General features: G+C 46.6%; 47 protein-coding genes and 1 CRISPR repeat array (2 of these 48 cut by a window edge). Of the genes, 34 read left to right on the top strand and 13 right to left on the bottom strand.

The annotated features are described in order from the left end of the window. The 11 genes from HPT30_RS09110 to HPT30_RS09060 all read left to right on the top strand — a co-directional run. Positions 1 to 513: the 3' portion of a GNAT family N-acetyltransferase gene (locus HPT30_RS09110; RefSeq protein WP_175371086.1), read on the top strand. 81 nt of this gene lie to the left of the window's left edge; the window shows 513 of its 594 coding nt (coding positions 82-594); its start codon lies beyond the left edge, outside the window; its stop codon occupies positions 511 to 513. A gap of 605 nt (positions 514 to 1,118) precedes the next feature. Further along, on the top strand, positions 1,119 to 1,691 hold the full coding sequence (locus HPT30_RS09105) for a flavin reductase family protein (RefSeq protein WP_175371085.1): 573 nt from the start codon (positions 1,119 to 1,121) through the stop codon (positions 1,689 to 1,691). A gap of 592 nt (positions 1,692 to 2,283) precedes the next feature. Continuing rightward, complete coding sequence (locus tag HPT30_RS09100; RefSeq protein ID WP_175371084.1) at positions 2,284 to 3,786, top strand: hypothetical protein; 1,503 nt, start codon at positions 2,284 to 2,286, stop codon at positions 3,784 to 3,786. 18 nt (positions 3,787 to 3,804) lie between these two features. Then, positions 3,805 to 4,563, top strand: a complete 759-nt coding sequence (locus HPT30_RS09095; protein WP_175371083.1) for a DUF6063 family protein — start codon at positions 3,805 to 3,807, stop codon at positions 4,561 to 4,563. Then, positions 4,550 to 9,046, top strand: a complete 4,497-nt coding sequence (locus HPT30_RS09090; RefSeq protein ID WP_175371082.1) for a hypothetical protein — start codon at positions 4,550 to 4,552, stop codon at positions 9,044 to 9,046. Before HPT30_RS09095 ends, HPT30_RS09090 begins: the two co-directional genes overlap by 14 nt. Positions 9,047 to 9,233: 187 nt before the next feature. Further along, positions 9,234 to 10,172, top strand: coding sequence for a cysteine synthase A (gene cysK / locus HPT30_RS09085; RefSeq protein WP_175371081.1), 939 nt, complete (start codon positions 9,234 to 9,236; stop codon positions 10,170 to 10,172). A 236-nt stretch (positions 10,173 to 10,408) separates the two neighbouring features. Continuing rightward, entirely contained in the window at positions 10,409 to 11,809 is a 1,401-nt protein-coding gene (locus tag HPT30_RS09080) for a TPM domain-containing protein (RefSeq protein ID WP_175371080.1), read from the top strand. 28 nt (positions 11,810 to 11,837) lie between these two features. Then, complete coding sequence (locus HPT30_RS09075; protein ID WP_175371109.1) at positions 11,838 to 12,452, top strand: DUF1349 domain-containing protein; 615 nt, start codon at positions 11,838 to 11,840, stop codon at positions 12,450 to 12,452. A gap of 144 nt (positions 12,453 to 12,596) precedes the next feature. Further along, a complete protein-coding gene (locus tag HPT30_RS09070; protein WP_376767008.1) occupies positions 12,597 to 13,715 on the top strand; it encodes a phosphodiester glycosidase family protein in 1,119 nt (372 codons plus the stop codon). Between the two features lie 294 nt (positions 13,716 to 14,009). Further along, positions 14,010 to 14,437: a CRISPR direct-repeat array (repeat unit 32 nt; unit sequence GTCGCTCCCTACGCGGGAGCGTGGATTGAAAT). A gap of 783 nt (positions 14,438 to 15,220) precedes the next feature. Beyond that, positions 15,221 to 15,886 (top strand): DUF2239 family protein, encoded by a 666-nt coding sequence (locus HPT30_RS09065; protein WP_175371079.1) that lies wholly within the window; start codon positions 15,221 to 15,223, stop codon positions 15,884 to 15,886. Beyond that, positions 15,867 to 16,775 carry an alpha/beta fold hydrolase gene (locus HPT30_RS09060; RefSeq protein WP_175371078.1) on the top strand — a complete coding sequence of 303 codons (909 nt, stop codon included), beginning with the start codon at positions 15,867 to 15,869 and terminating at the stop codon, positions 16,773 to 16,775. The genes HPT30_RS09065 and HPT30_RS09060 overlap by 20 nt, the downstream gene beginning before the upstream one ends. Positions 16,776 to 16,942: 167 nt before the next feature. Here the strand turns inward: HPT30_RS09060 and HPT30_RS09055 are convergent, their stop codons facing one another. Further along, complete coding sequence (locus tag HPT30_RS09055; RefSeq protein ID WP_175371077.1) at positions 16,943 to 17,707, bottom strand: spermidine synthase; 765 nt, start codon at positions 17,705 to 17,707, stop codon at positions 16,943 to 16,945. 593 nt (positions 17,708 to 18,300) lie between these two features. Here HPT30_RS09055 and HPT30_RS09050 point away from each other — a divergent pair. Then, entirely contained in the window at positions 18,301 to 19,707 is a 1,407-nt protein-coding gene (locus tag HPT30_RS09050; RefSeq protein WP_175371076.1) for a serine hydrolase domain-containing protein, read from the top strand. Positions 19,708 to 19,719: 12 nt separating this feature from the next. Here HPT30_RS09050 and HPT30_RS09045 read toward each other — a convergent pair whose 3' ends face one another. After that, positions 19,720 to 19,893 carry a hypothetical protein gene (locus tag HPT30_RS09045; RefSeq protein ID WP_175371075.1) on the bottom strand — a complete coding sequence of 58 codons (174 nt, stop codon included), beginning with the start codon at positions 19,891 to 19,893 and terminating at the stop codon, positions 19,720 to 19,722. Between the two features lie 134 nt (positions 19,894 to 20,027). On the opposite strand from HPT30_RS09045, the gene HPT30_RS09040 reads away from it, so the two are divergent. From HPT30_RS09040 to HPT30_RS08995, 10 genes are all read left to right on the top strand, one after another. Beyond that, positions 20,028 to 21,830, top strand: a complete 1,803-nt coding sequence (locus tag HPT30_RS09040; RefSeq protein ID WP_246317000.1) for an SgrR family transcriptional regulator — start codon at positions 20,028 to 20,030, stop codon at positions 21,828 to 21,830. Between the two features lie 120 nt (positions 21,831 to 21,950). After that, positions 21,951 to 23,468, top strand: coding sequence for a spore germination protein (locus tag HPT30_RS09035; RefSeq protein WP_175371073.1), 1,518 nt, complete (start codon positions 21,951 to 21,953; stop codon positions 23,466 to 23,468). Beyond that, positions 23,465 to 24,664, top strand: a complete 1,200-nt coding sequence (locus tag HPT30_RS09030) for a Ger(x)C family spore germination protein (RefSeq protein WP_175371072.1) — start codon at positions 23,465 to 23,467, stop codon at positions 24,662 to 24,664. The genes HPT30_RS09035 and HPT30_RS09030 overlap by 4 nt, the downstream gene beginning before the upstream one ends. Continuing rightward, entirely contained in the window at positions 24,651 to 25,757 is a 1,107-nt protein-coding gene (locus HPT30_RS09025) for a GerAB/ArcD/ProY family transporter (protein ID WP_175371071.1), read from the top strand. The genes HPT30_RS09030 and HPT30_RS09025 overlap by 14 nt, the downstream gene beginning before the upstream one ends. Next, a complete protein-coding gene (locus tag HPT30_RS09020) occupies positions 25,754 to 25,957 on the top strand; it encodes a hypothetical protein (RefSeq protein WP_175371070.1) in 204 nt (67 codons plus the stop codon). Before HPT30_RS09025 ends, HPT30_RS09020 begins: the two co-directional genes overlap by 4 nt. A 500-nt stretch (positions 25,958 to 26,457) precedes the next feature. Beyond that, a complete protein-coding gene (locus HPT30_RS09015; RefSeq protein WP_175371069.1) occupies positions 26,458 to 27,399 on the top strand; it encodes an alpha/beta hydrolase in 942 nt (313 codons plus the stop codon). 309 nt (positions 27,400 to 27,708) lie between these two features. Beyond that, a complete protein-coding gene (locus tag HPT30_RS09010; RefSeq protein ID WP_175371068.1) occupies positions 27,709 to 29,211 on the top strand; it encodes a glycoside hydrolase family 30 protein in 1,503 nt (500 codons plus the stop codon). Positions 29,212 to 29,395: 184 nt separating this feature from the next. Next, positions 29,396 to 29,722 carry an ArsR/SmtB family transcription factor gene (locus tag HPT30_RS09005; protein WP_175371067.1) on the top strand — a complete coding sequence of 109 codons (327 nt, stop codon included), beginning with the start codon at positions 29,396 to 29,398 and terminating at the stop codon, positions 29,720 to 29,722. Next, positions 29,719 to 30,135, top strand: coding sequence for an SRPBCC family protein (locus HPT30_RS09000; protein WP_175371066.1), 417 nt, complete (start codon positions 29,719 to 29,721; stop codon positions 30,133 to 30,135). The genes HPT30_RS09005 and HPT30_RS09000 overlap by 4 nt, the downstream gene beginning before the upstream one ends. Positions 30,136 to 30,465: 330 nt before the next feature. Then, positions 30,466 to 33,636, top strand: a complete 3,171-nt coding sequence (locus HPT30_RS08995) for an ATP-binding cassette domain-containing protein (RefSeq protein WP_175371065.1) — start codon at positions 30,466 to 30,468, stop codon at positions 33,634 to 33,636. Between the two features lie 54 nt (positions 33,637 to 33,690). On the opposite strand, the gene HPT30_RS08990 is transcribed toward HPT30_RS08995, so the two are convergent. The 3 genes from HPT30_RS08990 to HPT30_RS08980 are packed head-to-tail and all read right to left on the bottom strand — an operon-like array spanning position 33,691 to position 37,372. After that, complete coding sequence (locus tag HPT30_RS08990; RefSeq protein WP_175371064.1) at positions 33,691 to 34,833, bottom strand: Ger(x)C family spore germination protein; 1,143 nt, start codon at positions 34,831 to 34,833, stop codon at positions 33,691 to 33,693. Continuing rightward, positions 34,833 to 36,281 (bottom strand): spore germination protein, encoded by a 1,449-nt coding sequence (locus HPT30_RS08985; RefSeq protein WP_175371063.1) that lies wholly within the window; start codon positions 36,279 to 36,281, stop codon positions 34,833 to 34,835. Before HPT30_RS08985 ends, HPT30_RS08990 begins: the two co-directional genes overlap by 1 nt. Further along, positions 36,278 to 37,372 (bottom strand): GerAB/ArcD/ProY family transporter, encoded by a 1,095-nt coding sequence (locus tag HPT30_RS08980; RefSeq protein WP_175371062.1) that lies wholly within the window; start codon positions 37,370 to 37,372, stop codon positions 36,278 to 36,280. The genes HPT30_RS08985 and HPT30_RS08980 overlap by 4 nt, the downstream gene beginning before the upstream one ends. A gap of 236 nt (positions 37,373 to 37,608) precedes the next feature. Here HPT30_RS08980 and HPT30_RS08975 point away from each other — a divergent pair, with 236 nt between their 5' ends. Beyond that, positions 37,609 to 38,622 carry an aldo/keto reductase gene (locus HPT30_RS08975; protein ID WP_217622312.1) on the top strand — a complete coding sequence of 338 codons (1,014 nt, stop codon included), beginning with the start codon at positions 37,609 to 37,611 and terminating at the stop codon, positions 38,620 to 38,622. Positions 38,623 to 38,744: 122 nt separating this feature from the next. On the opposite strand, the gene HPT30_RS08970 is transcribed toward HPT30_RS08975, so the two are convergent. The 4 genes from HPT30_RS08970 to HPT30_RS08955 all read right to left on the bottom strand — a co-directional run bounded on the left by HPT30_RS08970 (position 38,745) and on the right by HPT30_RS08955 (position 43,137). Beyond that, positions 38,745 to 39,632 (bottom strand): DMT family transporter, encoded by an 888-nt coding sequence (locus HPT30_RS08970; RefSeq protein WP_175371061.1) that lies wholly within the window; start codon positions 39,630 to 39,632, stop codon positions 38,745 to 38,747. A 151-nt stretch (positions 39,633 to 39,783) separates the two neighbouring features. Then, positions 39,784 to 40,512 carry an AraC family transcriptional regulator gene (locus HPT30_RS08965; RefSeq protein WP_175371060.1) on the bottom strand — a complete coding sequence of 243 codons (729 nt, stop codon included), beginning with the start codon at positions 40,510 to 40,512 and terminating at the stop codon, positions 39,784 to 39,786. A 54-nt stretch (positions 40,513 to 40,566) separates the two neighbouring features. After that, on the bottom strand, positions 40,567 to 42,459 hold the full coding sequence (gene shc / locus HPT30_RS08960) for a squalene--hopene cyclase (RefSeq protein ID WP_175371059.1): 1,893 nt from the start codon (positions 42,457 to 42,459) through the stop codon (positions 40,567 to 40,569). A gap of 234 nt (positions 42,460 to 42,693) precedes the next feature. Next, complete coding sequence (locus HPT30_RS08955; protein ID WP_175371058.1) at positions 42,694 to 43,137, bottom strand: OsmC family protein; 444 nt, start codon at positions 43,135 to 43,137, stop codon at positions 42,694 to 42,696. A 273-nt stretch (positions 43,138 to 43,410) separates the two neighbouring features. Here HPT30_RS08955 and HPT30_RS08950 point away from each other — a divergent pair, with 273 nt between their 5' ends. The 6 genes from HPT30_RS08950 to HPT30_RS08925 all read left to right on the top strand — a co-directional run bounded on the left by HPT30_RS08950 (position 43,411) and on the right by HPT30_RS08925 (position 49,870). Next, positions 43,411 to 43,899, top strand: coding sequence for a YfbM family protein (locus HPT30_RS08950; protein ID WP_175371057.1), 489 nt, complete (start codon positions 43,411 to 43,413; stop codon positions 43,897 to 43,899). Between the two features lie 133 nt (positions 43,900 to 44,032). Further along, a complete protein-coding gene (locus HPT30_RS08945) occupies positions 44,033 to 45,154 on the top strand; it encodes an NAD(P)/FAD-dependent oxidoreductase (RefSeq protein ID WP_175371056.1) in 1,122 nt (373 codons plus the stop codon). Positions 45,155 to 45,319: 165 nt separating this feature from the next. After that, positions 45,320 to 46,525 carry a GerAB/ArcD/ProY family transporter gene (locus HPT30_RS08940; protein WP_175371055.1) on the top strand — a complete coding sequence of 402 codons (1,206 nt, stop codon included), beginning with the start codon at positions 45,320 to 45,322 and terminating at the stop codon, positions 46,523 to 46,525. A gap of 36 nt (positions 46,526 to 46,561) precedes the next feature. After that, positions 46,562 to 48,097, top strand: coding sequence for a spore germination protein (locus HPT30_RS08935; RefSeq protein ID WP_175371054.1), 1,536 nt, complete (start codon positions 46,562 to 46,564; stop codon positions 48,095 to 48,097). Beyond that, positions 48,094 to 49,263 (top strand): Ger(x)C family spore germination protein, encoded by a 1,170-nt coding sequence (locus HPT30_RS08930; protein WP_175371053.1) that lies wholly within the window; start codon positions 48,094 to 48,096, stop codon positions 49,261 to 49,263. Before HPT30_RS08935 ends, HPT30_RS08930 begins: the two co-directional genes overlap by 4 nt. An 88-nt stretch (positions 49,264 to 49,351) precedes the next feature. After that, positions 49,352 to 49,870, top strand: coding sequence for a GNAT family N-acetyltransferase (locus HPT30_RS08925; RefSeq protein WP_217622311.1), 519 nt, complete (start codon positions 49,352 to 49,354; stop codon positions 49,868 to 49,870). Positions 49,871 to 49,911: 41 nt separating this feature from the next. Here the strand turns inward: HPT30_RS08925 and HPT30_RS08920 are convergent, their stop codons facing one another. After that, positions 49,912 to 50,340 carry a MarR family winged helix-turn-helix transcriptional regulator gene (locus HPT30_RS08920; RefSeq protein WP_175371052.1) on the bottom strand — a complete coding sequence of 143 codons (429 nt, stop codon included), beginning with the start codon at positions 50,338 to 50,340 and terminating at the stop codon, positions 49,912 to 49,914. Positions 50,341 to 50,650: 310 nt separating this feature from the next. Here HPT30_RS08920 and HPT30_RS08915 point away from each other — a divergent pair, with 310 nt between their 5' ends. After that, the gene (locus HPT30_RS08915; protein ID WP_175371051.1) at positions 50,651 to 51,556 is read left to right on the top strand and encodes an NAD(P)/FAD-dependent oxidoreductase; all 906 of its coding nucleotides are present in this window, start codon (positions 50,651 to 50,653) and stop codon (positions 51,554 to 51,556) included. Positions 51,557 to 51,703: 147 nt separating this feature from the next. On the opposite strand, the gene HPT30_RS08910 is transcribed toward HPT30_RS08915, so the two are convergent. Further along, positions 51,704 to 52,735: an alpha/beta fold hydrolase gene (locus tag HPT30_RS08910; protein WP_175371106.1), complete on the bottom strand. Its 1,032-nt coding sequence runs from the start codon at positions 52,733 to 52,735 to the stop codon at positions 51,704 to 51,706. Between the two features lie 202 nt (positions 52,736 to 52,937). Here HPT30_RS08910 and HPT30_RS08905 point away from each other — a divergent pair, with 202 nt between their 5' ends. From HPT30_RS08905 to HPT30_RS08895, 3 genes are all read left to right on the top strand, one after another. Then, a complete protein-coding gene (locus HPT30_RS08905) occupies positions 52,938 to 53,924 on the top strand; it encodes a phosphotransferase enzyme family protein (protein WP_175371050.1) in 987 nt (328 codons plus the stop codon). Between the two features lie 129 nt (positions 53,925 to 54,053). Continuing rightward, positions 54,054 to 55,508 carry a benzaldehyde dehydrogenase gene (yfmT, locus tag HPT30_RS08900; RefSeq protein ID WP_175371049.1) on the top strand — a complete coding sequence of 485 codons (1,455 nt, stop codon included), beginning with the start codon at positions 54,054 to 54,056 and terminating at the stop codon, positions 55,506 to 55,508. Positions 55,509 to 55,526: 18 nt separating this feature from the next. Beyond that, on the top strand, positions 55,527 to 56,393 hold the full coding sequence (locus HPT30_RS08895; RefSeq protein WP_175371048.1) for a methyl-accepting chemotaxis protein: 867 nt from the start codon (positions 55,527 to 55,529) through the stop codon (positions 56,391 to 56,393). A gap of 259 nt (positions 56,394 to 56,652) precedes the next feature. Here the strand turns inward: HPT30_RS08895 and HPT30_RS08890 are convergent, their stop codons facing one another. Both HPT30_RS08890 and HPT30_RS08885 read right to left on the bottom strand, forming a co-directional pair. Beyond that, positions 56,653 to 57,015, bottom strand: a complete 363-nt coding sequence (locus HPT30_RS08890) for an alpha-helical endospore appendage domain-containing protein (protein ID WP_175371047.1) — start codon at positions 57,013 to 57,015, stop codon at positions 56,653 to 56,655. Positions 57,016 to 57,115: 100 nt separating this feature from the next. Next, positions 57,116 to 57,259 (bottom strand): hypothetical protein, encoded by a 144-nt coding sequence (locus tag HPT30_RS08885; RefSeq protein ID WP_175371046.1) that lies wholly within the window; start codon positions 57,257 to 57,259, stop codon positions 57,116 to 57,118. A 53-nt stretch (positions 57,260 to 57,312) separates the two neighbouring features. Between HPT30_RS08885 and HPT30_RS08880 the strand changes: the two genes are divergently transcribed. Further along, positions 57,313 to 57,671, top strand: partial view of an alpha-helical endospore appendage domain-containing protein gene (locus tag HPT30_RS08880; RefSeq protein WP_175371045.1) — the 5' portion only. It continues 43 nt past the right edge of the window; only the first 359 of its 402 coding nucleotides appear in the window; its start codon is at positions 57,313 to 57,315; its stop codon lies beyond the right edge, outside the window.

Raw genomic sequence — 57,671 nt, 5'->3', positions numbered from 1 at the left:
ACTGCAGTATTGGCAAGCCCTTCAATCTGGGAGTATACCTGGAGGCAAGTCACTACGCCTGAACAGCTTGACCAATTACTTTTAACCGCACTCGCGAACAAAGAAAATGGCACAGAGGCTCCTTATACCATCTTCGATAGGGCTACCGATCAAATCATCGGCACCACTCGTATTCATCATCTGGATGTGAATCACCGGAACGCGGAAATTGGCTGCACCTGGATCGCCCCGGAATACTGGCGAACGAGGGTCAACACCGAGTCCAAATCCTTGCTTCTACACCACTGCTTCGAAGAACTGGAACTCGTCCGCGTACAGTTCTCAGTGATCGGCAATAATCAAAGATCCCAGCGGGCTGTTGAACGAATCGGCGGGGTCAGGGAAGGCGTACTGCGTAACCACCGTCTGAGGTCCAACGGCACCGTGCTGGATAATGTCATCTATAGCATTCTCGATTCAGAATGGCCTACCGTCAAAGACAACCTGCATTACTTGTTGAATCATAAATACTAATTAGGGTACAGCCAACAAAATGCGAAAAACGTACGCTAACGAAAAATTAAAGTCGGCATCGCATGAAAATGCGTACGTTAAGACACATTGAAATAAATCAGCTCAATGATCCATCTAAAAAGAAGCAATCCCCCTGCTTTGTAAGGGCCGGGGGGATTGCTTCTTTTTTCGCTTTTTTTAGGATGAAACAGCCTTCTTGTTCCTGCACTTGAAATATGCTGCCGCCATAAAATTCCCCGTTAGGCCCTTTTCGAAGTATCCGCAGCGATTACACATTTGAGTTTGCGTAGAATTTTCCTAAATGACCTACTTTGGACCTGAAACAGATCCATGATTCATTTTAGAATCATTTCAATATAGTCTTCCACAAATCACATTCCAGATCATGATTTTCTAGACTGTTCGTTGACTCGAATGTAGTTATATAATATACTTTGCTTACATATATAAAGTTTATTACGGTATGTAATCTATCTTGCTATTAGTTAGTTAATAGTCCATTAATCAATTGATTACTCTGCAAATTCTTAAACCGTTCACTTAAGTTCGAGACAGGTTCGCGCCGCTTAAACATTTTACCTAGAAAAAAACAAGGAGTGGAAGCTATGTTACAACCAAAAGAGCAATTATCGATGTACTCATATCCGGGAATCGTCGCTTCGATTACTTCCCGTCATGATGGTAAACAAAATTTGATGGCAGCAGGATGGCACACATTGATCTCGTATCAACCGGCGATTTATGGGATTTCAATTCGTAAAGAAACGTATTCTTACAACTTAATCGTAGAAAGCGGATCTTTCGGAATCAATTTCCTTCCTGCAAGCCGTTCTAACTGGATTCAAGCCGCAGGTACGTTTTCTGGTAACCAGAAGAATAAATTTAAAGAGTTCGATATTTCATATCGTGATGGACATAAATTGGATATCCCTATTCTCACAGACGCGTACGGTGCATATGAATGCAAAATCCTAGATATTCACTCCTATGGTAGCCACGAATTTATTACAGGCGAAATTGTGCAGGCTCATCGCGACGACTCTCTTTTCCAAGAGGATGGAATTCCCGATTTTACCAAGTTGCAAATTCCGCTGTACTTGGGACGATCAACTTATTTAACGGTTGACGATACATTAAAATCCACAGATCATCTTTTTTATCTAGAGAAAAATGAATAACGAAGCTTAGAAGTCATTATGGACAGAAACGATTGAAAAGTGGTTGCTGCGGATTGTTCTGGCCATTTCAGGTGGCGTCACTTCGGTGAATGTTTGGACTTCCGGTCGCTGTTGTACCCAGATTTCTTCTTTATATGCCGCCTTTAGCGGTTGAAGTCTGGGTCCAGCTTAAGCTTCCGACATGAACTTTCCTGCAGAAAGCATTCAGATGAGCGTTTCGCTCCTAAAGTTCCAAGCCTTCCTCTTCGTTCTTCGGACTCCCCCTCATTAATCAGATCCCATTTAATCTAATCCTCGTTAATTCCACTTCGGGAATCCCTTGTTATAAACTCTCTTTTTTCTTGTCTTTGTTTGTTATTTTAATGCATTCTATATAGCGTACATTTTTCGCGTTTTGTTGACGCTACTCTAATTAGCAAAAATACTCAACTATGCTATAATAGAAACATATATTCCCGTATGTTAAGAGGTAATGCTGAAATCTCCAACCCATATGTATCCCCATCGAGGGGCGGATATGGGTTTATGTTATTTTTATGGAGGCTGATGGATTGAGAGTAGTAGTTTTAGACAATGAAGGGTTGGCTGAAAGATGAACTGGTCTGATTTTGGTGAGCGGAATAAACGGCTGAATCCCTTGTGGAATCTGGGCGCTGGTATGAACCTTGGGGAGATTCATCCTTATAAAGAGATGCTGGCGTTAAGTGTCCTGCTGCAAGTCTATTATCTGGAACTGGAATCCAATGAAAGACGCTCGAAAGAAGATATCATTGCGCTAGTCTGGACTGCGCTGGAGCGTTTTAATATAGCCCCGTTAGGCACAACCGAGTCGGTGGAGCGTTTGGTAGACGGCTTGCTGTGGAGCGGGAACGGCGGGGATTTTGAATCCTGGTATTATGATGATGCCACGGGACAGATGACGCTGCAGAAATATAAATATTTTACGGTGGATGAAGACGCAACGCGAAGTAGCTGGGAGGAGAACGGCAAGACGATCTACCGGCTCTCGGAGTATGCCATGGAGCTGATCTTCATGAGCCACGAGATTATCGAGGAATTCCAGATCAGCATCAAGCTGTTGGAAATTCAGATGCATATCAAGCATGGCCGGGTGACCCGGGCGCTGCAGGATGTCAATGAACTGATCTCCAGGGTGCGCAAAATGACGCAGCAGCAACAGGAATACCGGAACGCGCTGCGCCGCAATCCAAAGCATATTTTCAGCGAATACGGGGTGTCACGTCACCAGCGGTTGGAGGAGATCCATCAGCAGTTCGACGAGGAGCGCAGGCACTTTGACAATATTCATCGTTCGCTGGCCCGGCTCGCCAATGATGAGAAAGATGTTATCGACTTTAACGAGATTCGTCTGCTGTCAGAGCGGGTGGAGCTGTCCAGACGGGTGCATGATGAGCTGGCCGAGATGGTCCTCAATATTTTCGAAGTGGAGACGAATCTGCGGCTGAATTTCCCGGAACTGTTCTGGGGCGCGACGGGCTTCAACTTCCGTACACATGTATGGGAGGAATGGGTCAAGGAAGAGGGACTACCTTCTGGGGACAGTCTGGATCTGTTGATCGGTGGTCTGTTCGCACCGAATCAGGATTTTGTCTATCCGCTGCCTTGGGCTTGGGAAGAACAGGACGTTGGTTTTATGCCTGAGCTATTGCCGGAAGAATTGGAGGAAGATGAGCAGGACCTCTCTCCACCCTATGTTGCCAAAGGCATTCCGTGGGCAGAGGTGGCCCTACTGTGGATGCCGGTGTTTCATACTTTGGCAGAACAGGGGTCGTTTACATTCACAGCGCAGGCTTTTACAGCAGAAGAGCAGCTCAAATGGGCTGCCACTCCCCATGCGATCGATTTATGGATTCAGTTCTTCCAGACTGAAATTACAGTGCAGGAGCAGGAGGATGACAGCGGCAGTGGCAGCGACGAATGTCAGCAACTGATTGCGCACTTGTTAACGGGTAATCCGCAACTGGAGGTACTGCGTGGTAAAAAGCTGCGGACGTCTATCGCTGTGGAAGGACCGCAGCGTGTTTTCTGGCCAGGCCTTGATATCAGTCCATATACGATTACGATTGTAGAATAGAAAGGTGAGAAGCACATCATGAGTTATTCACTGGAACAAGTGCAGCAGGCATCTCGGCTGTTTTTTGAACTGCTCCGCAAAAAGGTGCTGCCCCTCGATGATCCCGCTGCCGCTGAATGCCTGCAAGATACCGCTTCATATGACGCACTTCAATATGTGGCGAGAGAAGCGGGCTGCCGGGTGATGAATTCCGGGCATCGGCTCCACCTGCTGGTGAATCCGCTAGGCTCGGTATTCGCTACGAACTTTACGCAGCTGAAGAATAAATACTCGCGCATCGAGCGCAAAACCCATTTACATACGATTAATATCATCATCCTCGTCTTCCTGGCAGAAATGGATCAGGACGAGACAAATTTCAAGCCGGGACAGGACAGTATGTCTTATATTCAGATTGCCGATCAGGTGTCTTCGCTTTTTTCAGCCTGGATTCAGATGGATGAGGACGGCCGGTTCAGCCGCCAGTGGCAGCTCGATATTCAGGCTATGCACAAGGTCTGGTCCAGTCTGTACATGCAGACCAAGAGCCAGGAGGAGAGCGATCTTTTGTCGAGAGGCGCCAATTCGCGGATCGGCCTGATTCATGAAGGGATGAAGCTGCTGGAAGAGGAGAAGCTGGTTTTCATCTCCGAGCAGGAGAAGCGGATTTTCCCGCGTGAAGAACTCTATGAGAGAATGCGCTACCTGTATCATGATGTCGACCGTTATCAGGAATTAAGAGGCTTGATTGGCCGGACTTTGGCGGAAAAGGAAGGTGAAGTCTATGCCGCGGATTGAACGAATTCGGATAACTGGACTCAAATACGAGAAAATGCTCAAGAAATATGACGATATGGTGTTGGACCTGTGCAATGAGGAAGGACCCGCCAATACGCTGATCACGCTGATGAACGGGGGCGGGAAAGGGGTATTGCTGCAATCCATTTTCCAACTCCTGATTCCGAAGACGCCATGGGGAAAAGATAGCGAGAACCAGGTCGAGGCTTTTTTCCATAATCATAAAAAACAGCTCAAGCCCTACACCTTTCACGTGGCGATAGAATGGCGGCTGGATAACAGCGAGCGTAACGAATATATCACAACTGGTATCGCCATGACGGCACATAACTCGCTGGATCAGCAGGATATCAAGGTGGATTATTTGTTATATGCGCTGCTGGAATACGGCGAGGGCGCAGAGATGAATCTCTCCACCCTTCCTCTCTATGATGAGACCACCCGCGAAGCGGCAGACTTTGACACTATTCAGCAATACGTTCGTGAACGTCGGAATGAGATCATGCCGTTTGGCAGCCACAGCTCGGACATGAAGAGATATTATGATTTCCTGGCAGTCAGGGATATACATATCGGAGAATGGCGCAATATGCGCAGAATCAACGGGGAAGAAGGCGGAATCAAGGGTTATTTTAAAAAGCATGATGCCTTCACGAACCACAACGTGTTCGAGAAGCTGATTATTCCTGAGATCGGTGCCAGCCTGAACGAAGGGTCGAAGGAGGATGATAACTCTCTGCAGCGGATGTTCATTGATGCGGCAACGATAGCTCAGCGCCTGCCTATGCTGGAGCAGCGGGAACAGGCGTATACTGAGTTTCTAGGCATGGCAGGTCCGCTATATGAATTGGTTGGTGAAGGATCTGCAGCAGAGGAAGCCGTGCAGGAGACGGAGCTGCTAGGCAGGCAGATGTTCACAGTGATCCACGAAGAACTGAACAGCACCGAAGCCGAGCGCCGCCGAATCGCAGACGAACTCGCAGGTCATCATCAGGAAGCAGATCAGCTTCGCTTCGAAGGAGATAACCTCAAGTATCTGCGCAGCAAGGAGGAGCTGGATACCAAGCAGACAGAATTTAATAGGTTGAGCGATCATCAGAGTCGTGCGCGTAGCCGGCTTGCTGACTCCAAAGAGATGGAGAAGAAACTGGAGATTGCTCACTCCCTTGCGAAACGCAAGCTTCAGATATCGCAAATAGAGCAGTGGCAGAAGGAAATTCAGGCCATTGAAGGCTCGATGGAAATGAAAGAACGCCAAGAGGTGATTCAGGAGACGAAGGAGAACCTGCGGAAGCAGTGGAATGTCGTTGCCCGATTGTGGCAACAGACGCTTATTGGCTTTGTAGCTTCTCTACATTCGCTTACCGTGGAAGAAGAAACACTGCGGAAGCAGCGGGATGAATCCCTGCGGGAATCGGCTACTCTTGATGTGATGATTAATGATCTGACGTCGGTCATCCGCAAGTATAGCGAGGACATGGGTACCTTTGCCGCCAAGCATGGATCGGAAGCTGCTCATACGCCTGGCCCTGCGCTTCAGCGGTCGCTTGCCACCGTACAGGAATTAGAAGAGACGTCGACATTGCTGAAGGAGAGAGTCAGAGCAACGGAAGAACAACGTTTGACGCTGCTCACATCGCATACGCGGCTTGCCGAGCAGTTCGCAGCCAATGAACGAGACACTAGTGAGCTGAGTGCCCTGCTGGATACGCAGAATCAGCGGGAATCACAGCTGTGGTCACAGCTTGTCGTGCTGCTGGAGTTATATGACGAGCATAGCCGGCTTGGAACCACTGCGCTATATGAAGTGAAGGAAGACATAACCGCGAGGTTCCTGCACCGAATCGAGGAGGCTGGGCAGCAGAGCAAGCGGCTGCGCCGGGATTATTATCATCAGCTACTGGATGTGGAGCTGCAGAATCAATCCTATTGGGTGCCCAATGGGGATATTCTGACTGTCAAGGACATGCTGGATAATCTGAAAATCCAGTCGGTAGCGGGCAGCTCTTACCTGAATGATCTCCCTTATCTAGCCCGGGAAGAGGAACTGGAGCAATATCCGCTCCTGCCTTATGCACTGATTCTCACCAAGCGGGAAGCAGAGAAGATCCAGCCGGATATGCTGAAAGAGGTGCTGTTGAAATCCCCTGTACCGCTATTTATCCGTGAGGATATGGCAGCTGCGGGTTCTCCAGCCTTAATGCTCCTTGCTAGCGAAGGGCCGCAAATGGTGCTGCAGCCGGAACGGTTTATGAACTGGAAGAATGGCATTACCGCCAAGCTCAAAGAGCAGGAGCAAGAGCTGCAGGACGGTGAAGCGTATTTGTCCAAGCTGAGATCCGCTCGTCAGGAGTATGATCGGCTGTTCCAACTGGACAATACAACGGTCCTGCGCGCTAAGTTGGATGCTTTGAGACTACTGGAACAAGATCTGCGCCAGAAGATGGGGCAGTTGAATGCGGAGCTACAGGACCATGAGGACCTTATAGTCCGGCTCAGCAGAGAGCTTGCAGAAGGCTCCGCTGCTATTCTCGAACAGCAGCAACGTCAGCTCGCTCTACAGAGCTGGATTGAGCGGACCCGGGCGCATGAAGAGGCGCGTCAGGAGAAGCAGAGAGCGGTAGAACGGAAAGGCCTGCTGGTCAGAGAGCTCGCCGTCAGAGATCAGCAGCTTCTCCAGCTTGCTGGACAAAGAGAAAACATGGCCGGCCAGCGTGAGAAATGGATGGGCGATACGCGGTATTCGCTTTTCCCGAGGCTTCAGCTCTGGTTCCCGGAGCTTGTGTTCCCGGCTGATCAACAAGCGCCTATAATGGAAGAGGAAGCTGCCGCAGCTTCTGAACTTGTAGACCCCGCGGAACAGAACACGCTGCTGCAACTGCTTAGCACTGTGGAGGCTCTCCAGCAATCGCTCTCTCGTAGCGAGCTGGAAATCCGAACTCGAGGGGCGCAGATTACTGCTGCCCGTGAGAATCTGAACGAGCTGGAAGCAACGCTCGGCGGGATCGATGCCGGGTGGCGTAGCGCGCCCGAGCCATCCGACTCTGCCGATTCCATCATGGCGGCCAGAATACGCCAGAAGGACGATACGGCGAGGCTGGAGGAGGACTATCAGCAGATCCATGATGACTATATCCGCTGCCAGACCGTAACGGACAATCTGCAGAAAGAGCTGAGCAAGGCCGAGAAAGCTATCAAGATGAAGCATGAGCGTCCGGTAGAAATCTGGACGGAGGGGCTCGATTACAAAGAGCAAGAGATTAACCAGCGCTTCCAGGACAACGAGCGCCTGCTTAGTCAATGCAAACGAAGTCTTGAACGTATAGACCGGCTGCTCCAGACCTTATCCAATCAGCGGCAAATTATGAACGCCCATATTGAAGAGCGTGTGAACCTCCGCGATATTCCGGAAGAGGTGAAGCAGCGCGTTCAGGAGAGCTGTGAGGCGTTCGTGTCACAATGGCTTCTCCAGATTAAGCAGCGCAGAGAGAAACGGGCGGAACTCTCTAAGAAAGTCAAAGAGGAGAAGAACACGCTGAGCAGCAGACTTTCCAAGAGCGGTTGGAATGCAGATCTGGAGACCAAAATTCAGGACCGGTTGAACACCGTTCACTGGGACGATTTTCACATTGCCCGCCAGGTGCTGGATTCCATGCTGCGTAGCTCCCGTGACCAGATCGAGAGCATCCAGAGCGACAAGGAAGGAATGGAACTGTCCCGCAAGCTGTGGGTCGGACGGGCTTCCAAACGTGTTATTCAGATTGTGGATATTATGAAGCGGATGGAGCGGCGGATGATCATTCATAATGAGAATCAGCATGCTTTTCCACTGGTTAAGTTAAGCTATAAAAATATCAATGTGCCACGTGCCACTGACGATGTGGAGCCGCTAGTCACGGACTATTTCAATCAATGTATTCAGGATTTGTTGAAGAAATATCCGAGAATGGAGCAGGTTCCGGCTCCCGCAATCAAAGAAATTATTAACGACGGCCGGATCGTCTATGCCGCCTTCCAGAACCGTTTCCCGGTACTCCAGGTGTACAAGCCTGTTACAGAGAACTACTTCCTGTATGCTGCTCCTGAGGAATATCATTATTCCGATTGGGAGGTCATTAATAAAGGGGCCTTGGATGAAGCCGTCGGTAGCGGTGGTCAGCGACAGTCCGTTCAGCTGTTGGTAGCGATGATGATTATGACCCACAAACGGGTGAACCGTGAGAATAAAGGCTGGACTGTCTTTTTATATGATAATCCATTTGGCGAGATGGTCTCGAACAACGTGCTGGACCCGGTGTTTGAAATCTCCAAGGCACTGCGGTTCCAGTGGCTGATTGTTACTCCGCCCGAGCTGGTTAAGAATGATGTTAGTATTCGGTTTGGCGTATACTGGCAGCTCTATTTTGGAGGAACCAAGGGAGACATGCTGGAATCCACACTGGTTAAGGGCGGCAGGAAGCTTCTGCCTTCGGCACTGTTCTGATCTTGTGTACCAGCTGAATCATTGAAATGAGGGTCCTTTCCCTTCGCTGAAGGGGGGACCTGTTTTAGATTAAGAATTAAGGTTGAGCGTATTGTAACCCGTGTGATCACGGTTGAAAAAAATAAAATATCTGCTACTATTAATACATAGTAAACAGATGGGAAAAATTGATAATAGGAGTGGGAATATGAGTAATATCTATCAAAGCTTAACCGAGCTTATCGGGAACACCCCGCTGCTTGAGATCTCCAGATACAGTGCCAGTCAGAATTTAGAGGCAAGAATCTTGGCCAAGCTTGAATACTTTAATCCTGCGGGCAGCGTGAAGGATCGAACCGGTTATGCCATGATCAAGGATGCCGAGGAAAAAGGCTACATTAACAAGGATTCCGTCATCATTGAGCCTACGAGCGGAAATACAGGGATCGGGCTGGCCTTTGCGGCCTCCAGTCTGGGGTACAGACTAATTATTGTGCTTCCCGAGACATTCAGTGTTGAACGCCGCAAGCTCATGCTGGCCCTTGGCGCCGAGATCGTGCTGACCTCAGGTGCGGAGGGTATGAGCGGTGCTGTCAGAAGAGCAGAGCAGTTAGCCGAAAGTACGCCTGGCGCGTTCATTCCGCAGCAGTTCAGTAATCCGGCAAACCGGCAGATTCACCGGACGACAACAGCTGAAGAAATTTGGCGGGACACCGATGGACAGGTGGATGTTTTTATTGCCGGTGTCGGTACCGGCGGAACGGTCTCTGGTGTAGGCCAGTTATTGAAGGAACGTAATCCAGACGTACATATCGTTGCTCTTGAGCCGTATGATTCTCCGGTTCTTTCCGGTGGCGCTCCAGGCGGTCATCGCATTCAAGGGATCGGTGCCAACTTCATCCCGGATAACTATCGTCCAGAGTTTGTAGATGAAATCCTTCAGGTGAAAAGCGATGATGCCTTTGCCACCGCAAGAGCGCTGGCCAGAACAGAAGGACTGCTCGTTGGCATCTCCTCTGGCGCGGCGGTGTACGCGGCGGCAGAGTTGTCCAAACGTCCGGAGTTTAAGGGGAAAACGATCGTAACGATTTTGCCGGATACCGGGGAACGTTATCTGTCTACACCACTGTTCAACTACGGAGAGTAATTCTTTTTCAGATATAATTCATTAATTATTAGGGAACGGCAGGCATCCTACGAGCAGGGTGCCTGCCGTTTCTTTGGTGATGCCACTATAGAGTAGGAAGTGAAGTGCATCCCCAATAAAGGATAGCTGGAAACCTTTGTAGAATTTCTAAATGTAAGCTTCGCTAATCAGGCGAAACTATTCCCGGAGCTCACCGTATCCGATAAAGAGAATAGAAACATACAGGGGGTGCACATATGAAACATAAATCACTAAAAATCGCTTGGATTGCCATTATACTTACGATGCTATTTCCCGTTCTGAGCTTCGCCAAGAGCACATTGCCAGAGCATACTGGAGCATTTTACGTGAATGATTTTGCCAACGTGTTGAATGACAAGACCGAGAATTATATGGTGAATTACGGAATTAAGCTACATAGGAAAAATGAAGCGCAGGTCGTGGTGGTGACCGTTGATTCTACCAACGGGATGCCGATCAAGGAGTATGCTACATCCCTGTTCAACAAATGGGGTATCGGCTCCAAGGAGAAGAACAATGGGGTGCTGCTGCTCCTTTCCATCAAGGATGATGATTACTGGGCGGTGCAGGGAAAAGGGATTGTGAATACGCTCCCGGATAGCAAGATTTCGGAGATCCTGTCCCGGCAGCTGGAGCCTGATTTTGCAGCCAAGAATTATAGCAACGGTGTCTATAAAACATACGGGTCTTTCATTCAAGCTCTGGGTGGTACTTGGACTGAAAATGTAGGCAACAAAACCTATGTTTCGGACAATGCCGGGGTGTTCAAGCAAGTCACGAAGGATTATCTCAATCAGTCCAGCAACAGGTATAAGGACACTACCGGGAACGGGATTTATGTCGTCACAGTCAAGAACACAGGCGGCAAGACCTTGCAGGATTACACGTATATGAAGTTCGCATCTGTAGGAGCGGGATCGAAGGATACGATGCTCGTACTGGACATTGGGGGAGATAACTACCACGTGCTGCAGGGTAAAGATGTGGATCAAGTGCTCACCAATGAAGTCATCAAAGGCATTTTGAATAGCGCACTGGAGCCTTCCTTTGCCAAAAAGGATTATGCGGGTGGAGCCACAGCAACAGCGAACGCTTTCTATAATTTCTTCCTGTCTAGAGCGGAGGCCGCGCCAAATACGGTAGTAGGTGATAAGGGAGCAACTCCGGCATCTGCTACCCAAGCTGACGGTACCAGTGAGAAATCCGGAAATTCTGGAGTGACTTCCGGCATGTTTAAGGTCTTTTTGGGAATCATAGGACTTTTCATCTTTTCTTCCTGGCGGCGAAGCCGGAATCTCTCGAAGTATGGTGTGCGATACAATCCCTACAGCCGTCGCAATAAACGTCGATATAGCCATTGGGATAGGGATGACTATCGTCATCATCGTTCCTCCTCTTCCAGCGGACGTCGTTCCTCCGGGGGCAGCAATTGGGGAGGTGGCGGTTCATCCAGTGGTGGTGGCGCTGGGCGTCATTCCTCAGGAGGTAGTTCTTCGGGAAATAGCGGCGGTGGGGGTTCCAGCAGTGGCGGCGGATCAGGTAGACAAAACAGCTCTGGAGGAGGTTCTTCCGGCGGTGGTGGTGCAAGTAGCGGTGGCGGCGTAGGGCGGCATTAGAGCAGATCCTTAGAGAGGTGGATGTATGATGAATGTACACAATATTCCATGGAGCAGCGGAACCTGGACGGTTCCACCAAAATCGGTAAACACAGAAGGGGACACTCTCAATGTTGAGGCTGTGGAAGGCAGTGATTATTGGGAGAAAACACTTTATGAATTCCAGCATGATAATGGCCATGCCCTTCTGGCTCCCTGGGAGGACGATCAGGGTGTCGAGGTGACCTTCCGGCTAGACAGCTTCACCGAGCTGTACGATCAGGCCGGCCTAATGCTCTGGCATAGTAAGACACAGTGGATTAAAGCAGGCATAGAGCTTAATGACGGGGTTCCGCACATCGGGGCTGTCGTTACCGACGACTACTCCGATTGGTCACTGTCTCCGGTAGCAGAATGGGCAGGGGAGACCGTCACCATTCGTGCTTCCCGGTCCAATGATGCGGTGATCATTCGCGCCCGGACGGAGCACCATCCGTGGCGAACGATCCGCGTCGCTCGCTTCCCGCATTTGACAGGCAAGCAGGCTGGACCCTTCCTGTGTGCACCTACGCGTGCAGGGTTCCAGGTCGTCTTTACAGCATGGCGGCATACTCAGCCTGATGAGGCACTTCACACCGATCCTCCAACATTTTCCGGCAAATAAAGTTTTATAGGTTGTTAGATGAAGTCGAACGGGCTCTAAAAATTGAAGAAATTGAAACCTTTACTCTCTCATTTTCGTCTATGATTAACAGATACGTTATGTATTCTTTTTATTCGTGGCAAGAATCAGGGAGGAAAGAAAAGAGTGAATTCATCATCATTACCAGAGCGCTCGACTATGCGCAAGAAGAAGCCGGTCAAGAAGCGCAAGAAAAAGAGCTTTTTTCGTAGACTGTCCAGGGTATTGCTGTTCTTGTTAATTCTGCTCCTTGCCGGAGGAGGCTGGCTGTATTTTGCACCGTCGGCCAAAAATCTACGCTATACGATCGCGGATACGCTGATCACCACCCAACATCGGCAGTGGGCCCAATATATTATTGGTGAGGAAGAGTTGAAGGCACGTGTAGCCGAGTACACCAAACGCTTCGATAATATGGGGGATGAGAAGGATACCCATACCATTCATACACCTCCACCGGAAGTAAAAGAGAAGCAGCTGGTGGAGATCGAGCCTGTCTCTGGTACCGGCTACTCCGGGTATGTCATGATCGTCAATGATCCGACAAAGATCCGGCTAGGTATTCCGAACAAAGTGGGCTCCGGGGAAAAGGTCACCAGTATGGTGAAACGACTCGGGGCGATCGCCGGGGTAAATGGGGGAGGATTCGCCGATCCTAACTGGAGCGGTAATGGCTTCAAGCCGATCGGCATCGTCATCTCCCAAGGAAAGCTCTATTACAACGGGCTTGGCGGGAAAAAATCAACGCAGATTGTGGGCCTCGATAAGCAAGGCAAGATGATCGCGGGGAATTACACGTTGGATGAACTCAGTAAAATGGGAGTTCAGGAGGCCGTATCGTTTCAGCCGCGTATCATCGTCAACGGCAAGGGACTGGTCAAGAACGCAGCCGATGGCTGGGGGATTGCACCACGCACAGCTATGGGTCAACGGGAGGACGGTGCTATCATCTTCGTGGTGATTGACGGCAGACAGCCAAGCTACAGCATTGGCGCGAACCTTTACGATGTACAGCAAATCATGCTCAAGCACGGTGCCGTAATCGCAGCGAATCTGGACGGCGGGTCTTCGACGGTTCTCGTCAAGGACAACGAGATTATCAACAAGCCTTCTTCGCAGTATGGCGAACGTTATCTGCCGACCGCATTTCTGGTCTTTGATCATCCGGATCAGGTAGATATCCCGAATATTTGGAAAGGCCTGGACCCTTCCAAAATCGACGCGGCTAAGAAGCGGACAAAATAATAGCGTTACAATAGTATTAGATTACGCTCCCGCATGGGGGGTGACAAGAGATCGGAGGGATGCCTCCGGTCTTTTTTAGTATTTTTATTAGAGTTCATTTAAAAGGGGGAAGACTCGATGATGCAGTGCGAACCCCAAGCTCACATGAAATCCCTGGGGGATTCGCACCGGAAATATTACATTTTATGTATAAAACATTCTCTTTCAACTAATTGACGTTATGAGTTTTGCGTATTAAAGTAATTTTAGAGATGTTTAAAAAGAGATTATGCTCCATTTAAGTGTTTATTCGCTGTCGCTCCCTACGCGGGAGCGTGGATTGAAATTTTGGGGGGCGGGTAAAATGGCAGTAGTGGAGCGTCGCTCCCTACGCGGGAGCGTGGATTGAAATCCTTGTAACGTTATCGTCCCGTCTTCTGCTATCGTGTCGCTCCCTACGCGGGAGCGTGGATTGAAATAGGTGACGTTTAACGTTCTTGATCCGGATCAGCGTCGCTCCCTACGCGGGAGCGTGGATTGAAATCCCAAATTACGCACCCCCTAAAAAGATAATAATTGTCGCTCCCTACGCGGGAGCGTGGATTGAAATTGGAGGGCAGCCTGCGGGCGGCTCAGGATAAAGTCAGTCGCTCCCTACGCGGGAGCGTGGATTGAAATTCATAACCAATGGCCTCAGCTGTCTTGACGCTAGTCGCTTCCTACGTAGGAGCGAGGATTGAAATGCGGTATCTGCGTATGACAAATCGGGCAATCAGGTCGCTCCGCATGTAGGAGCCTGGGTTGAAATCGTCAGGATTTGCGCATTTGCTGCGCCTGACTCCGTCGCTCCCTACGTGGAAGCAACGTTTGAAATAATTAAGCTGCATATGCATCTGCCACTCATTGTGTGGCTCTACCGGCGTTCAACTGCTTTCATACTTGCCCCATAAACAACTATACAGAACGCATTAAAAAACAAATATAGCCAAGAAAAAAGAGAACTTGTATAGAGATCGAAGTGTAATTAACAGCATTTTTGTACCTTAAATTCTCTGAAGCTAAGGGTTAGTGGAGATTAAGTGCAAAATTGTACCTTAAATCTTCCAGAATCCCCCTTCCAGCGCGCTTTTTAGAAAAATAGGATACAATATTGCCCTTAATTCCCTCATTTGCTTATATTAAAGAAATATAAGGTACAAAATTGCTCTTAGTTGGGGAGGTTGACCATTTCAGCTGTTAAGTTTACTGCTTTTAATCACATACAGCATCTTATTTCACATGTATCAGTGCAACAGCATTAAAAAGGTATAAAACTGGTAACGTCCCATTAGGCAAACGGGCAGTATTGTGACAAACAACGCATCTGCAACATAAAACAAACCATAGCCCTCAACAGCGCGGTCCTCTTAGGCCGCGTTTTTTGCATATATTACCTTCATAAGGAGCGACGAAATATGTTTTACCCGGGTAATATTGATTTTATATTTTTACCCGGGTATAATTAGGCAATCAGAGAGGAGGTCAGCATGAGTAATTCCATAACGCACTTTTACTGCACGGCATTTTTGGGTGTCGGAGTTGTTGCCAGTGGTTCGTTACAGCACGTTGTTTCTACAGTGAAGGATGCTCTGGATGACAAAGACCTCACAGAGCTGCTTATATTTGACGATTCCACGGGGAAGCCAATAGATGTTGATTTTCGTGGGAAAACAGATGAAGTGCTCAAACGATTGGGAGTACAGTTCGGTGACTTACCCAGTACGGAAGTGGATCAGCAGCCTACACGGCGGGTTGGTCGACCTAAGCTGGGGGTTGTATCCGGAGAGGTTACGTTATTGCCACGGCAATGGGAATGGCTCAAGAGTCAACCTGGAGGGGCGTCGGTAACCTTACGAAAACTCATTGATGAGGCTCGACGTGCTGGAGAAAAACAAAGTAATATCCGAGAGTCACAAGAAGCAACATATAACTTTATGACAGCTATGGCTGGAAACTTCCATCAATACGAAGAGGCTCTGCGGGCATTGTATGCTGGTGATTTGGATCGTTTTAACCACTTCATTGATGATTGGGCACCTGATATCAGAAACCATGTCAAAAAATTAGCTGCTAATGCATTCCCCGAAGGGAACAGTACTTCTAATACCAAATTAATTGAAGGAGAACATAATCATGAACATTATAAAAGTTAACGGTGTTGAGTTGGCCTATGATAGTTTCGGTAACGAAAATGACGAGGCTATTATTCTAATCGCCGGGCTTGGAACCCAGATGATCCGATGGACAATTCCGTTTTGTGAGATACTGGCAGCACGGGGCTTTCGCGTCATCAGCTTTGACAATCGCGACGTAGGCTGCTCAACACATTTTAGCCATTATAAGGCGCTGGATTTTGAAGCACTGGCGACTTCTCTTATGTCGGGAATGCGACCTGACATCCCATACACTCTGGATGACATGTCCAAAGACGTTATCGGACTGCTCGACGCGCTTTCAATTGACCGGGCACATATTGTGGGCAGATCGATGGGCGGAATGATCGCCCAGATAGTAGCTAGTGATTACCCTGAACGGGTGTTATCACTCACTTCTATTATGTCTAGTTCGGGTAATCCCGCTCTACCGCAAGCTTCCCAAGAAGTCATGGCATTGATGACTAAACCGGCACCAAATCCGTTTGAGGATGAAGCAGGATTTTTGGCGCACAGTCTCTCTTTTGCCAAGCGCATCGCCGGCACCGGCTATCCGTTTGAAGAGGATGCTTATCGGGCGCTTATTTTGGAGGAAGTCCGGCGAGCCTACGATCCAGGCAGTGTCGGACGACAAATTGCTGCGATTGCTGTCTCCGGTGACCGTCGTCCGCGGCTGGCAACTATAAAAGTACCGACACTTGTCATTCATGGAGTGGACGATCCTCTATTTGTCCCTGCGTGTGGCGAGGATACGGCTGCTGCCATCTCTGACGCCGAGCTAATGCTGATTGACGGCATGGGACACGATCTGCCTCATCAACTGTACAAAGTAACTGCTGATGGTATAGAGCGAACCGCTCGTCGCAATGGGCAGGCGCTTCCTGAATAGCAAGCAGCTCCATTTTATCAGTCAAAGGGGGTTCTAACAGTGCCTCCATTTGAATGTGTACATGGGATCAATAGAAAAGCGCCGGTTTCATGATAACATCGTGAGCCGGCGCTTTTTCTATGAGGTTTATTCTAAACAGACGATGGTTGGATTCTGAAGCGAATTATTCAAGTTACAGGCACACTATCCCATATAACATGCCCCGGCTCAGGGAAAATCTCTGTGAATCCTGCCATTTTGCGGGACACAAATCCAATCGAATTATGGCTGCCGATCATCACAATGTTTAGCACATCACTAGCATTATCAGAAGGAAGTGCAAAAGCTCTTGTATAAGCAAATGTACGGCCCAGTGTAGTATGAATAGCGTTAATCATTCGGTCCTGTTCGCCTCTGCCCATCAGATTGAGAATGACGGCGCCGCGTTCATCCAGTTTCTCAGCAGCCAGTGTGAAAAATTCCTCTGAGGTCAGGTGGAAGGGCGTACCTTTGTCTGTGAAGGCATCGACGATTATGTAATCATAAGCCTGCGACGATTCACTGTCGAGCACAGAACGTCCATCTCCCACGACGACATTGTCTCTGTCATACCCGAACCACCGTCTGCTGATCTCCAGCACCTGTTTATTATATTCGGCCACTTTCATTCTGCGATCTGCAAAATAACTGGGTATTGTCCCAATCCCATGACCGATTAGAAATGCAGCTTCAAACTCCGGAGTGTTATGCTCCATCAAGTGGATGATCGCTCTCGGATATTCAAAGAGCACCCGATCCGGACGGTTCAAATCCATCGCTCCCTGAATCGCCTCGTTTGAGAATTCCAGCACCCGAAAAGCACCTTTTTCTCCATAGAGTTCTGCTGTGTCGTAAACTAATATCTCGTAGTTACCGCCAGAACCTTCGTCTATTTCCTTGTGCAGCAAGTTCAAATGCCCAATCTCCTTTTCAGTATGTTACCCGGCCAGTTCCCAAGCCACCGTTATGTATTTTCTAAATATATCTTCAATTATGGATAGAGGCAATGCCAACGATTAAAACACCAGTATCCAAAGTAATAAGCCGGCATGGCGTCTCATAATCTGTAAAAGGGGAACGAAGCAATGTCTCTTTGGGAGAGGAGATGCACGTCCGAGGAGCCATCCTTTGTGAAGGAATGGAGGCGGACGCAGATGAGTATCGATCAGCTCATTGCATTGCTCGTTCTTGTCATCATGATCATACAGCTGGCAAACAACAACAAAGGCAAGTCTTAATTACGGCGCAGCCGGATTGGCTTCCGAAGCTCAAGAACATTTGAGTCTCGGAAGTTTTTTTCGGCCATCAATCGGTGGAACCTAGTAAAATTACCGTAGTCAACGAAACACCAAGGTTTGCTGCGGCTGGATTTTTATTATTTTCGTATGCGTGCTTGTTGCCACAGTAAGAAAATGGTAGCATAATTCACGTGTAACCGTTATCAAGGGGTATATACAATTTGTACTGAAAGGTCTTCAATCTTCCACGATAGAGAGGATGAAATATCATGTTGCAGGAGTGGGAGCGTAATACCATCGCGATGCTAAAAAAGAATGACATCCCCGGTCTGGCAGCCGGACTGTCAAGAGACGGACAGACTCTGATGTGTGGAGGCTACGGATGGAGGGATCTGGAACAACAACTTCCGGTGACTGCCCATACGACCTTTGGTCTGGCTTCCATCACGAAGACATTTACTGCGCTCGCCATAATGATGCTCCAGGAATCTGGTAAACTATCGATCGAAGACGAGGTTATGAAGTGGCTGCCTGAACTGCATCTGCCGCCGCAATACAGAAATCACATCAGAATTAGGCATTTGCTGAATCATACCGCCGGACTTCCAGATCTGACACTCTATTACCGCATGATGGTTCCGAGTCTTCGAGAAGATAAGCCTTATAGAAAATCGGAGCGGCTGCCGTTTCATCCTCACCGGGTGACGGAAGTAGCGACGATGGAGCAATTTATTGAGTTGTTCAATGCTACCACAAAGGAAGGGTTCGGCCCGCCCGGAATCAATTATTCGTATTCCAATGAGGGATACATGTTTCTGGACGAAATCGTTAGCCGGTCCAGTGGGCAGAGTTATATTGAATATGTGACTACAAGAATCATAGGTCCTCTTGGCATGGAGAATACTTTATTTGGCCAGTCCTCACGGCCAGTTGCGCCAGAACTTACCGCTATTTATCATTCTTATTCTGTACGGAATTGGAGCAGCCCTTGGCGTAAAAGCTTGCAGAGCCGCCCGGCTCAATCCTGGATTCACAGCGGGCCGGTTTACGGTCATGGGCACTTGTTATCCTCCGCTGCGGATATGCTCGTTTTTGCTGAATTATTTTACCAAGAGGGTGTGGCTAGGGGCACTCGTCTCGTCCGAAAAGAGTCTATCCAGAAGATGATCAGCGGAAGGCTTGGCCTCAGTGTACAGAATTGGAAGAACGGACAGACACTTGTCGGGCATGCTGGAGGCCAAAAAGGGATGTCCAGCGATCTCTATATTGCCGTTGAAGCCAAAGTCGCTGCCATTGCGCTGGCGAATACGACCCGAGCCCCCGTCTGGGATGTAACGCTAAGCGGAATCAATGCTACGATGAATCGGCCTTTATTTGACTTGCCACTTGCTGACGAAGGTGCATTTAATGCTGCGGTAATTGGGTCCAGGCTGGAAGGGGATTATACCTCTTCCCGCCTGGGGAAATTGCAGATCTGGAGCGACAACCAGCAATTATTCGGTAAATTAAAAGGGATAAAGGGACTTGTTATTCCTAAGCTGAGGATAAGCCTTCAGCAGCACGATAAGCTCATGCTTGGGAGGTTTCCGGCGAGAATTTTGTTAGATGAAGATGGCAGGGTTATAGGCATCTCTCTGGGGCCTGGATACTATTTTGCAAGATACGGCAATAACTAGCACTAACAACATTTACCGATCTTGAACTTCATAATCCCCGCCCGGCATACGCTTCACTTGTGTAAACGCTGCTTCACTATACAGTAATCTCCCAATGCACTCTTGAATCACCCCGATGAGCCCGACCTTGGATTTCCGCTCCTGATATCCTCTTAGTTTTTCTATGATATATGGATGTTCCAGCATGATGTTCTCCCCACTTTCTCTCTTTTGTTAAGGCTAATTATGTGCTTTTCAAAAGGGGACAAAAAGCGTATAATTGCCTCTAACGATTTCCCCTTTTAGGGAAAAGCATCGGAAGGAGGTCGCAAAAGGTGATCATGGCCGAACGATATTTAACACTTTACGAACGTTTCGGGGGTGATAGCAGTGGGGGAATGCCTGTTGAGGCCACCTTGGAAGGTCTCTCGGAGGCCTTATTCTGTACGACTCGTAATGCAAAGCTTATCCTGCGTAAGCTGGAGGAAGAAGAGCTAATTGACTGGCTACCGGGCCTTGGACGCGGTAATCGTTCACGGATCGCATTCAAGGCCGATAAGGAGAGGTTTCTGCTGCAACTGGCCCAAAGCCGGGCAGAGAAGGGGGACTACAAGCAAGCCTTCGAGTTGCTGCAATCGTTCGGGGAAGGCACTCAGGCCAAGCCAAAATTTCTCGAATGGCTGAACGGCCAGTTCGGCTATCATAAAGAGGAAGCCAGCGATGGTATTTCTACAAGTGACACGCTGAGATTTCCAGTATATCGTCCTGTTACGACATTGGATCCAGCCCAAGTGAACTATTCCATTGACGCACATCTAATGCGGCAATTGTTCAGCCGCCTGCTTCAGTTCGATGAGGGGATCAGTAAGATTGCTCCCAGCATCGCTCATTACTGGACATCCAATCCAGAAGCGACGGAATGGACGTTTTACTTGCGCAAAGGGGTGCGTTTTCATAACGGCCATGAATTAACGAGCAGAGATGTGGTCTTTTCGCTGGAGCGCTTACGCGGAGATACTCAGAACCGTTGGCTGCTGCGCGGCGTGCAGCAGATTGAAATGCTCGGACCACGGGTACTGCGTGTTCATCTTAAGCAACCTAACCGGATTTTCGACCGTTACATGTGTTCCAACGCCGCGTCAATTCTGCCTGCGAACCTTGGTGGGATGGAGGAGGAAGAATTCTGGCAGCTTCCGATCGGCACTGGGCCTTTTCGAATGGTCTCGCAATCGTCACACTGCATCGAATTGGCTGCTTACACTGCCTACCATGAAGGCAGGCCGTATCTGGATGGCGTGGATGTAGTTGTTATGCCAGAGGAGTGTCGGGATTCAGCGGTCGAAATGCCTGAGATGCTACATAAGGGCTATTCCGGGAACCCTCTTCTGGAGAAACACATGGAGAATTGGCAGCTTCTTAAGAAGCTCTGCAGAGGATGTACGCTGCTCACCTGGAATCTGCGGCGCCCTGGTATCCAACAGTCGGAGGCATTTCGCCGGGCGGTGCGCATGATTCTAAATACGAGTGACCTTGTCTTGGAACTGGGTGGGGATCGCGCCATGCCGGCCTTCGGCTTCCGACCGGAAGGGAGCCAGTCCCGCTCTGCAGATCCGCTTCTGCCGGAGCGGGTTAAGACTGCGCTGCGTGAATCTCATTATGATGGCTCGGTTATCCGTTTTACCGCCCATGAGAATTTCGAAGAGGATGCCCGCTGGATTGTAGAGCGGCTAGGGCAATGGGGCATTCATATCGACCTCAAGATTGTCTCCTGGGCAGAAGCGTCTGTCTGCTCTACACCACTCCATGACGAGGACTTAAAGATCCACAGTTTTATTTTGCCAGAAGATGAAGTGTGCGAGATTGAAGCCTATGAGCATGGAGACAGTGTCTTTAAGTCCTATCTTGATGATGAATTGCTTAACTGGATTAACGGCCGGATCGACGAGGCTTTAAGTGCCGATACCGAGGTCGTAAGACGTCAACACTTGAAAGTGATTGAGGAGCACTTGCGCGACGAGGCCTCCGTTGTTTTCCTCCATCACAGGGAACTGCGTACTTATCTTCACCCGACTATTAGAGGGGTCAGTCTGAATGCTCTCGGCTGGATCGATTTCAAAGATATTTGGCTGGAAAAACTGGACTGATACCGGCTGTCGTCTGACCTTTCGTCTAATGAACATGAGCCTTCTCTTCTACGTATATTCAACTCCTCGCCCGGAGATAATGGAACAATGATTCCAGTCTACAATTGAGGAGTTTTTGGTATGCCGATACAAGACTCGAACCCAGCGCAAGATTCATCTGCTGTGCACAATCCAGTATATAACCAACATGACCCTCTGTCTTTTGTGAATCAAATCAGGGATTATCTGCACAGCCCTCCTGACCTTATCATTCACTCACTAGTCATTTCGCCAGACGTTCCTTGTAGCTGTCTGTTTCTGGATACCTTAACCGACAAGGATAAGATTGAGCATGAATTGCTATCTTTTTTATCGGAAAAGGCATGCTTCGAGGATGTCACCCATGCAGATGAAATGATTAGTGTCCTCAAGGGACGGATTCCCTTCAGCTCTATTTCCTCTTCCGATGATTTCACGCTTTGTGTAAACAGTTTACTAAAGGGCGTTTGCCTGATTGTGGTTGCCGGTGCACCTGAAGTTTTGTGGATCAACGTTTCCCAGACTAGTAAACGCAGCGTAGCGGAGCCCATGACAGAGTCCACGGTACGGGGACCCCAGGTAGGATTTACGGAGGACATTACAGTTAATTTGTCACTGCTCCGCAAGCGAGTCCGCAACGTGCATTTAGTTATCGAGCAGATCACGGCCGGTACGGAAACTGAGACCAACATGGCCTTGATCTATCTGGATAATCTGGCCTCCGGTCCGGTCATCGAGGAATTCCGCAAACGTCTCGCCGCCATCCATACGGACAGTATTCTTGATAGTGCCTATGTGGAAGAATGGTTACGGGAGCGTACCTATTCACCATTCTCCACGATCCTCAGTACGGAGCGTCCAGATATCCTGACTTCGCATCTACTGGAGGGAGGGGTAGGGGTGATCGTAGATGGAAGTCCTATTGCGCTTGTCGGACCGATTACTTTTTTTCAATTTTTCATTGCCCCGGAAGACTATTACCAGAGTGCTGATATTGCAACGCTGCTGCGCTGGGTTCGCTTCCTGTCGTTTATGCTGTCTGTATTCGTACCGGCTCTGTATGTAGCCGTCGTGTCCTTTCAACAGGAGCTGCTTCCTCATTCCCTTCTGATTAGCATTGCAGGGCAGAGGGAGGGGGTTCCATTTCCCGCATTTGTTGAGGCTGCGCTGATGATGGTGACCTTTGAAGTGCTGCGCGAGGCGGGTCTGCGAATGCCACGGATCGCCGGACAAGCGATCTCGATCGTTGGCGCACTAGTACTGGGACAAGCGGCAGTTACCGCCGGTCTTGTCTCGACTGCAATGGTTATTGTAGTTGCGATCACAGCGATCTCCAATTTCGTATCCCCATCTTACAGCTTCGGCATTACACAGCGGTTATTACAGTTTTTCTATCTGATGCTCGCCGGAGCGATGGGATTATTTGGTCTGTTGTGCGGGGTGCTGATGACGGTCGTACACCTTGCTTCCCTAAAATCATTCAACGTTCCATATCTGTCGCCGGTGGCTCCTACCGTGTTGTCAGATTGGAAGGATATTCTTGTCCGTGTGCCCCGGCCATGGATGGATGCCTATCCTAGAATGAACGGAACAAGGAAAAAAAGCAGGAAGCGGCTATGAATGCTGTCTTTCAAAAGCTTGCAGTCTCCGGAATCATGCTGTGCTGCCTGACCGGCTGCTGGGATCGAATAGAGATCAATGAATTGGCAGTTGCCGGACTGGTGGGATCGGAGATCGATCCACAAACCCATGAGCAAATCGTATATTACCAAATTGTCAATCCCGGAGCATACTCTTCGGAATCAAACGGTCGCAGTAAGGCTCCTGTATACACGTACAAAGTGCAAGGGAAGAGCAAGGGCGAGCTGGCTCAGTTATCCAGTGACACGTTGCCGCGCAAGCTGTTTACCGATCATTATCAGTCTCACATCGTTACCGAGCAGTACGCCAGAGATGGCCTGCGCACCTTCTTAAACTATTATGAACGGCAGTTCAACAGGCGCTCGAGCCTCTATTTGTTCGTTACAGACTCTCCGCTCTCGGATGTGATGATGACCTTTACGCCGCTGGAACAGCTGCCCGGACGGCTTTTGCGGTCACTAGTTTCGAATACAAACAATGCCACAGGCCGAATCAGCCTGAAATCGCGGGTGAAGGACCTGGTAGAGAATATGGATTCAACCACACTTACGATGCTCCCCATCGTCAGTCTGAAAGGTGAGAAGCCGATTCTTTCCGCCAACCGCTTTGATGACATTAACGGCAACCAGAGTAATTTAGTGCTAACGGGAGCAGCCGTGTTCAAGCAGGATCAGATGATCGGGAAAGTCTCGCTTTGGGAGAATGGTTATTACAATTTATTGAAGGGCGAAGCAGGTAACTTCTTCGAGTCAATCCTACTGGATGATCGGGTAGTCGATCTATATGCCCATAAAATAAAAACGAAACAGCAGCTGACACTTAGGAATGGTGCACCTGTCTGGAATGTGGAGATCACAGCCCATCTGGCCCTGCGGAATGATGAGCAGACCGAGAAGCTGACTTGGGACAACTTATCCAAGATTACAGATCAATTTGATCTAAAGCTCATGAAGACTTCGGAGAAGCTCTATGCACAAGCGATAGAGAAGAAGTGGGATTTGTTCGGTCTGGAGGAAGAGATCAAGTACAAGCGGGGGAATGCCTGGAAGAAGCTGCAACAACAAGAGAATGCCTGGGCGCAAACCAAACTGCATGTAACGATCAAGAGCAAAATTGAAAATATCGGGGAAATTGTTGATCCGTATAAAGGAGGGGCAGGGAATGGAAAAGAGTAAGCTAACGGTCTGGCAGTTCTTTGTGCTGACCCTTTCCTTCCTGATTGGCACCTCCTTTTTCTTCACTCCCGGTGGCTTAATTGCTGCTGCCAAGCAGGATGCGTGGATCGTCCCGTTATGGGCGGGAACAGCAGGTATTCTTGCCGCACTGGTCTGGTTGCATCTATCCAAGCTGCATGCAGGATTGTCTATCGTACAAATTTGTATTAAGGTCGCCGGCAGACCAATAGGCGGTTTCTTTGCGCTTTTGTATATCTTCTATTTCATCCAGCTTGCGGCCTTTATCACCAGGAATCTGGGCGACTTTATGAAACAAGCGCTAATGCCGTTAACACCATTAACTGTATTTCATGTGATGTTCCTCTTCGTTACCGGTTACGCTGTGTTTAAAGGGATCGAGACTATCGCCAGGTCGTCAGAATTATTGTTCCTGATTATGGCGGCCACCTTTATTTTTGTGCTATGCCTGGCCTTACTTGAGTGGGATTGGGGACGATTTCAGGGAATATTCCGCATGGATGTCTGGAAGACAATGAAGGAGACTAGCTCTATCTTTGGATTTCCGTTTATGGAGGGGGTTATCTTTCTCATGTTGTTTCCATTTGTCCAGAGCAAAAAAGTGAAGAGTAGTTTTATCCTGGCGTATGCGGTCGCGACGATCCTGCTAAGTTTCTCAACCTTTATTACTATAGGGGTACTTGGCGTAACTCGCGCTTCCCATGATACATATCCATTCTTTGTTATTGTCCAGGAGATACATATCGGGACCTTTTTCGAGCATCTGGAATCTACAATGGCGTTGATTTTGCTGGTCGCGATTTTTATCAAGCTCTCTATTGCCTATTATTGCTCAGTTCTGGGAATATGCCAATTGTTCAAGATAAAGAACAGATTTTGGATAACTATCGCACTCATTCTTCTAATTTCCGGCCTCGCTATGGGCTATGATAACGTGGTCGAGAATATCGAATTCAGTAAAAAATATGATTTTGCATATACGATTTTGTACAGTATGGTTCTACCTTGTCTACTCCTGCTTGTCACCTGGATTCGCAGAATCCGAAATAAGCGAACGGAGGAGCCCGCGTCATGATCTGGTTTATTCTTTTTATGGCAGTAGCGATAGGGCTGTGTCTTAGGGTCATGATACGGGTGCGTACGCAAACCAAAGAAATTCTGGTGTTCCTGGCTTTTGTACTGCTCGGTTTGGCGGATTGGATTACTATTTTTACAGACCACAAATTTAAACCAACCCATCTGATTTCAATGCTGCTAGACTTTGTGGGGTTGTGACAGGGACTTCATCTAAGAGAGGATCAGTGCTGATCCGATATAGTTAATGCTGACTTTGAGCGGATACATAGGAATTTCGCGATTATTTTAATCCGCGTTCTATATAATTTGAACAAAAGAAAGAAACAAAAAGGGGAGAAGGAGTGGAGGGGAAGATTGGAACTGTAGGAGCGAAGCGCTCGTCTGAAAGCTTTCCGAAGGAAATCTAGCATCGAAAGCATAAACTGTTCCGGATTTCAACCGCTACAAGCGGTTAATTAGAAGAAATCTGGGGACAACAACGACCGAAAGTCTAAGCTTCACCGTAGCGACGCCGATCCTTATGTTAGTAACTAAGTTCAATATATATAGTTTAACAGAACATTAACTCCAGCCCGAACGCTGCCAAAGAGTTAAGGTTCCGTTTAACTTATGTTTTACAAGAGCTAATCCTGGCTTGTTAGAATAAGGGGGAGATAGGCGGGGGATCTAAAAAAAAGCACCCAGAGAGGAACTCATTTATGAAGAAAATACTGTCTTTTTTGCTTAAAACAATAGGTGTTCTAGTCTTGGCAATTGTACTGTTTATAGTCGGGGTGTTCGTCGTCAATAAGGTCAGTAACAAAACCGAGCTGGGGAAGATAGAACCTTATGGCCAGAAAGTGTCGGTGGATGGAAAGAACATGAATGTCTTGATCCAAGGTAAGGGAGACGAGACCGTCGTGCTACTTCCAGGCTTTGCAACAGCAGCCCCAGGCCTTGACTTTAAGCCACTGATAGATCAGTTAGCTCCCTTTTATAAAGTGGTAGTGGTAGAGCCATTCGGCTATGGACTAAGTGATGTTACGGACAAAGAACGCACTATTGATAATATCGTAGCTGAAACGCATGAAGCTCTGCAAAAATTAAATATTAACCGCTACACGCTGATGGGGCACTCCATTGCCGGTATCTACGGACTGGAATATGTGAATAAATACGGAAATGAAGTGAAGGCATTTGTAGGGATTGATAGCAGTTTTCCAACGCAAATGAACGGGGAAGATGAAGAGTTTCCAACAGGCGTGTATAAGTTCCTTCGGGATTCCGGGTTCAACAGATTGCTCATGAAATTAAGTCCAGACCAAGTGTTTGCACCGGACGGTGACGAGACAATCAAAGAACAAGTAAGAATGATTTCGCTCAAAAATGCGTTTAATGCCAATATGTTGAATGAAGGGGAGAACTTCACGCATAACTTTAAAGCTGCGGAGAGCTATAGCTTCCCTAAGAACCTTCCGGTACTCTTCTTCTTAGTCAAAGTTAATACAGATGTTGAAGGCTGGAAAAAAGGACATGAAGAGCAAATCAAAAACTCTGCATATGGAAAAATAATTGAACTTGAAGGGGAGCATTATCTGCACCATACCCACTCCAAAGAAATCGCCGAAGATTTCAGAAGCTTTATGGCAGAAGTTAAGTAAAATAGAAGAGCCGAATGAATCCATACTCCTATGGGGCATTCGGCTTTTCTATGACTTTGGTAACATTTTGAAATAAATATGGATTTACTTGTTGCAATTATTCCCAGTAGAGTGTATAACTATTTATGAATACGCTTTCATTAAGTTTTGAATAAACCTTAGATCACTAAATTTGTCTTGTTAAGAGGAGGTGTGAAGGAAGAGAGCTGAAGTAACTAGAAATGACGCTATTCTTTGCAACAAAATGAAATCGATTTCATTTTATGCTATTTTGCGTTATATTCTATAAATCTAAAAGGAGTTGAGTTCATGAAAGTATGGAAAAAGAGTGCTCTTGTATTGCTGTCCGGTCTTTTAATCTCTGCAGGTTCAACAGTACCTAATGCTGCCCACGCTGCTGGGGAACAGGTGGAGGTATGGATTTCGACCTCTGATCCCAATTCTGAACCGGCTGTTGGTCTGAGTCCGACTGCCCGGCTGACCCGGATCGCAGATAAGAATTTCAGTAGTAATTCTGGCAATGCGGACGTCACCATTACGGTGAACGAGAACCAAAGGTACCAACAGATGGATGGTTTTGGTGTCTCTCTGACGGATGCTTCCGCATGGCTCATGAACTACAAATTGGATAACAATAATCGTGCAGAAGTGATGGAGCGGTTGTTCGGATCTTCGGGAATTGGACTCAGCCTGCTGAGGCAGCCTATCGGGAGTTCGGATTTTGCCTGGGCAGCCTATACGTATGCCGATACACCAAACGATACGTCACTGAGTCAATTTTCGATCGACCGGGACAAGGCATATATTCTTCCGATGGTGAAAGCTGCGATTGCCAAGAATCCTAATATTAAAGTGATGGGCTCACCTTGGAGTGCACCTGCCTGGATGAAATATTCCAATACGCTGAATGGCGGCAAGCTGAGAGCAGAGCATTACGGGACGTATGCGAACTATTTCAAAAAATACATCGAAGCTTATCAGGCTGAAGGAGTACCGATCTATGCAGTAACCTTGCAAAATGAACCTATGTATGAACCATCCCACTATCCTTCCATGGGCATGAACGTACAGGATCAGACAGGCTTTATCGGTGACTATCTGGGTCCTACACTGCGTAATGCCGGGATGAATACCAAGATTATCGCGTTTGACCATAACTATCTGGACTGGAACTTCCCTAACCAGGTCATTACCAATCTCAAGAATGCGGGCAAAGGCAGTTATGTTTCTGGTAGCGCTTTCCACCACTACGACAGCGGGGACGGTTCGCAAATGACTTCGATCCACAACAATCATCCAGACAAGGAAGTCTGGTTCACCGAGGGCGGCTTCGGTAACTGGAATGATCCGCAGAACGGCACATCGAGCGGATTCGATAATATGATCAACGAGTTCATCAATATTACGAGAAACTGGTCCAAGTCGATCATTACCTGGAACGCTGCCCTGGATCAAAAAGACGGTCCGGCACTGCTTGCACCGAACAACAGCAATAAAGGAATGCTCACGATCCGCAATTCGGATAACCGTAATGACGCACCTGAAAATAATGTAACTTATCATAAACAATACTATCTGCTCGGTCACTTCAGTAAATTTGTTGTACCGAATGCTTATCGCATTGACAGTAACACCGGTTCAGAAGTTAAAAACGTAGCATTCCGCAATCCGGACGGCTCCAAAGTCGTAGTGGCTTATAACTCTTCCAGCGCGCAGCGTAATGTGAAGATCCAGTGGGGCAGTCAAAGCTTCACCGTTACCATTCCAGGCAAGTCGGTTATGACTTACAAATGGAACGGAACCGTTTCATAAAATCGTATCATCAGGCCTTCGATACTTGGTATCGGGGGTCTTTTTTTTGGTAGAGCAAGGTATCTTGACAGGACACCAAATGGTGTCCTATAATCAATTCGACACTAAATGGTGTCCTATCAGATGCTAATGAAGTATATTCAGTGGCACTACAGGTAATATTACGGAAAAGGTAGGGGTGATTTTGAACGAACGAAGTCAAGTGAGAGATGTTTATGACGCTGTTGCTGATCCAACAAGGCGACAACTAATTCAAATATTGGCAGATGTTGATGAGATTCCGCTGCATGAGATTACGGTTCATTTTCAAATGGGGCGTACTGCCGTTTCTAAGCATTTGTCTATCCTTAAAGATTCCGGTCTTGTCATTGCTCGAAAGGTTGGCAGAGAAACGAGATACCGATTAAATGCCGCGCCGCTTAAAGAAATTCAGGACTGGGTATCGTTCTACGAAGGGTTCTGGAAAGAAAGATTCGACAAACTAAAACTATTATTGGAGGAAGAACAATGAAACCAGATGTATCCTTAGATTATCAATTCACAAGTTCAATCGAGAAGGTGTGGAACGCTTTAACGGATTCGGACACTCTTGCGAAATGGATCTGGAGCAACGACTTTAAACCGGTTGTGGGACATAAATTCCAGTTCCGCACAGAGCCGAATGAATGGTGGAATGGTATTGTTGATTGCGAGGTACTCGTAGTGGATGAGCCGCACACATTATCGTATACTTGGCTGAGTGCCGGAGAAAGCACTACCGTTACTTGGACGTTGAAAGAAGGTTCTGATGGAACCGTTCATTTGCATCTTGATCAATTCGGATTTAGTGAAACTACCAAGTCTCGTCCGGGCGCTATTGAGGGAGCTAAATATGCTTGGACGAATAATGGCGTTCAACTTGAAAAAGTGCTGGCAGAACTGTAACAATAATCTTCTATTTTCTATCAACCGGACGCTTTTCCGTAACAGGGAAGGCGTCATTTTTAGATGAGAACATGGCAATACTAGATAAGATGAACAAAAGAGAGTAACAAAAGCGAGAAGGAACGAAGGGGGAAGTTTGGAACTGTAGGAGCGTTAGCGCCCGCCTTTGTCTGCGGATTTCTACCGCAAACAGCGGTATTAAATCAAGAAATCTGCAGACAACAGCGGCCGGAAGTCCAAACATTCCACCGTAGTGACGACCGAGCCTTAAGTTCGGATCTTAAGATCATCTTATATAGATGGAGAGAATGGAGATGAGAGGATATCACTATGAAGATTAAACAATTAATTGCGAACAACATTAACAAGCTGGATGCCGTGCTGCCAGTGGATGAATCTTTAGGCATAGCTGGCTTGTCTGGGTCCGGTAAAACAACTTTTTGTCAAACCATTGGTGAAGAATCCAAGAAACGTCTCGTTTCCTTATTGCCAAAGGCCGAATACCAGTATTTATTTCCCGATATTATGGAGACTAATTTCAGTGCCATCAAGATGGAAGAGATGCCACTGGTGCTTTTTCTAGGCAGATCATCGATATCTTCCAATCCACGCTCAACCATTGGTACACATACCGGTGTGTTTACGGAGATTCGTGTGACGCTTGCGGAACAATTCAATCTTTCTCCGGAAGTTTTTTCATTTAACAATGAGTTAGGCTGGTGTCCGGATTGTAAGGGCCGCGGAACTACTAAAAATCTCGAATGTAAGAAGTGTAAGGGTAGACGTTATAGTCAAGAAGTTGAACAGCATACCATTGAATTACTGGATCGACCACATAGCATTTCCGATATCAACAATTTAAGCATTGAGACCATTCTTTCGCTGGCAGAAGTCCTAAAGATTAGTGAAGGCAAACAACTTATTCTGCAAAATATAATCAATATGAATATTGGTTATTTAACATTAAATCGGATCATGGGAACATTGTCAGGCGGAGAATTAACACGACTTTACTTGGCAGAATTCATGGCCACTAGTGAAAATACAGTGATTATCATTGACGAAATCTCTGTGGGTCTTGATCATCAAACCCTGTTGCGAATTTTAGAACAGATTGAACAATTGGGGTACAAGAATCAAATCTGGCTGATTGACCATTCCGACACGGTGCTCGATACAGCGGACAAGCACTTATTCTTCGGACCTGGTAGTGGTAAATATGGCGGCAAAATTGTAGAAGAGTCACCGCGACCACAGCCCGTCACCTGGGAACGAAATGCGGAAGCCCCAACTGGATATTATCAGTTTCATGATCTGTATTGCCGTAATGTTCAAATCGCTGAAATACAGATTCCCCAGAATAGACTTGTAACTTTTACAGGTGAGTCTGGATGCGGTAAATCTACACTGGTCAATGAATGTATGGCCAAAGATTTTGTAAAGCGATATCCCAAGGATAAGCTGGTCATGGTCGGGCAAGATCGAAATCAATCGATTACCAGCCGGTCAACCGTAGCGACTTTTCTGGATATTAAAAAGAAACTTACGAAGTATAGTGAAGATATTGATGATATTTTTCAGCGCTCGATTGAAGATATTATTGAGGAACTGCCAAATGAAGACATCGCTCATAAACGCTTGAGCTTGTTGATCAAGCTTGGACTTGGTTATTTGACGTTGGAAAGAAAAACTCAGACCCTATCGACGGGTGAATTCCAATGTGTCCATTTAGTTTCCGAACTGTTCGCGGGATCGAGGAACCCACATACGCTATTTATTTTCGACGAGCCTTCCAAAGGTCTATCCCAGAACATTCTAAATCAATTCATTGATAGCATCAGGGTTATTCTGCAGGATGAATCTGTATCTATGATCATGATTGAACATAACGCGTATATGCTGGAGAACTCAGATTTTATCGCCGATTTTGGGAAAAGACAGCTTGCTCCTGTGGAGCATCTTGATGTTGTCAGGCATGTTGATTATTATCGCGGGCAAAACGGTGCAGATACTGCCGCTCCAGCGCATATTTCTTCAACATTGCATGAACATAATGGCATTAACTATTTAAAAGAAGATCAGCTTGCCTATTTTAAAAATGCAGAGAACGTTTATAAAGGCGGTATCTTAAAAAGCTTATCCTCCATGGCTCGATTGATCTACGGTGAATACGAATCGGAACGAATTGCGCCGGTCGTTGCCATTGATCTGGAACGGCACTTGTATAGCCAATATACATTTCTTTATGAAATTGGTGGCTTGATCAACCATATTGTGGCGGCACATCCCACCAATAAAGATACGAATAGCTTCGATTTCTATCATCAAGAGAATCATTGTCCAAGCTGCAAGGGCCGCCGGGTGATTGAAGAATTTGATTTCGATATTGTGGTCCAGGATAAAACCGTACCGTTCTGGGATGGCATGTTGCATCCGGATGCGATGGAGATTTTAAAATTCTATCAATTCTCCAAAATTGAATTCATCTTTGGGGAGATTAAGAATGAGCTCAGTCAGGATCTAAGCAAAAGTTATAACGAGCTGACGGAAGCTGAGAAGCATACCTTTTTATACGGGTATTGGGAAAAGTCATTTTATGATAAGGCGAGCAAAGCTTCGAGGACTTGGGAAGGCTTTAATACCATCATTGGCAACTATATGGTGATCTCGAAATCAATCATTAAAGAGCATATCAAAGCGTCTAAAAAAATGATTACCTGCCCAATCTGCCAAGGAACCGTATTAAATCATCATAAGAAGCTGAAGTTTGGCGACACGGATATTCGTGAGATCATTGGGCAGCCAGTTGATCAAGCCATTAGAACCGTGGGTGATTTGCAGGTGCTAGATAAAATACAAGCCATTGTCGGTGGCGAGATGGTGTTAACAGAAGATGTCTCTTTATTGCCTAGAGAAACACAAGCTGCTCTGAAAATGCTTGAATTAGAGCAGGCAAGCTTCGCCCACTATGAAATGGTTCTACAAAATGTCCTGCCATTCTGGGACCGTATTAGCGGTAGTGTTGAATCCATCAGCCGGAACAATCGGGTCACGATCTGTGATTTTGCCGATATCACTGAGACGAGAGAGAACATCATTGATAAGTATTTCACGAATGGAAAATACAAAAAACTGACCTATGTCTATGAAGCGTTTGGCTACAAAAAAATTGTCACCTTAATTAATAAGGTTAAAGCCAGTCAGCCATGTCCATTCTGTAAGGGGAAGAAGGTCATATCTGAAGATGGACTCCATGATGGTGTATATAAATTAACAATTCCTTGTGTGAGCTGCTATGCAAGTGGTATCAATGATGAAGGGCGGAAGGAGATCGTCGAAGGCATCGACGTGCAGACCTGGCTAACGGGCAAAGTCAGTGATGTTGTTGCCGATGGGTCGAGTCTTGAAGCGGTTGGAGATATTCCGATTTTCAATCGCATTCGTGAGCTCAATAAACGGGATATGATGGCGGTACATCAATTCCTGGAGCAACCTAATTAAATAGAAGAAAAGAAACGCACCTGTCCAATGATCGGATGCGTTTCTTTGTGTTGATTACTTCATTTTAGAAATACCGCCGCTAATCAGGTTCACTTTGATATCGATCTTGTCAATGCTCTTCGAATCGAGTGGTAATTGCCCCTTATCATTTAACTTGTTCCACTCCTTTACATTGTCACGATAGAATATGTTGGATAGTCCATATACATCGGCACCGATTTCTAAACCTTTGGTGTAAGTTTTCATAATTTGCTCATTAATCTCTTCTATAGCTTTTAGTTCAAGCTTTTTCTTACTTAGATTTGTGCTGATCTCGGGAAGAGTGGCCTGCATAGACACTTTTATCGCGAAGACAGGTTTGCCATTCTTCAGCTTGGGACGAATGGAGTGTTTAATTTTGTTCATGACCAACAAAGCGAGTACGTCGTTTTGTTCATCCTTGATAACCAGGGGCGTTCTTTCCGTATTTTTTTCAAGCCATCTATTCCCTAAAATATCGTTATTCTTCAAGCAGCCCCGAAATTGCTGGTTCTGCAGAAAACAAATCCCCTTCATGCTAATATTGGGTGAGGACTCTTTGTTATTCGTCCAGGACGGTACAATTTCCAGATAAGGCAGCTGAACCGTTTCAGCTTTTTCTTTCCACTTCCAAATAAACTTGTAGAGATACAGCGGAGCGATGATGGAACTCTGTTCATACGTTCGCATAGGACTGTTAAGCTGGGAGTAGATCACCGATAAATCGGCGATTGACGTCGTGCTCAACACTTTATCGATGGCATCGCTAGTCCCCATGGTCCAAACGGTATAACGAAATTCATAGTATCGGTCCCACACGTCCAATACCTGGTTTACAACATCTTTCTCCTTTAGCGCTGCTTCACTAAAAACGATCGTCTTCACATTACTCCAGATAATTCTTTGCGGGCTGGTAGCATACAAATTGAAAATCGCAGTATCAAAGGATTCCCCGTCAGCTTTTCCTATGAATGTTTTCTGTTCCTGGGCTTGACCCGCTTCTTTCTTGGCGATACCGCTAAAGTTAACCATCTGGATATAAACAACGACCTTGTTATCTACATAATCGACTCCGAGTGTATTCACATAGATCATGTGCTCAATTTCCTTTGCTCCCCAACAGCCTGTAAGGAGTGTGGAAAGCAGTGCAGTAATAAGAATGCATCGGATCATTTTCATTATCGTTCTCGTCCTTTAATCCCCGTATTGTCAGTTAATCTTCTCTTCCCCCACGGCATTCTGAAAATAACCTTATACCATTCCTTAAACTTCGGCGGGGATAAAGGAGAAAGATAGTAGGTCCCGAAAGAACGTAAATTGACCAAAAAGAGGATCAGTACAAGCAGACAGATCATCGTTCCAAATAACCCAAGAAACCCGCTAATGATCAGCACCGCAATTCGAAACAAGCTAACAACGCTAACTAATGACTGATTTACTAATGTAAAGGTGGCAAGTACTGAAATGGCTATAACCACAATAGTACCTGGACCTGCAATTCCAGCAGAAATGGCCGCCTGACCAATAATTAGACCGCCCACCACCGACAAAGTCTGGCCAAAAGCGGAAGGCAACCGCATGCCCGCTTCCCGGAAGATTTCAAACAAAATAAGCATGACAATCGCCTCTAAAGGAGCGGGAAGAGGCACTCCCTGTCTCGAGTTGACTAAGGTTGCAAGCAATGTAAACGGGATTTGATCCTGGTGAAACGTAGTGATTGCGATCCAAAAACCCGGTAAAAATAATGAAAACAACACTCCGAATACTCTTAATAACCTCGAAAAAGCAACAAAGACATTCACCATATGTGCATCTTCCGAAGAATTCAACAAAAAGTTAAAGGTCACCGGCGCCATGATTACTGTAGGTGAACCATTAGTTAAAAGTACAAATTTACCATGAAGAAGCGAATTCGCTGCGTAGTCAGGTCTTCCTGTGTAAGAGAATAATGGAAATAGCGAAAATCTGGTCAGGCTCTCTTCAAGCTGGGTACTGCTAATCAGTCCTTTAACTTGAACATTAGCCAGCTTTGTCTGTATTAAATGTAAAACATGAGGCTTGATCGTGTCCTTGAGATATAAGAGATGAACTTTAGTAGCGGTTTTGGTTCCGATCGTGAATTCTTCAACCGCTAATAATTCCGTTTGGAGTCTTTTTCGAATAAGGGCAATATTGGTGAAGGATTCTTCTGTAAATCCATCTTTCGGCCCCCTAGTGGACACTTCCGTATTTGGCTCCTCAGGCTGACGTTTAGGTGGATCAGCCAACTTCACAGTGTATAACTGATTCGAAGGAGTAAATATCAGAAGAAGATCACCGCCTAGCACGGTTTCTTTCATCGATTGTTCGATCCCATCCATTGGCAGAGAAGTCATATGAAACGGAACCTTCTGCTGAAGATCCAGCTCATCCGATGAAAGGATAGGTTCTGGGATATCTTTTAATGCGGGTATAATGGATTGCTCTACTTTGACTACATCGCACAATCCCTGGCAATAAACGAGCTGTACGGCATAGTCCGAGTTAGACAAAGAAAGATTCATTCTCAAAATATCTGAACTGGTTCCAAATAATGTTGTAACTACATCCTCGATTTTTTTGGAGTTCTTTTGCTCTTGCTCCGTCATGATGTCGCTTTCCCCTTTCGATGAGCCAGGCTAATCAACCCCGCAATAACTATAGAAAAAATCAGCACCCCCCATAAAGAAAAGGGAAGCACATAGGAAGATAACAATTTCAGAAAAAAACGATCACTAAAAGGGATAGCTGTGAACACTACAATCGTTAAAAAAATGCATCCAAGTATCCACAGCTTCATTTTTCTGCTTTGAATTTGGAATATGTCGAGAATAAGGAACATGGTCAGTGAAATTCTCAGAAAAGCACCGCTGAACCATTGGTAAACACTAAAAAAGTCTAAATGCTCTATGTAACTGCCAATCGTCAGTAATCGCCATTCTTCATATGCAGGAAATCTGAGTTTACCTGCCTCATCCGGACCAAATTCAACAATGGCTCCAATAATCGGTCCCATGGTGAGACCCAAAATAAGCAGGGTCATGATCAGAAATGAAATATAGGAGAGCCGAGATTTGATGTGATGCTGCATAAATACGAGCATGATAACCTCAACAAAACCGGCTCCAACGTAGAGAGTCCCGTTCCACACTGGCTGTATGCCATGCTCAAGGATTGGTTTTAACAAGGAATAATCTTTATGGGTTGTGTTAGAGAACATTATAAAAAAGCCCAATATAACAACAAAAGGCAATAAAATACTGGCGGTATTAGCGAGGGAATGAATGCCTAAATAAGCATTTATAGCAGAAATAATAAGCAAGATGAAAGTAAGTACCAGTATGGGGGTCTCTGGGGAGAAGGTGAGATGCACCCAATAAACCGTGTCCCTGGTTGTAAGCATGCATATCACAAACAAATATACGCTAGCGAAGACGGCAAGAATACGGCCGACGATGGGATGATACGCTTTTGCCAGCCATTCGAAAAGATGCTGTTTCTTAATTTTGGTGCTGCCAATGTGCAGAATAAAAATCCAGACTAACGCACATGCGCCTGCCAATAGTACCGAGATCCAAGCGTCCCGCTTTGCTGCATCCAGTAAGATAGGAATGATGATGACATGATTTAGAAGGCCGGTGCTCAGCATAATAATCATGGTGGATTGAATAAACGAAATATTTGTTTTTATTTTCCCCATCCTCCTAAATAAACCGGCTAATCTTTACCTTATAGTGTCATTCTTTTCAGTGAAATATTCTGTTAAGTCATCAAGAAATGGAATACTGGATTACTTTTTGGTGCCTATGGTACTTATAAGTGCGTAATTTTCTTTTTACTTTATATGTATCATAATGAGTCTTGTCAGAGGATGAAACACTGCTTGTTCAGGAGTGAACGGGTATTTTCTCTAAATTTAACAACTCAGGAGGGTTTATGAATATAAGAACTGTGCTGCAAGGTAAGATTGGATTTGGGAGTGCTCCATTAGGCAATATGTTCCGTAACATTCCGGAAGAAGAAGCCATGGCGACAGTAAATGCTGCCTGGGAGCAGGGAATTCGTTATTTTGATACAGCACCATTCTACGGAGCTGGGCTGGCGGAAATTCGACTTGGGGAAGCATTGTCCACCCGCCGTCGTGAGGATTATTTGTTAAGTACCAAAGTGGGACGCTTGATTATGGACGAGCTGGAGGATCCGGCTGCTCGTGACTTGGGAGAGAAGGGTGGATTGTTTGAATTCGGTCGTAAGAACAAGTTGGTCAACGACTATAGCGCAGATGCGACTCTACGCTCTATTGAGCAGAGCCTTAATCGGCTGAAGACGGATCATTTGGATATCGTCTATGTTCATGATATCGCCCAGGACTTTTATGGTGATGAATGGCTAGCGCAATTTGAAATCGCTCGTACTGGAGCGTTTCGTGTGTTGACACGTTTACGTGAAGAGGGCGTGATCAAGTCTTGGGGTCTTGGCGTGAACCGCGTAGAGCCGATTGAGATCGCTTTGGAATTGGAAGAAGCACAGCCAGATGTATGCTTGCTAGCAGGTCGCTATACATTGTTAGATCATGAACGGGCGTTGCAACGAGTGATGAACGACGCCGCCAAGAAGAACGTCAATATTATTGTTGGTGGCCCGTATAGTTCGGGTATTCTGGCAGGAGGTACTCACTTTGAGTACCAAGAAGCATCGCCGGAGATCATATCTAAGGTCGAGCGAATTAAAAATATTGCGCGGCGGCATCAGATCAGCATTAAAGCTGCTGCCCTGCAATTTTCTCTGGCTCATCCGGCAGTGGCTGCCGTAATCCCCGGGGCCAGCCGTCCTGAACGGATTGCTGAGGATCAGGCTGCGCTGAACGAAGTGATCCCGAATGCATTTTGGCGAGAATTGCGTGAACAGAAGCTGGTAACCCATGACGCACCGCTTCCGGTCAATAACTAAAGTGATGGTTTGTAGGCGTTGCGAGAAGCCTTTATGAAATAAGCAATACAACACACAAAAAAACCGTAGTCATTGCACTTCTTGTGCAGAAGCTACGGTTTTTTCACTGTGGGACGCTTGGTTCAGTTCTTTCGAGGTTTAACTTTTGCCAATAGCTTAATGTTGCCTGATAAGAATAGCCCAATCACTACAACGACAGTTGCTACGATATCGAAGGAGGTCACTTGTTCATGGAGAACAACCGCGGAGAGAATGAAGCCGAAGATGGGCGTCATAAACAACCAGTTGTTAGCTCTTACAGGATCTTGCTTCAGCAGGAAGAACCACAGCAGCATGGTCCCTATCGAGATGACGAAGACCAACCAAATCAGCGAGCCAAGGAGATGCATATCTGGTTTGAAGAAAAAGGTATCCTTTTCGAGAAAATAGGCAATGGGCAGTGCTACGATACCGCCGATACATAACTGCCACGTGTTGATCACGATGCTGGGTAAATCCAGATTGACCTTTTTGAAAAAAACACTTCCTACTGCCATCGAAAGCATCCCAATTCCTAAAATGATTAACCCGCTTATGCTAGCCTCGCCACCTGCGATAGACGGCCAGGTCGCGATCAACAATCCGATGGCTGCGACCAGCATCCCCAGCCACTCTTTTATCGAAATGCTCCGCTTCAGCCAAAGATAGGAGAGGAGGGCAACGAGAAAAGGATTGGTGGCCACGAACAAATTAAACAAGCCCGCTGATACATAGGTTAACGCCCAGAAGGTCGCACCCAAGTAAATTGTTGTATTCAAGAGGCCCAGCGCGATTAGTGGTAGCCATTGCCGGGGCTTCGGCCAGGGGAATCTCCTGTTCAATCCATACACATACAGAAAAAGCAGCAGTCCGGCCGAAAGAAAGCGAAACGTGGCCAATGCCAGAGGTGTTGTAGATTCCATCCCGAACTTCGTGGCTATGGCCGCAGAAGACCATAACAATGTGAATAATAAACCCAATGCTGTCGACATGATTCTGCTCCTTCAAATGAAATGCCCAAAAACCGCGATTTACAGGCAATCACAGTTATAAGGGGAACTTGCCGTGTACTTGTACGGGTCAAGTTCATATTCATTTTACAGGCTAAAGGGTGGGCTCTTTTGTCTGAATTTCAGGTTGATTTTACTCCGTGCCAGATGTGGCATGCTGTTTGCGGTATTGGCTCGGGGTGGTCTTTTCGAATTGCTGGAACAAACGCGTTAAGGAGGATTGATGCTCCAAGCCTACTTGAAGGGCGATTTGCAAGATGGAGTAGTTAGTCTCTCGCAGTAATTGCTTCGCTTTATTCAACCGGACTTCTTGCAGATAACTGGACGGTGTTGACCCCGTTTCTCTAACAAACCAGTCTGAATAATATGACCGGTTGTAATGCTCCAGCTCCGCCAACTGCTGCACCGATATATTCTCGTGATAATGCGCATGAATATACTGGATGGATTTAGGCTGCCGCTGGCTGATTAAATTATGCGAAATATACGGAAACAGTTCCTTAAGTGCAGAGGGAGAGGCCGCTTCTTGGTTCAATTCATTCAGGATGAGATACCGGATGCCTTTCCACTTGTTGTTTAACGCATATGTGGTGCCTTTATGCTCCAGCCTGCTGGATGAAATCATCACATCTGGAATATCCAACACCAGAAACTCATTACGTACATTAGAATGAAAAGAATGATCGCATTGAGGAGGGACGTAAAATAATAGCTCGTCATCCAGTACATAATTTTCAGCGCCTGCCTCAATAGCCATTTCACCTTGCAGTGGCAAAATTAATTGCGCATAGGGGTGGGAGTGTGTCACCCGAGAGGCGGTATAGGTTCGTCGTTCTGCTATAAGTTCTCTATGGATGTTCATGGTAAGTTCCCCCTCGACAGTTCAACAACGTAATTCTACGATGAATTCATTGATCTAGCAATCTCCGTATTTCTTTCTATAATGACTCAGTGCGAGCAGTGGCCAGATGTAGCGGTAGCTATGATAATGGATGTAAAAGTTTCCAGGGAGGCCAGCGCCTGTTGGATAGGTAGTCTTCCAATCGTCTTCATGCATGAAGGTAATAAGCCTACGGATGCCTTGATTTATTGCAGGTGTTGCCTTTGGCTGCGTTGCGATTAGAGCATCTAGCGCCCAGGCAGTCTGTGAGGGGGTGCTTTCCCTTAAAGGCACATAATGCAGAAGCCGGTCGCTATGACAGGATTCTCCCCATCCGCCGTCCGGGTTCTGGATGCTTAAGAGCCACTGTGCTCCTTTTTGCACGGAATCATGACTTGTCGGCACGCCCACAGCCACCAAACCCGTCAACGCGGCCCATGTCCCATAGATATAACAAACGCCCCATCTTCCGTACCATGAACCATCCTTCTCCTGATTTTGGATCAGCCACTTACTTCCCCGTTTGATGAACTCATACCGCATATCCAGCCCGGCAAAGTTCCCGAGATACTCTAAGGTACGACCCGTAAGGTCCGCCTCGGAGGGATCGGTGGCAGCCGATTTGGCACCGTCGATAGCGAGCCATGTGAGCATTTCTTTGTTGGTGTTCTTTTCAAAAGCCGGCCAGCCGCCGTCTTTATTCTGCATGGACAGTACCCAATTCAGTCCGCGATTCCAAGACTCCTGGTATGGCCCGGATGTCCTAGACAAGCTATGAATCGCCCGTAATGCCGCTGTCGTGTCATCAACATCCGGATTGATCGTATTGGATTCGGAAAATCCCCATCCTCCCGGTTCTATGCTGTGATTGTGGATGCTCCAATCTCCTAGTTTATGATGCTGTCTGGGCAGCAAATAGGATGCAGCTTGCGTAATGGCCTTGTGATCATCGCCTATTCGGGACTCTTGCAAAGCGTAGGAAATTAGCGCGGTATCCCACACGGTGGAAGGAGAGTTTTGCATCGTTGTTTTGCCTGGGGAACGATATTGCATCGCGGTAAGTCCTGTAATCGCTTCGGTAATTAGAGGGTGTTGTTGATCGTATTTCAGGGCCAGCAGGGCAAAAATCATCAGAATTGTACTGGTAGCGTAGCTGTAAAGGGTGCCGTCAGATTCGATGCGCTGGAGCATGAACTGTTCTGCCTTGGTCCTGGCGGCTTCATGGATAGAGCGGGGTGTACCAATAAGTCTGCTTAGACCGGAATGAATGTCTTTCTGCATTTCCTGATATTCGCGTGAAATTGGCTCCTCAGCATCTACTCGTGTATCCATGAGGTCTGACAGCTCGGGAGCATCGGCTGTTGTAATCGAGAAGCGCCGATCGGCCATGATCAGCATAGGGGTGAGGTGAACTCTTGAATAACCGGAGAACTCGTAATAGTTAATAGGAAAATAATTGGGGAACATTAGCACTTCCAGCGGAATGAGGGAGATCGATAAGGGCCACTTGGCTTGCCCGGTAGCGGCGAGAATGGCTTTAGTTAAAATGCTGGTGACTTTTGCAAGTCCACCTTTGGACTGGATATAACGCTTGGCTCGCTGGATAGGCTCGTCTGTGATTTTGCTGTATCCGGAATAGAGCAGGGCGTAGTAAGCTTCCACAGTTGCGGATAAGTTCCCATCCTCTTCATCTGGGTATAATCTCCAGAACCCTCCTGGCTGCTGTTCGTTAAGGATACGGTCATACAGCTGCCGGATCAGTTTCTCATTCTGCACATTCAATATCCGAAACAGAATAATGACATAGGCATCAATGACGATTCCGTTCTCAAAACAATAATGCCACGATCCGTCTTGCCGCTGCTGCTGCAACAGAAATGATGTCATCCGGTCAATTTCCTTATCTACTGCGCTAAGAACATCGCTCATTCTTGGGTACCTCCGAAGACAATAATTAGTCGCATTATATGAAATTATATGATGAAGGAATGGTGGAGATGATTGAGTCAACTTTATTGCAGCAGCTTGTGGCAGAGCCAATAAGAGTTTTTGTTAGATCGGATCATGCAATTCTGAATAAAAGTTATAGGGCTGCAAAGTTACTAGGTAGCAACTCTACAGCCCTATTGTAGCTTGAAAGCGATTCCGTTTATTAATTTTCAATTATTCAATTACTATGCGGTTCAACTTGAGATTGACTGGAGCGGCAAGGGTGTCGCCTACAGGGCATTTACTCTCTAGAAATTGCACGAATTGCTCGATCCTTTCGGCAGGTGATGAGGATTTTATGTAGAAGGTGTAGCGAATATCGGAGTATCCTGGACGGACTTCAGATCGGTTGAAAAATCCATCGAGATCCAGATCACCTTCAACTTCAACTCTGAAATCTTCCAGCTCTACTTCAAACTTGGGAGCATAGACTCGGGCTACAATGGATTGGCAAGCGCCTAAAGAGGCAAGCAAAGCCTCGACAGGATTCATTCCTGTATCCGTACCTCCAAGGCTTTGAGGTTCGTCGATGATGAGTTCGAATTGTCTTGCCTTCGTTACGACTCTGACGCCGTCTTGCAGATGGGCAGTGGCTTTGAACGTTTGAACATTTGGCATGAGGTAGGCTCCTTTTTCTGGACGCTCCATAAAGTGATGGGAAGCTTCGCGGTGTTTTAAATCCTAGTATTTAACTTTGATTAATTTAGATTATAGTTCTATTGCTTACAATCTGTCAATCTTTGAGAGATTAGCACATGGACGTTAATTTGAATTGGTTATTTGACGAATAAATAGAGTGATGGGAGAATTAATTAATGAAAATAATTCCCCGATGTTACATTTTGAAAGGCCAGTATAGTCATTACTAAAAATGGAAAGAAGGATGACGACATGGGAATGCGTGGATATTACTTTGCTATGGATGACAATCTGGTGCAGCAAATCGCAGCAGGCGAGATTGCATTGAAGAGTTTGAAAATAGACGATTATCCTGGACTGGATATTGATAGATCCTGGGAGGCAATTCACTATTTGCTTTGTGGAGTTATTTCCGATGGAGATGCCCCTCTTGGCTATGTTGTTCCGCTGACGTCAGACAAAGGTATCGAATTCGGCTCATTCGGGGCGTTCTCCTTACACGCCGGGCAAGTTGCAGAAGCGCTTCAGGCTATGTCTGAGCTGGATGAAGAGCAGCTCCGCCTGCGGTATGATTTCCCGGCCATGGTTAAGGAGGAGGTATATCCCCTTGACCCTGAAACTGTTTCAGACGAGGATAAGGACGAGTTCTTTGGCTATATGCTTCAGTATTTTAACGAAATTCAGCGTTTCTACAGCCAAACTGCAGCCGAGGGTAAAGGTCTCATCTTCTATATTTTCTGATTCCAATAATTTGAATCCTCGCAAGCGGCTGCGGGGTTTATGATCATTCCTTGGGTGTGAGTCATACGGAGGTGTCTATGAGCTAAGTCTGATATAATTAATAGATGCAGGGATTAAGGGAAGGAATGTTAATGTGAAGAAAGTTATCGTCATTGGATCAGGAATTCTAGGAGCTTCGACAGCTTATCAGCTAGCAAAAATGGGTGCAGAGGTCCTTATCATAGATCGTCAGGATAGCGGACAGGCTACTGATGCTGCTGCGGGTATAATCTGTCCCTGGCTCTCTCAGCGGCGTAATCAGGCGTGGTACCAATTGGCAAAGTCGGGCGCACGGTTTTACCCCGGATTAATTGAAGAACTCTTGAACGAAGGGGAAACCGATACTGGTTATGCGCAAGTAGGTGCGCTTAGTATTCATCATGATCTGGAGAAAATCGGGAAGATGGAGGAGCGGGCACAGATTCGCAAGCTTGAGGCACCTGAGATCGGTGAGATTACCCGGCTTGATGAAAAGGAAACACATACGCTATTCCCTCTACTTGAAGAAGGTTATCATTCTGTTCAAATTAGCGGGGGCGCCCGTGTCGATGGCCGTGCACTGCGGGACGCGCTGCTTCGATCCGCGCAAAGGAACGGGGCTCTCCTTGTAAATGGGGATGCCAAACTGCAATTTCAAGCGAACCGTGTAATAGGCGTCACTGTCGGAGAGCAAAGCTTACCGGCCGACGAGATCATTGTCTGTGCAGGGGCATGGGCCCCTCAGCTGCTGCAACCTTTAGGGATTCAGTTCGAGGTTCGTTTTCAAAAAGCACAAATTATGCATCTACAGGTCGGAGACCGTCAAGATACAGGGAGCTGGCCGGTAATCATGCCGCCATCTGACCAATACTTGCTTGCTTTTGATGGGCAGAAGATTGTAATTGGCGCGACTCATGAGAATGAGGTGGAAGGTTACGATACAAGGATAACCCCAGGAGGGATGCAGGAAATTCTCAATAAAGGGTTAGAACTGGCGCCTGCTTTAGCCGATAGTACATTTCAGGAGGTACGAGTGGGCTTCCGCCCGTTCACACCCGGTTTTCTTCCCGTGATGGGTCCAATACCTGGCTGGGAAGGACTTATTGCGGCCAACGGGCTAGGATCTTCGGGGTTAACGATGGGACCCTTTATCGGCAGCCAGCTGGCGAAGATGGCACTGGGATTGGATCTGGATATTGATATCCTTGATTATGATATTGGCAAAGCTTTGAGCTAAGAATGACTTAAAAGCACTGCCTAGCTTTGTGTGAGCCTCCTTATCTGTACGATGTACGGGTATCGGGGTTCTTTGTGTTGCATCCGAGTTGAACATAATATATGCATGTAAAGCCAAAACAAGGTAATAATACAGTTGTTATCGGTAACAAATGGAGGACTCAAATTGAAACTTACCCGAACTCAAATGATGTGGCTCGTCTTTTGCATAAATGTCGGGCTTCCGATCTATCTGTCCGGGACGATGAACGTCACCAAGCAGGACGCCTGGTTCAGCGTGATTCTGGCGGGCGCTGCGGGCTTTATCGTGCTGGCTCTGGCTGTCCGCAACGCTAAATATTTCCCGGGTCAGACCTTTATAGAATTCACTCAGGAAGTACTCGGCAAATGGGTGGGGCGGTTTTGGGTGCTTCCTTATCTGGCCTTTTGGATGATTTCACTAGGGAATATCCTGCGCTCTGTCGTTGATTTTATAATCATGGCTTTATTCAAGGAAACGCCGCTTACGGCCGTAGTTATTGTCTTGTTCGTCGTTGTTGCCTTTGCTGTAGCCACGAATGGAATCAACACGATCGCCCGCTGTGCTGAACTGATGGGACCACTTATTGTGTTGATGTTTTTGTGTATTTATATCCTGAATTTGAGCAACCTGGATTTCACATTCCTTCTCCCCGTTGCTGCCGATACGAGTCCGTTAAACATGGCAAGAGGTACCTTTACGATGATGGAGATGTACGGGGACTCTTATCTGCTTGTAATGGTCTTTGGGTTCTTGAACAAACAGAAGGGGGTAACTCCGAAGATTTATGTTGGATTTACTCTTGCTGTCGGTTTAATGGTCCTTACAACGACGTTTATCCTGTTAACCTTTGGACCGGGACTGGCCGCTAAAATGCAATATCCGCTCTACGAATTGGTCCGCTATATTGAAGTTGGTGAATTTCTGCAGCGGATTGAGGTGGTGATGATCGCGCTATGGGTCTGCAGTGCATTCATCAAACTGGGGTTTTATTTATTTTGCCTCAGTTACGGGACTGCACAGTGGCTTGGGATAAAGAAATGGAAGCTGCTCATTATCCCCATTTCGTTACTTGCCATATGGGCAGCGGGACTAACGACCAGTCTGCTGACTACCCGGGCGCTTCTCCTGAGGTACATCGATCCAGTGATCCTTCCGTTGCTTTACTTTATCCTCCCGGTAATCCTCTGGATTATGATTCTGCTTCACAGACGAAAGAATCAGAAAGTGCAAACTGGAGTAGTCCCCACAATCCCCAAGGCCAGCATGGGTTGGAAATGGTCCGGGGTTACACTCCTGATTCTTATGCTCAGTATGTATTACTACATGTACATTCGCTATTTCAAAGTCTAGCCACATGAATAAATAAGGATAAAGCGAGGGATGGTCTTGAGCAACCTGCCACGAAATCCGTCACGGTCAGATCAAACCCCATACCACGAGCCGGATTCTATCCATTTGACAGATGACCTGGATCAGACTGAACACGCCATACGGGATATTTTTGAGGATTGCACGGATGTTATATTCAGACACCTTGAGCTTGAGGGTCCATCCCGGCTGCTCTTTGTTTATCTTCAGGGATTTACCGATCCCCATATATTGAATCTCGATATTATTAAGCCCTTGAGTGAGCGTAATCGTGACGAGCCCTTTACTGCCGACATCCTCAAAACCTTAGTATCCTCTATCTCTGAACCCATCACTGATATCAATCTGGTGGCGGGCGAGATAGCCTGTGGTGCGATTGTCTGCTTCAGTCAGGGGGAAGCAGCGGCGTACAGTATAGAGATTAGCCAGCCTCCCAAGCGAAATATTGAGGAGCCCAGTAATGAGGTTGTCGTTCGCGGGCCCCGGGAGGGATTCATCGAGGATTTGAACACCAATATTACGATGCTTCGCAGAGCGCTGCCCAATCCAACGCTGAAGACCGAAGCTTTTCGTGTGGGGAAGACCGCCAAGCGAAAAATCGTCATCGCCTACCTTAAAAATATAGCGCCCGTCGACATCGTGAATGAAGTCAGAGAACGGATTCAGAATATAACGGCCGATCAGGTATCGAATTATATGGAAGAGTTCATTGAAGATTCCGCGTTCACGCTGTTTCCACAGATTCAGAACACAGAGCGGCCAGATATCGTCAGCTCCAGTCTACTGGAGGGGAAGGTGGCCATTCTGATCGATGGTAATCCGTTCGTATTGATTCTGCCGATGACCCTTCTGTCCGGTCTTCAAGCGGCTGATGATTATTACGAACGGTTCATCTACACATCAGCGATTCGGGCGGTTCGCCTAATCTTGTTTCTCATCTCGATTTATCTGCCGTCCCTGTATATTTCGATCACTTCCTATCATCCTCAAATGCTGCCGACCAACCTGTTGCTGAGTATATTATCCGCACGTGAAGGGATTCCGTTGCCCGTAGTATTTGAGGTCCTTATTATGGAGTTTATGTTCGAAGGACTTAGAGAAGCGGGGCTCAGACTTCCGAAGCAGATTGGCTCCGCGGTCAGTATTGTAGGTGCGCTGGTTATTGGACAAGCCGCTGTGCAAGCAGGAATCGTCTCGGCTCCCATGGTTATCGTTGTAGCGGCTACCGGGATTTCCTCATTTGCAGCTCCCCGTTACAATGTCGGGACAGCTGCGCGCATGCTGAGATTTCCGATGCTGATCCTTGCGGCGTTGTTCGGCCTGTTCGGGATTATTATGGGATCGATCCTCTTGATCGTTCATCTGACGAACCTGTCTTCATATGGTACACCTTATCTGAGTCCGCTCGTTGACAGGGAGGGCCAGTCGCTGCGGGATACTTTCATTCGCGCACCGCGATGGATGATGCACCGTAGACCGCGTCCGGCCGTACGGAAATCACCTCCACTGTCCGGCAAATCACGATCAAATCCGCGTGAGGAGAGGAATTCATGAGATGGATGCTTCACAAGCTGCTGCCTTTGCTTGTCCTTTCGTGTCTGCTCACCGGCTGTTGGGATCGGGTGGAGCTTAATGACCGTGCTGTTATTCTTGGCTGGGGGATGGACAAAGAGCAGGATGGGCAATATTTGGCCAGTGCGATGATTTTCATCCCACAATCGAATAACAACAACAGCGATGGGGATTTAGCTTCCCTGAGTAAGCACTTTGAGGTATTTACCGGAAAAGGCAGATCTATTATGGAAGCGGCGAATCAGATCCAGCCCAAGCTGTCACGTACCATATTTGCAGGTAACCGGCGAATGATTGTCATCGGTGAGAGTATGGCCAGAGACGGACTGTCCAATATTTTGGACGAATATAGCCGGAATAAAGATGTCCGCCTTAGAACCGATATGATCATTGTAGAGAAGGGGACCGCCTTAAGCTTACTGAAGATGGTGTATCCGCTTGAGGATTCTCCGGCGACGGGGGCGCTGAAAATACATGAAAATACAGGCGGACTGGCGGACAAGGCCATGGTGTATTTTCTGCAGGCCATCAATGATCCCGGTAAAAGCCCTACACTTCCGCAACTCTCCTTATCCAGCAAGGAGCAATCGCAGAAACAGGAAATGCAAATGACAGGTATTGCGGTCTTTGATAACAACCTGAAAATGAAATATAAACTGAATGTTGATGAGACCCATTCCTTTTTTTGGCTAACTAAAAAAATCAATAAATTCAGTATCACAGTCCCCATCAAAGAAAAAGGGGTGATCAATGTGGATATGCACCGATTGTCCAGCAAAATTGCCGTGAAACTGGTTGACGGAAAACCGCAATTTGAAGTGAAACTCAAAGGTGACGTTATGATCGTAGAGAACGAAACTGCACTGCATCTGGATCAAATGGAGGATTTCAGGAAGGTCAAAGAAGCACTTAATCTGAAATGTAAAACGGATATGGAAGCATTCCTTCACCATATTCAGCAAGAGAAGACGGATGTCGTTGGATTCAACGGTTATATTCACCGCAAATACCCTCGCACCTGGAGAAAGATGGAGCCGACCTGGGGCCCTGATTTTGCCCATGCATCTATTAAAGTACAGGCGAATATGACTCTAAGGCAAATCGGACTCACCGGAACCTCTATTGAAAATGAGGAGGACCCGGACTAGAAGCAGGGCTATTGTATAAAAGTTCATTGATGATGTACCTTATACCGCTAGAATAAACATACATCAATGCGGGAAAGGTTGGGGCACAATGATTATTTTGGAATCGGAAAGACTAATGCTTCGTAAGTTTGAGGCAAGTGATTGGAGGGATTTGCATGAGTACCTGTCTCAAGAAAATGTATTAAAGTATGAGCCCGATACCGCAAGGAATGAAGAAGAGTGCAAATTAATGGCGGCAGAGCGCTCGCAGGGGAATGCTTTTGTGGCTGTCTGCTTGAAAAATACGAATAAAATGATTGGTCATATTTATTTTGCGCAGAGAGAGCCGGAACCCTTTTTAACATGGATGATTGGATATATCTTCAACCCTGAATTTTACGGTAAAGGTTATGCCACAGAAGCTTGCCAAGCTGTATTGAAATATGGTTTTGAAGAATTAGGAGCACACCGGATCATGGCTTTATGTAACCCTGACAACGCACCGTCCTGGAGATTATTAGAGCGTCTGTCGATGCGTCGAGAGGGGCACTTCAAGAAAGAAGCTTTTTTCAGAAAACAGAAAGTGGGCAGCCTATTTGGCATGATGCGTATCAATATTCGATCCTGAACGAAGAATGGAATATTGATACATATAAACAATGAATCTTTTTATAGATTTTCATTGACTTTCTTCAACAAAGCTTTGAAGGTCTGCCGCTCATCCTCAGAGAGGGATTGAATGATTTCTGCCTCTACCTGTTGAAAAGACTGCTCGAAGGCTTCGATTAGTGCAACGCCTTTGGGCAGTACATAAATATTCTTTTGACGCTCGTTATGGGCAGGGATTTTACGTTCGATGTATCCTTTTTTTTCAAGACCTTGAAGCATGCTGGTGATGCTCGCGCCGCGTACGTGGAAACGATCGGAAAGATCCTTTTGAATCAGACCCTTGTCTTGATGTTCATAAATATAGCCAATCATCTTTCCTTGCTGAGAATTTAACCCCAGCTCTTTGATGCTTTCATCTGCTCGTTTCTTTATTTTCAGTGAGATAAGCTGCAGCAAATCCAGGTAGAGTGTGTCTTGCTTGGTATCCATTAAGGCGTCCTCCTTTGGCTCTTAAATGATTATATTTCTAATTATCAGTAATTGAACTATATAAGGATTTTCTAGGGTTTGTCAACAAACGCTGCTAACAGATGCCATCAAGAGACGCCAATTAGAAAGCTTCTTGACAGATAGACTGGATTAAAGCTATCATAGATACATTAGATCTTTAATTGAATTGATGCGTTATCGCTTAATATGCACTGCCCTTACGATTGTGAAGGTAGTGCTTAATGCTAATCAATTATAGATATAAAATATCTTTATAGTATCTAATTTATCTTATGGAGGTTTTAAACTTATGCATATCTATGATTGTGCCATTGTCGGCGGTGGACCGGCAGGATTAAATGCTGCGCTGGTACTAGGCAGAGCTAGAAAAAGTGTGGTGCTTCTCGACAATAGCCAGCCCAGAAACGGCGTGACACACGCCTCTCACGGATACCTTACACAGGATGGGGTTACGCCCGCCGAGTTTCGTCGTATAGCCTATGAAGAAGTGCTGCGTTACCCATCTGTCCAGCATTTGCCGGCTGAGGTGAGTGATATTCGCAGGACGGATGCTGGTTTTTCTCTATCTACCTCGGCGGGTGAGCCAGTGCTGGCCCGCAAGCTGATTCTAGCTGCCGGGCTGAAAGAGGAGCTTCCCGAAATCGAGGGGCTTCAAGACTTTTACGGAAAAAGCCTATTCAACTGTCCATTCTGCGACGGATGGGAACTACGGGATCAGCCGCTTGTTGTCGTCTCGGACAATCCTGCCGTATTCCATAAGGTTAAACTAGTCATGGGCTACAGCCAGGACATCGTGGTGTGTACGAACGGCTACGATATTCTGAATACCGAACAGCGGGAGAAGCTTGCTTCCAGAGGGATATCCATCGTGGAGACACCTGTCGCATCCTTTTCCGGTCAAAATGGCTTGCTGGAGCGGGTACATTTCACAGATGGCACCTCCGTAGAGCGGAGTGGAGGATTCATTGATCCCAAGCTGCTGCCCAATGCCCGATTTAATGAAGCACTGGATTATCAAATAACAGAGAACGACAAGGTTATAACCGACGAAATGGGCCGGACCACCGCAACCGGAGTATACGCAGCCGGAGACTCGTCCTATGTGATGCCTTCTCAATTAATTTACGCTGCAGCCTCCGGCAGTAAAGCTGCGGTGGCTGTTGTAGCGGATCTGATGGAAGAGGAATGGGCGTAGACGCAGTACAGCGAATGTATTTGCTGATCATCTCTTCCCTAGCAACTTTTTCTGAGCGTTAAAAAAAGCTCCTCAAGGTTCGATTGAACCCATGAGGAGCCTTTTTTGTATTTTAAGCCTTCATTTATGCAAATGCATGATATGAATTCATTGTGCGAATGTATCGATCATCCATTGCGAGAATTTATCTTTTTCTTCAAATTGAGGGTAATGAGCGGATTGATCGTATTGTATAAGTTCCTTATGAGGTGCCTCTAACTTTTCCAAATAATTATTGGCTGAATTCGCAGTAGTCATATAGTCGTATTTCCCCATAATAAAGTACACAGGTAAATCTAGTTTGGTGACTAGGGGGGGGAGAGGTTTATCCATAGCTGGCTTTAATAAAGTATCCTGTGAGTAAAATAAGCCGCGATAAAAACGGATGATATCCAGTAAGTTATACTCCGGTCCGAACAGGAAACCGTCCCTTATGTCCGTAGCTTCATCGATCAGTCTTGCTGCCCCGCCATATTTCCGGAGATAATCTCGTGGAGCTAACTGCTCGCCACTCTGGATTTTATCGGTTAACCCTTGCAAATGCTGGACATCGGTTGTATTGCCGCTTGATTTAGCTTGATCGATCATGTAATTCAAGGCATCCAGTTCACTCTCTACGGTATCTGCCATCTGACCAATGCCTATGTAGGCTTCATATTTTTCTGGAGCTTGATGGGCTGCCTGTGTAGCAATATAGGTACCAAACGAATGCCCCATCAGAATAACTTTCTTCTTATCCAAACGATCACTTATGTAATCTGTCAAAACCAGCAAATCCTTCACTAATAGATCACTCGTGAGATTCGAGTAGTCTTCTCCAAAGTGATACGATTTCCCGGTGGCCCGCTCGTCATAATGAACGATCGTGAAATGCTTTTCTAATTCATCCTGGTATTTGGTCACATAAGGGATTTCCGGAACACCGGGTCCTCCATGCACAAAAATGACAACAGGGTTGTTCTTGTCCTGACCACGGATCATCAATTCATGACCGGTACCGTTAATTTCGACTTGCTTGAGTTCTCTTATGCTGTTTTCTCCTTTTATTGCGGGTGTCCATGTGGGGAAGATTAGCCCTATCCCTACAAGTAAAATAATTGCGAGTCCAAGAGAGAGCAGAATTCGTCTGACTTTTTTAATAATCTCATCTCCTTTATCTAGCGTTAAAGAATAATATGGTATATAAAGGATATTTATCTAAAACAATGATGACCTTTTATATGTTTCAGAAGCTCATATTATATATGTAGAAATTATCAATAAAGTATTATACTTCTTTTGTTTACATAATAGCTTATGATTAGGCGATAATCATCTTTTTCACAAAGGAGCAGAATAGATCTTGATCAAAATATCCAATCACTCGCTGGACGCAATGGCCAAGAAATTCGGTACTCATATGGATGCCCTGACTTTTGTGGGCGGTGGAGGAGAGGAATCAGACGGTATTCTCTACAGCTATCGTTCTGGTTGCCGCGATATGGTTCTCAAGATTCTGGCCATTTCGAAGGGAAATGCCGATAGGGCGTTTAAAGAAATGGATGAACGCACCCGGTTTATCAACTATCTAGGAAGGCACGGGATGGACATCGCTTATCCGGTGCTGAACACGAACAATAACATCATAGAGACACTGGACACGGGTGATTATATCCTGGTTGCGTATACGATGGATAGAATCCGCGGGAGAGTTCCGGGAGGCAATGATTATACTAAGGATTTCCACATCAGATACGGAGCACTGATAGGAAAGCTGCACCGGCTGACAAAGAATTATCCGACTTGGACAGGAAGTGCGCCGGATGGAGGCAGCGACGTACTGAACTGGGAGGGGGAGTGGAGCTTCTTTTATTCCTGGTGCAAGGATGCGGAGATTAAGCAGGCTTGGAAAAGCCTTAAGAGCGAACTCTCTGAACTTCCGGTAACGAGGGATACCTTTGGTTTCATCCACAACGATCCGCATATAAATAACATTATGCTAGAACATGACCGGATGGTCCTCATCGACTTCGATGTCGCCAATTATCACTGGTTCGCCAATGATATTGCTATCGCTTCACAATTTTTGTTGTTTTCGACAGCTGGTGGAATGAACGAGCCGTTCAAGGATATGGATGGTTTGAAATTTTTCTATACGCATTTTATGAATGGTTACGAAATGGAAAATCATCTGGACACGTTATTTCTAAATAAGCTGGAATTATTTATAAATTACCGCAGATTGCTGATGTACACTGTTTCTCAGAGTTGGCTGGAATCGAACCCGGAGGACAAGAAATCGTGGAAGCGGATGATCCTAAACAGTCCGGAGCTCCATCTATTCAATTAAATCAAGTACAGGCGGGGATCAAAGATCACCCGTCTTTTTAATGAAGTAAATCCAAACAAATTATCGGTATTCTGTCGATAAATAAATGTGAAGTTATTAATTGTCAAATCAACACGCTGGAGGGATAGTATGCACTACTCAAAGTTAGGAAAACAATTTATTGCTGGGGAATGGAGAGATGGCAAGAGCGGTAAAGCGCTGGCCGATATCAATCCTTATAATGATGAGGTAATTACCGATTTTCAAATCGCGAGCGTGGCAGACATTGATGATGCTTATCAAGCTGCCTATAAAGCCAAGCTCGAATGGGACAAGGTTAACCCGTATCTTAAACGTGATATCCTTGAGAATGCGGTTAAATACATTGAAGCAAATGAGGAAGAAATTTCGTCCATTATCGTTCAGGAGCTGGGCGGAACACGACTGAAGGCTGCTTTTGAAATCGGACTTGTGAAAAATATGATTAAGGAAGCGGCAACGTTCCCGCTTCGAATGGAAGGTAAGATTTTACCTTCTACTGAGGATGGAAAAGAGAATCGGCTGTATCGCATCCCGGCTGGCGTGGTTGGTGTAATCAGTCCGTTTAACTTCCCGTTCTTCTTGTCCATGAAGTCAGTTGCTCCAGCGCTGGGTGCCGGCAATGGCGTAGTGCTGAAGCCGCATGAGGATTCCCCTATTACAGGTGGGACACTGATTGGCAAGATTTTCGAAGAAGCGGGTATTCCGAAAGGCCTATTAAATGTTGTAGTTACAGACATTAACGAGATTGGTGATGCGTTCGTCGAGCACCCGATTCCAAGAATTATTTCTTTCACAGGCTCGACGAAGGTCGGAAGCTATATTGGCCAACTGGCCGTCAAGAACTTCAAAAAACCGCTGCTGGAGCTCGGAGGAAATAGCGCGTTCATAGTCCTGGAGGATGCGGATATCGATTACGCGGTACAAGCGGCGACATTCAGCAGATTCACGCACCAAGGCCAGATCTGCATGTCGGCCAACCGGATTTTAGTACATAAGAACATCTATCAAGATTTTGTAGATAAATTCAGCGCGAAGGTCTCTACGCTTACAGCAGGTGATCCAAGTGAGCCGGGGATCATCATTGGACCTGTTATCAACGACCGTCAGGCAGATACGCTGCAGAAGCTGATTGCGAGGGGGATTGAGCAGGGAGCAGTTCCACTGGTGCATGGTAAAATTACCGGCAGATTGGTGGAGCCTACAGTCCTCGCCAATGTCACACCGGATATGGAGGTAGCTCAAGAGGAGCTGTTCGGCCCGGTTGTATGCATTATTCCATTCGAGACGGAAGAAGAAGCTATTAACATTGCGAACGATACACGATTTGGTCTTAGCGGGGCCATTCACACCTCCAATCTTGAGCGTGGTGTAGAGATGGCGAAGAAGGTCCATACAGGTATGATCCATGTGAACGATGTCACGATTAACGACGAGCCCATTGTAGCTTTTGGCGGAGAGAAGCAGTCCGGCCTGGGCCGGTTGAACGGGGAATGGAGCTTGGATGAATTCACTACGTTGAAATGGATTTCCGTTAATTATGGACAAAGGACGTTCCCGTACTAAGAACTGGAGGATAAACGTATGAGCACAGTGAATGAAGAGCAAACACAGCATGAGTTGATCAGATCTTTTGTAAAAGTAGCCCCACTATTGAATAGTCTTACTAACGACGACATAACCATTGGCATTTATGACACTGAGAAGCTGATCATCAACATTCCAGGCAAAACCTTCTCTCTGAATGTCACCCCCGGGGACCCGCTTCGGGAAGGGGATATTGTAACGAATGCAATCAAGGCTAATAAGCCTTTGTCTGCTGTCGTTCCCAAAGAGTTGTTCGGATTTCCACTTGCTGCACACGCGATCCCGCTGCATGATGAACAAGGCAGAGTAATCGGCGGTGTAGGTATGGGGACAAGTCTTGAGAAAGCGAATAAGCTTTTTGAGATGGCCGAGAGTTTCTCGGCAATTGTCGAACAGACCACTGCCTCTATTGAAGAGATCAGCGAAGCTGTAACTCATCTAACCGACCGGGTGACTGACGTTACCACTCAAGTGAAGGACGTTAGCATAAGTGCTCAGCAGATCGGTAAAATTTCCACGGTTGTGAAGGAGATTTCGGATCAGAGTAACATGCTGGGTCTTAATGCTGCTATTGAAGCGGCACGAGCAGGGGAAGTGGGAAGAGGCTTCTCTGTTGTTGCCGATGAGATCCGGAAGTTGGCGACAAGCTCGAAGGAGAATGTAGACCAGATTAATGGTATTACGCAGAATATCCAGGAACTTCTATTACGCCTAAATAATACGTTCACTGATATTCACAAGCTAGCCGATGGTCAGTCAGGGGCGATTCAGGAATTCACTGCAACGATCCAGGAGATCAGTGCGAAAGCAGAGGAATTAGCCCAGGTAGCAGAAGAATCCCTTTTCTTCAAAGATAACGGATAACAAGGCATTAAATATAAGAATCCCAATTTCTCAGGTTTAAAATGAGAGGTTGGGATTTTTTTGTTGCTCCATTAAGGGGAAGATCAATCTCATTCGACTAAAGGCGGTTTAACCTTAGGGGATACTTTATTTACAACTATCGGGATATTGGGAGTCCATTGCACGCAATAATGAGGAGAAATGGATTAGGCGCTGTTGTATAGAAGAATCCACCTCGGTTATTCCCGAAGTGGGTTCTTCTCCCAATAAGTTAAGGCTCTTAGCGATAAGGCGGGTAGATCGCCGTATTATCGGGCGGGCAAGCAGGGTTGGGAGGGGTGATGGAGGAGTGGAAATTGTCAAAGATAGAGTTCAGCTTCTTATGCAGGACCAATTCTTGTAAAACCACCTCGCCAAGAGTTGCACGGACCTCTTTGTTGACCTGAAGGATTTCGTGTAAGGTTGCTTTTGGGGTCAGCCCTGGTAGCGTTCCAAGCACATATTGAATCTTCTCTGCCTCCGCGTTCACGATATGACTTAAGCCAATCTCCTCCAAAGCGATGGATATGAGCAGCAGGTTATAAGCATCTTGACTTGTCACACTAATCGTTGGCGTTATATTCGGTATGGATGGTAATGACACAAAGATTTCTCCCTAAGTTAAGTTTTTTGTTTTGATGGTATACATAGCATGGAGTGACTTCACCTCATCCAATCACCTCCTTGCAAAACGACGGGGTGATTTACTCCTCGCAATAATCTTCCAGCCCGTAGAACTCTTCACTGCAATCCTCTTCGCCTTTATCACAGTTCTCTTCCTCTTCGTAATGATCGTCTATTAGACAGATAATGCGGTCATGCCCAGCATAACTGCAATATTCGAACAAAGGATTTCCTGAAATTTAATACTTCTGTCTCCAAACTGCTGGAAGATATCAATATGGAGCAGTGGCTGGGGCTCAATAAGATGCCTTCCGGCGACGACTTTCAGGACATTGCCCAGGAAGAGCTCGCCTTATCAAGCTGGTCCGGATATGGTAACCAGGAACGGAACGCCAAACCCGCAATGAAGAACGCGATAGCTGAATTAATAGTGGCGATGGCTGCGGACGAAGTGGCTATTGCCCAGTTGATTCGCGCCGAAGCTAGCAATATCGAAGCTTTTGCAGGTAAAGAAGGGGAATTCCCCACCTCACCGACGAATCAGCAGATCATTGATTTTCAGCACGAGGTTGCCCGGGTAATGGAAACGATCGTGGAGAAGCAGAAGCTCTTCCTAAGAATGATAGAGACGAGTGT

The sequence above is a fragment of the Paenibacillus agri genome (assembly GCF_013359945.1).
GTDB classification, from domain to species: domain Bacteria; phylum Bacillota; class Bacilli; order Paenibacillales; family Paenibacillaceae; genus Paenibacillus_AQ; species Paenibacillus_AQ agri.
The sequence above is the reverse complement of the archived record's forward strand: the minus strand, read 5'-3'. Positions and strand labels throughout refer to the sequence as shown.

Coding starts and splice junctions, on each gene's coding strand:
- HPT30_RS09105 (WP_175371085.1), top strand. CDS start 1,119: ATGTTACAACCAAAAGAGCAATTATCGATGTACTCATATCCGGGAATC.
- HPT30_RS09100 (WP_175371084.1), top strand. CDS start 2,284: ATGAACTGGTCTGATTTTGGTGAGCGGAATAAACGGCTGAATCCCTTG.
- HPT30_RS09095 (WP_175371083.1), top strand. CDS start 3,805: ATGAGTTATTCACTGGAACAAGTGCAGCAGGCATCTCGGCTGTTTTTT.
- HPT30_RS09090 (WP_175371082.1), top strand. CDS start 4,550: ATGCCGCGGATTGAACGAATTCGGATAACTGGACTCAAATACGAGAAA.
- cysK (WP_175371081.1), top strand. CDS start 9,234: ATGAGTAATATCTATCAAAGCTTAACCGAGCTTATCGGGAACACCCCG.
- HPT30_RS09080 (WP_175371080.1), top strand. CDS start 10,409: ATGAAACATAAATCACTAAAAATCGCTTGGATTGCCATTATACTTACG.
- HPT30_RS09075 (WP_175371109.1), top strand. CDS start 11,838: ATGAATGTACACAATATTCCATGGAGCAGCGGAACCTGGACGGTTCCA.
- HPT30_RS09065 (WP_175371079.1), top strand. CDS start 15,221: ATGAGTAATTCCATAACGCACTTTTACTGCACGGCATTTTTGGGTGTC.
- HPT30_RS09060 (WP_175371078.1), top strand. CDS start 15,867: ATGAACATTATAAAAGTTAACGGTGTTGAGTTGGCCTATGATAGTTTC.
- HPT30_RS09050 (WP_175371076.1), top strand. CDS start 18,301: ATGTTGCAGGAGTGGGAGCGTAATACCATCGCGATGCTAAAAAAGAAT.
- HPT30_RS09045 (WP_175371075.1), bottom strand. CDS start 19,893: ATGCTGGAACATCCATATATCATAGAAAAACTAAGAGGATATCAGGAG.
- HPT30_RS09040 (WP_246317000.1), top strand. CDS start 20,028: ATGGCCGAACGATATTTAACACTTTACGAACGTTTCGGGGGTGATAGC.
- HPT30_RS09035 (WP_175371073.1), top strand. CDS start 21,951: ATGCCGATACAAGACTCGAACCCAGCGCAAGATTCATCTGCTGTGCAC.
- HPT30_RS09030 (WP_175371072.1), top strand. CDS start 23,465: ATGAATGCTGTCTTTCAAAAGCTTGCAGTCTCCGGAATCATGCTGTGC.
- HPT30_RS09025 (WP_175371071.1), top strand. CDS start 24,651: ATGGAAAAGAGTAAGCTAACGGTCTGGCAGTTCTTTGTGCTGACCCTT.
- HPT30_RS09020 (WP_175371070.1), top strand. CDS start 25,754: ATGATCTGGTTTATTCTTTTTATGGCAGTAGCGATAGGGCTGTGTCTT.
- HPT30_RS09015 (WP_175371069.1), top strand. CDS start 26,458: ATGAAGAAAATACTGTCTTTTTTGCTTAAAACAATAGGTGTTCTAGTC.
- HPT30_RS09010 (WP_175371068.1), top strand. CDS start 27,709: ATGAAAGTATGGAAAAAGAGTGCTCTTGTATTGCTGTCCGGTCTTTTA.
- HPT30_RS09000 (WP_175371066.1), top strand. CDS start 29,719: ATGAAACCAGATGTATCCTTAGATTATCAATTCACAAGTTCAATCGAG.
- HPT30_RS08995 (WP_175371065.1), top strand. CDS start 30,466: ATGAAGATTAAACAATTAATTGCGAACAACATTAACAAGCTGGATGCC.
- HPT30_RS08990 (WP_175371064.1), bottom strand. CDS start 34,833: ATGAAAATGATCCGATGCATTCTTATTACTGCACTGCTTTCCACACTC.
- HPT30_RS08985 (WP_175371063.1), bottom strand. CDS start 36,281: ATGACGGAGCAAGAGCAAAAGAACTCCAAAAAAATCGAGGATGTAGTT.
- HPT30_RS08980 (WP_175371062.1), bottom strand. CDS start 37,372: ATGGGGAAAATAAAAACAAATATTTCGTTTATTCAATCCACCATGATT.
- HPT30_RS08975 (WP_217622312.1), top strand. CDS start 37,609: ATGAATATAAGAACTGTGCTGCAAGGTAAGATTGGATTTGGGAGTGCT.
- HPT30_RS08970 (WP_175371061.1), bottom strand. CDS start 39,632: ATGTCGACAGCATTGGGTTTATTATTCACATTGTTATGGTCTTCTGCG.
- HPT30_RS08965 (WP_175371060.1), bottom strand. CDS start 40,512: ATGAACATCCATAGAGAACTTATAGCAGAACGACGAACCTATACCGCC.
- shc (WP_175371059.1), bottom strand. CDS start 42,459: ATGAGCGATGTTCTTAGCGCAGTAGATAAGGAAATTGACCGGATGACA.
- HPT30_RS08955 (WP_175371058.1), bottom strand. CDS start 43,137: ATGCCAAATGTTCAAACGTTCAAAGCCACTGCCCATCTGCAAGACGGC.
- HPT30_RS08950 (WP_175371057.1), top strand. CDS start 43,411: ATGGGAATGCGTGGATATTACTTTGCTATGGATGACAATCTGGTGCAG.
- HPT30_RS08930 (WP_175371053.1), top strand. CDS start 48,094: ATGAGATGGATGCTTCACAAGCTGCTGCCTTTGCTTGTCCTTTCGTGT.
- HPT30_RS08925 (WP_217622311.1), top strand. CDS start 49,352: ATGATTATTTTGGAATCGGAAAGACTAATGCTTCGTAAGTTTGAGGCA.
- HPT30_RS08920 (WP_175371052.1), bottom strand. CDS start 50,340: ATGGATACCAAGCAAGACACACTCTACCTGGATTTGCTGCAGCTTATC.
- HPT30_RS08915 (WP_175371051.1), top strand. CDS start 50,651: ATGCATATCTATGATTGTGCCATTGTCGGCGGTGGACCGGCAGGATTA.
- yfmT (WP_175371049.1), top strand. CDS start 54,054: ATGCACTACTCAAAGTTAGGAAAACAATTTATTGCTGGGGAATGGAGA.
- HPT30_RS08895 (WP_175371048.1), top strand. CDS start 55,527: ATGAGCACAGTGAATGAAGAGCAAACACAGCATGAGTTGATCAGATCT.